The sequence below is a fragment of the Chitinimonas sp. BJB300 genome, from assembly GCF_002735695.1.
In the GTDB taxonomy this organism is placed as follows: Bacteria; Pseudomonadota; Gammaproteobacteria; order Burkholderiales; family Chitinimonadaceae; genus Chitinimonas.
This window is the reverse complement of record NZ_PDZH01000027.1, coordinates 1-43,917: the sequence shown is the minus strand read 5'-3', so window position 1 is coordinate 43,917 and position 43,917 is coordinate 1. Positions and strand designations below refer to the sequence as shown.

35 protein-coding genes are annotated in these 43,917 nt (G+C 55.1%); 18 read left to right on the top strand and 17 right to left on the bottom strand.

Features of this window, described 5'->3' with window-relative positions; genetic code table 11:
• Positions 1-178: 178 nt before the first annotated feature.
• The 6 genes from CSQ89_RS06720 to CSQ89_RS06695 all read right to left on the bottom strand — a co-directional run bounded on the left by CSQ89_RS06720 (position 179) and on the right by CSQ89_RS06695 (position 7,011).
• Positions 179-1,291 carry an ABC transporter ATP-binding protein gene (locus CSQ89_RS06720; protein WP_099405409.1) on the bottom strand — a complete coding sequence of 371 codons (1,113 nt, stop codon included), beginning with the start codon at positions 1,289-1,291 and terminating at the stop codon, positions 179-181.
• A gap of 80 nt (positions 1,292-1,371) precedes the next feature.
• Positions 1,372-2,250, bottom strand: a complete 879-nt coding sequence (locus tag CSQ89_RS06715) for a carbohydrate ABC transporter permease (RefSeq protein ID WP_308418124.1) — start codon at positions 2,248-2,250, stop codon at positions 1,372-1,374.
• Complete coding sequence (locus tag CSQ89_RS06710; RefSeq protein WP_099405408.1) at positions 2,243-3,154, bottom strand: carbohydrate ABC transporter permease; 912 nt, start codon at positions 3,152-3,154, stop codon at positions 2,243-2,245. Before CSQ89_RS06710 ends, CSQ89_RS06715 begins: the two co-directional genes overlap by 8 nt.
• A 116-nt stretch (positions 3,155-3,270) precedes the next feature.
• Complete coding sequence (locus tag CSQ89_RS06705; protein WP_099405407.1) at positions 3,271-4,512, bottom strand: ABC transporter substrate-binding protein; 1,242 nt, start codon at positions 4,510-4,512, stop codon at positions 3,271-3,273.
• Positions 4,513-4,935: 423 nt separating this feature from the next.
• Positions 4,936-6,339 (bottom strand): sensor histidine kinase, encoded by a 1,404-nt coding sequence (locus CSQ89_RS06700; protein ID WP_099405406.1) that lies wholly within the window; start codon positions 6,337-6,339, stop codon positions 4,936-4,938.
• On the bottom strand, positions 6,340-7,011 hold the full coding sequence (locus CSQ89_RS06695) for a response regulator transcription factor (RefSeq protein ID WP_099405405.1): 672 nt from the start codon (positions 7,009-7,011) through the stop codon (positions 6,340-6,342).
• Positions 7,012-7,387: 376 nt separating this feature from the next.
• Here CSQ89_RS06695 and CSQ89_RS06690 point away from each other — a divergent pair, with 376 nt between their 5' ends.
• Positions 7,388-10,069, top strand: a complete 2,682-nt coding sequence (locus CSQ89_RS06690) for a DUF2339 domain-containing protein (protein WP_099405404.1) — start codon at positions 7,388-7,390, stop codon at positions 10,067-10,069.
• Between the two features lie 89 nt (positions 10,070-10,158).
• Entirely contained in the window at positions 10,159-11,865 is a 1,707-nt protein-coding gene (locus CSQ89_RS06685; RefSeq protein WP_099405403.1) for a vWA domain-containing protein, read from the top strand.
• A gap of 62 nt (positions 11,866-11,927) precedes the next feature.
• On the opposite strand, the gene CSQ89_RS06680 is transcribed toward CSQ89_RS06685, so the two are convergent.
• Positions 11,928-13,010 (bottom strand): hypothetical protein, encoded by a 1,083-nt coding sequence (locus CSQ89_RS06680; protein WP_099405402.1) that lies wholly within the window; start codon positions 13,008-13,010, stop codon positions 11,928-11,930.
• 456 nt (positions 13,011-13,466) lie between these two features.
• On the opposite strand from CSQ89_RS06680, the gene CSQ89_RS06675 reads away from it, so the two are divergent.
• On the top strand, positions 13,467-13,625 hold the full coding sequence (locus tag CSQ89_RS06675; RefSeq protein WP_099405401.1) for a DUF1328 domain-containing protein: 159 nt from the start codon (positions 13,467-13,469) through the stop codon (positions 13,623-13,625).
• A gap of 302 nt (positions 13,626-13,927) precedes the next feature.
• On the opposite strand, the gene CSQ89_RS06670 is transcribed toward CSQ89_RS06675, so the two are convergent.
• The 5 genes from CSQ89_RS06670 to CSQ89_RS06650 form a co-directional block, all read right to left on the bottom strand.
• Positions 13,928-15,040, bottom strand: a complete 1,113-nt coding sequence (locus tag CSQ89_RS06670) for an SPFH domain-containing protein (RefSeq protein ID WP_099405400.1) — start codon at positions 15,038-15,040, stop codon at positions 13,928-13,930.
• Positions 15,041-15,240: 200 nt separating this feature from the next.
• Entirely contained in the window at positions 15,241-16,311 is a 1,071-nt protein-coding gene (gene mnmA / locus CSQ89_RS06665; RefSeq protein WP_099405399.1) for a tRNA 2-thiouridine(34) synthase MnmA, read from the bottom strand.
• On the bottom strand, positions 16,304-16,825 hold the full coding sequence (locus CSQ89_RS06660; protein WP_099405411.1) for an NUDIX hydrolase: 522 nt from the start codon (positions 16,823-16,825) through the stop codon (positions 16,304-16,306). The genes mnmA and CSQ89_RS06660 overlap by 8 nt, the downstream gene beginning before the upstream one ends.
• Positions 16,826-16,996: 171 nt before the next feature.
• A complete protein-coding gene (gene cphA / locus CSQ89_RS06655; RefSeq protein WP_099405398.1) occupies positions 16,997-19,567 on the bottom strand; it encodes a cyanophycin synthetase in 2,571 nt (856 codons plus the stop codon).
• A gap of 65 nt (positions 19,568-19,632) precedes the next feature.
• Positions 19,633-21,795, bottom strand: a complete 2,163-nt coding sequence (locus CSQ89_RS06650; RefSeq protein WP_186293411.1) for a cyanophycin synthetase — start codon at positions 21,793-21,795, stop codon at positions 19,633-19,635.
• A 278-nt stretch (positions 21,796-22,073) separates the two neighbouring features.
• Between CSQ89_RS06650 and CSQ89_RS06645 the strand changes: the two genes are divergently transcribed.
• The 12 genes from CSQ89_RS06645 to CSQ89_RS06590 all read left to right on the top strand — a co-directional run bounded on the left by CSQ89_RS06645 (position 22,074) and on the right by CSQ89_RS06590 (position 35,897).
• A complete protein-coding gene (locus tag CSQ89_RS06645; RefSeq protein WP_099405397.1) occupies positions 22,074-24,338 on the top strand; it encodes a cyanophycin metabolism-associated ABC transporter in 2,265 nt (754 codons plus the stop codon).
• A 14-nt stretch (positions 24,339-24,352) separates the two neighbouring features.
• A complete protein-coding gene (locus CSQ89_RS06640) occupies positions 24,353-24,823 on the top strand; it encodes a cyanophycin metabolism-associated DUF1854 family protein (RefSeq protein WP_099405396.1) in 471 nt (156 codons plus the stop codon).
• A gap of 129 nt (positions 24,824-24,952) precedes the next feature.
• A complete protein-coding gene (locus CSQ89_RS06635; protein ID WP_099405395.1) occupies positions 24,953-25,774 on the top strand; it encodes a substrate-binding periplasmic protein in 822 nt (273 codons plus the stop codon).
• Between the two features lie 222 nt (positions 25,775-25,996).
• Positions 25,997-26,866, top strand: coding sequence for a BadF/BadG/BcrA/BcrD ATPase family protein (locus CSQ89_RS06630; RefSeq protein WP_099405394.1), 870 nt, complete (start codon positions 25,997-25,999; stop codon positions 26,864-26,866).
• On the top strand, positions 26,859-27,605 hold the full coding sequence (locus tag CSQ89_RS06625; RefSeq protein ID WP_099405393.1) for a GntR family transcriptional regulator: 747 nt from the start codon (positions 26,859-26,861) through the stop codon (positions 27,603-27,605). Before CSQ89_RS06630 ends, CSQ89_RS06625 begins: the two co-directional genes overlap by 8 nt.
• 27 nt (positions 27,606-27,632) lie before the next feature.
• Entirely contained in the window at positions 27,633-28,733 is a 1,101-nt protein-coding gene (nagA, locus tag CSQ89_RS06620; protein ID WP_099405392.1) for an N-acetylglucosamine-6-phosphate deacetylase, read from the top strand.
• 87 nt (positions 28,734-28,820) lie between these two features.
• The gene (locus CSQ89_RS06615; protein ID WP_233202978.1) at positions 28,821-29,843 is read left to right on the top strand and encodes an SIS domain-containing protein; all 1,023 of its coding nucleotides are present in this window, start codon (positions 28,821-28,823) and stop codon (positions 29,841-29,843) included.
• Positions 29,844-30,056: 213 nt separating this feature from the next.
• Entirely contained in the window at positions 30,057-31,325 is a 1,269-nt protein-coding gene (locus CSQ89_RS06610) for an extracellular solute-binding protein (RefSeq protein ID WP_099405390.1), read from the top strand.
• 81 nt (positions 31,326-31,406) lie between these two features.
• A complete protein-coding gene (locus tag CSQ89_RS06605) occupies positions 31,407-32,276 on the top strand; it encodes a carbohydrate ABC transporter permease (RefSeq protein ID WP_099405389.1) in 870 nt (289 codons plus the stop codon).
• 6 nt (positions 32,277-32,282) lie between these two features.
• Positions 32,283-33,164: a carbohydrate ABC transporter permease gene (locus CSQ89_RS06600; protein ID WP_099405388.1), complete on the top strand. Its 882-nt coding sequence runs from the start codon at positions 32,283-32,285 to the stop codon at positions 33,162-33,164.
• A 47-nt stretch (positions 33,165-33,211) separates the two neighbouring features.
• Positions 33,212-34,738 carry a beta-N-acetylhexosaminidase gene (nagZ, locus tag CSQ89_RS06595; RefSeq protein ID WP_099405387.1) on the top strand — a complete coding sequence of 509 codons (1,527 nt, stop codon included), beginning with the start codon at positions 33,212-33,214 and terminating at the stop codon, positions 34,736-34,738.
• Between the two features lie 70 nt (positions 34,739-34,808).
• Positions 34,809-35,897: an ABC transporter ATP-binding protein gene (locus tag CSQ89_RS06590; RefSeq protein WP_099405386.1), complete on the top strand. Its 1,089-nt coding sequence runs from the start codon at positions 34,809-34,811 to the stop codon at positions 35,895-35,897.
• 236 nt (positions 35,898-36,133) lie between these two features.
• On the opposite strand, the gene CSQ89_RS06585 is transcribed toward CSQ89_RS06590, so the two are convergent.
• From CSQ89_RS06585 to CSQ89_RS06570, 5 genes are all read right to left on the bottom strand, one after another.
• A complete protein-coding gene (locus CSQ89_RS06585) occupies positions 36,134-36,448 on the bottom strand; it encodes a hypothetical protein (RefSeq protein ID WP_099405385.1) in 315 nt (104 codons plus the stop codon).
• A 61-nt stretch (positions 36,449-36,509) separates the two neighbouring features.
• Entirely contained in the window at positions 36,510-37,628 is a 1,119-nt protein-coding gene (locus tag CSQ89_RS06580) for a chloride channel protein (protein ID WP_199065284.1), read from the bottom strand.
• A gap of 18 nt (positions 37,629-37,646) precedes the next feature.
• Positions 37,647-37,868, bottom strand: coding sequence for a hypothetical protein (locus CSQ89_RS22855; protein ID WP_199065281.1), 222 nt, complete (start codon positions 37,866-37,868; stop codon positions 37,647-37,649).
• A gap of 199 nt (positions 37,869-38,067) precedes the next feature.
• Positions 38,068-39,096 carry a porin gene (locus CSQ89_RS06575; RefSeq protein ID WP_099405384.1) on the bottom strand — a complete coding sequence of 343 codons (1,029 nt, stop codon included), beginning with the start codon at positions 39,094-39,096 and terminating at the stop codon, positions 38,068-38,070.
• A gap of 431 nt (positions 39,097-39,527) precedes the next feature.
• Positions 39,528-39,905, bottom strand: a complete 378-nt coding sequence (locus CSQ89_RS06570) for a hypothetical protein (protein ID WP_139022833.1) — start codon at positions 39,903-39,905, stop codon at positions 39,528-39,530.
• Positions 39,906-40,183: 278 nt separating this feature from the next.
• On the opposite strand from CSQ89_RS06570, the gene CSQ89_RS06565 reads away from it, so the two are divergent.
• The 3 genes from CSQ89_RS06565 to CSQ89_RS06555 all read left to right on the top strand — a co-directional run bounded on the left by CSQ89_RS06565 (position 40,184) and on the right by CSQ89_RS06555 (position 43,769).
• Entirely contained in the window at positions 40,184-40,555 is a 372-nt protein-coding gene (locus CSQ89_RS06565) for a nuclear transport factor 2 family protein (RefSeq protein ID WP_099405382.1), read from the top strand.
• Positions 40,556-41,177: 622 nt separating this feature from the next.
• A complete protein-coding gene (locus tag CSQ89_RS06560; RefSeq protein ID WP_099405381.1) occupies positions 41,178-41,531 on the top strand; it encodes a BON domain-containing protein in 354 nt (117 codons plus the stop codon).
• A gap of 759 nt (positions 41,532-42,290) precedes the next feature.
• Entirely contained in the window at positions 42,291-43,769 is a 1,479-nt protein-coding gene (locus CSQ89_RS06555) for a PhoPQ-activated protein PqaA family protein (RefSeq protein WP_158228921.1), read from the top strand.
• The last annotated feature ends 148 nt before the right edge of the window (positions 43,770-43,917 follow it).

Here is a 43,917-nt window from a genome sequence, read left to right as displayed (position 1 = left end):
TACGATCCACGCTTCCTTCCCACGCTCGGTCGCCCTCACGCAGTTGCGCTTCACTTCGTTCGCTGTGATCAACTTACGGCGGGACTTCCACCCGCAGGAGTGCGCCCATGCTGGGCGCACATGAAAAAGGGCACGAACTCTGTCGCGCCCCAATCTCACCAAACGGTTGATAGCCTAATCAGGCCAAGCGCTTTTCTGTAGCGGGGTCGAACAGCAATGCCTTGGTCGGGTCAAGCACCAGCTGCACCAAATCACCAGGATTACCTGCAGCACGAGGGTGGCATCGGGCTACGGTCTTAACACCGTTAAAGGTTACCGTTACCAGCGTATCGGGGCCTGTAGGTTCAGTAATCGCCACCATCGCTTTCAAAGTCTGAAAATTGCCGCGGTCACTATGTGCGCTATCAGGGTCAGTCAGCTGCTCCGGGCGAATGCCAAGAATAACTCGCTTGCCAACAAATGCCCGCTGCGCATCGTTGATCACACCAAGTTTGACGTGCAATTCAGCATGGCCGTTATCCAACGTGACTACTGCGTGCCCTTGTTGCTCGGTCAGATCAACCGGGATGAAGTTCATTGAAGGTGAGCCGATGAAGCCCGCCACATACAGATCGGCAGGTTCATCGTAGATCTGCTGCGGTGAGCCGAACTGACGTACTTCACCGTCTTTCATGACGGCGATTCTGTCACCCAACGTCATGGCTTCAATCTGATCATGCGTAACATACACGATGGTCGTGCCGAGACGCTGATGCAACAGCTTGATCTCGGTACGCATCTCGACACGCAGCTTGGCGTCCAAGTTTGACAAGGGTTCGTCAAACAAGAACAAAGTCGGGTTACGTGCCAGTGCACGCCCCATCGCCACGCGCTGGCGCTGACCACCTGACAATTGGCTGGGCTTGCGGCCCAATAGGTGCTCAATCTGCAAGGTTTTGGCAACCCGGGCAATAATCTGGTCTTGTTCACCCTTGGGCACCTTGCGGATCTCCAAGCCAAAGGCAATATTCTTGCGCACGCTCATGTTGGGGTAGAGCGCATAGCTCTGAAACACCATGGCAATATCGCGGTCCTTGGGGGACAGGTTGTTCACCACTTGATCAGCAATGGCGATCTCACCCGAAGTGATGTCATCCAACCCAGCGATCATGTTCAGCAAAGTGGACTTACCACAACCAGAAGGACCAACCAGAATCAGGAACTGGCCCTTTTCGATTTCCAGGTCGATCCCTTTGAGGATATGGGTATTCCCATAACTTTTCTTGACGTTGCGAATACTGAGTGCACCCACTTTGTTTCTCCGAAAGAAGTATGGCGTGAGTGGGAAAGCAGAAAATTACCGCCCTCGCCTTTTCCCTCACACCGCTCCGTTTAGCCTTTAACTGCGCCGGCGGTCAGGCCACGCACGAAATATTTGCCGCCAATGGCATAGACAATCAGCGTCGGCAGCGCCGCGATGATGGCTGCCGCCATATCCACGTTGTATTGCTTCACCCCGGTAGAGGTATTGACCAGGTTATTCAGTGCCACGGTAATCGGCTGCCCGTCACCCGAGCTGAAAATCACCCCAAACAGGAAATCATTCCAAATCTGCGTGGTTTGCCAGATAAGACAAACCATGATCGTGGGAATCGATATCGGCAGCAGAATCTTGAAAAAAATACGGAAGAAACCAGCCCCATCGATCCGCGCTGCCTTAACGAGTTCTGAAGGCACGGTAACGTAGTAATTGCGGAAAAACAGGGTGGTGAACTGCAGGCCGTAGATAACATGCACCAGTACCAACCGTGCTGTGCTGTTCTCGATTTCCAGCATGCTCAGCACTTGGGCCATGGGCAGGATGATGACCTGGAATGGCAGGAAAGTACCGATCAGAAGCAGCAGGAAAAAGGTGTCTGCACCCTTGAAACGCCACATGGATAAGATGTACCCATTGAAAGCGCCAACCAATGTCGAAATGAGTACTGCTGGAACCATCATCTTCAAGCTATTGCTGAAATACGGTGCCATGCCCGTGCACTCCATACCGGTACAGGCACTGCTCCACGCTGCTTGCCAGGCTTCAAATCTGAGTACGCCGGGTAGCGACAGAAGATTACCCGTACGGATTTCATCCAGCGATTTGAAGCTGGTGCTCAACATAACAAACAACGGAGCCAGATAAAAGAGAACCATCAGCCCCAGCACGGCATAGATGGCGTAACGCGCGACTTTGGCGTGCGTTGTCTGATGGTAGGCGAGATTAGCCACGACGCTCCCTCCGCAATTCGGAATACAGAAATGGCATCACCACGGCAGCAACGGTGAACAACATCATCATGGCGCTGGCTGCACCCAGGCCAAGCTGACCACGACTGAAACCATGCTGGTACATGAAGATGGAAGGCAGATCGGTAGCGAACCCGGGGCCACCAGCCGTCAAAGCCATGACCAAGTCAAAGCTCTTCACAGCGATATGGGCCAAGATCATAAAGGCGCTAAGGAAAACCGGCCGCAAGCTGGGGATGATGATGCGGCGGTAAATCGTCGGTAGCGACGCACCGTCCATTTGGGCTGCTTTGATAATGCTGTCATCCACGCCCCGCAAGCCAGCCAGAAATAGCGCCATCACAAAGCCCGACGACTGCCAGATACCGGCGATAACGACGGTATAGATGGCGAAATCCGGGTTGATGATCCAGTCAAAAACAACGTTGTTGAAACCCCAGTCGTGCAATAGCTTCTCGATACCCAGCCCTGGGTTGAGTATCCATTTCCACGCCGTGCCGGTTACGATAAAGCTCAACGCCATCGGGTAAAGATAGATAGTACGGATAGCACCTTCACCGCGAATCCGCTGATCCAGCAGCACCGCCATGATCAAGCCGATTGCCAAACCAAAGAAAATAAACAGCCCGCCGAAAACCGCAAGGTTTTGCATCGCCATCCACCAGCGGTCGTTACCAAACAACTCGACATACTGGACAAACCCTGCCCATTCATACTTGGGCAAGAGACGTGATTCGGTGAACGAGAGCCAGGCAGTCCAGCCGATAAAGCCGTAGAACCCGATCAAGCAGGCCAATACCGTGGGGGCAATAACCAACTTGGGCAGGATCGTGTCGGCGAAGCGACTGAGCGAAAAGCCCGGTGCGCCTTGACGGGAAGCTGTCATGGCGTTTCCTTTGTTTGGGTTAGGGAAGAGGGGAATAAGCAAGATTGCCGACAGACCAGAGTCCGTCGGCGTGGCTGTTTCACATTAGCGAACAAAAGAATTTTGTCTGCTCGGGCTTACTTCTTCTTGGCGGCTTCCAATAGCTTGGCAACCGCTTCCTTGCTGGTCATGTTCGAGTTCATGAAGCTTGATACCACGTCCTGAATCGCACCCTGTGCCGCCGAAGGCTGGGCCATCTGATGGGCAAACGACGGTACCAAACTGGCCGACTTGTTCGACGCCACAAAATCGGCGGCAGATTTCTTGGCGCAGTCATCGAATTTACTCATATCGTGGCCAAGACGGACAGGAATAGATCCCTTGTTCTGATTGAACACTTCCTGAAATGGCGTCGACAAAATCGTCGAGGCGAAGTCGCTTGCTGGCTTCATGTCTTTGTTCTTTTGCGCAAACACAATGAAGGAGTCAACGTTAAAGGTAAAAGCATTCGCAGTGCCCGGCGCAGCCAAGCAAAGATAATCCTTACCCGGCACTTTACCTGCCGCAGCGAACTCACCCTTGGCCCAGTCGCCCATGAACTGCATGGCGGCCTTACCGTTGATTACCATCGCAGTCGCGAGGTTCCAATCACGGCCCGGCATGTCCTTATCCATATGCTTACGCACCATACGCAGGGTATCGAACGCTTTGATGGTGGTCGGGCTGTTAATAGCGGCAGGTTCCAGCTTCACAAAAGCCTTGTTGTAATAGGCAGCGCCACCGATACCCAATGCTACTGACTCAAATACCGTATTGTCCTGCCAAGGCTGGCCGCCATGCGCTACCGCAATGAAGCCAGCCTTTTCGATCTTGGTGGCGACGGCATCAAACTCATCCCAGCTCTTGGGCGGTTCTACACCAACCTTTTTGAATACTTCGGGGTTGGCCCACATCCAGTTGACGCGGTGCACATTCACCGGCACAGCCACATAATGGCCTTTGTACTTCATTACATTGGCAACCACCGGTGGTAACAAGGTATCCCACTTTTCGGCAGCCGAAACGGCATCGAGATTAGCCAGTACACCTTCGGCAGCCCACTCCTGAATCGCTGGGCCCTTAACCTGGGCAGCGACTGGCGGGTTGCCCGATACAACGCGGGTCTTCAGTACAGTCATCGCGTTATCGCCGCCACCACCCGCTACGGCAAAATCCTTCCAGGTATGGCCGCGTGCTTCAATCATCTTCTTCAGTTCAGCGGCAGATTTGGCTTCACCGCCAGAAGTCCACCAGTGTAGGACCTCGACGGTGCCGGCAGCTGCGGGAAGAGAAAACGCACAGGCGACGGTAAGCGCCAAAGTCAGGCGACGGGGTTGCATCGGTCTCGCTCCTTGTTGGAATAGGTGGCCGCCCGAGCAGTGGAGCGGCGACTCGAAATATAAGCGATCCGTGCAAGTTTTGTGAAGCATTTTAGTAAGAATTACGTAAGCTTCCAGCTGGAAAAATAAAATATTCCTTGAAAATACAGTTAGAAACAGATACCTACAAAACAAGCAATCGCTTGATTAATAATAATAAAATATAGAGCTTTAGCTCTTATTTAAAGTGAAACTTACTCCACCCAGCGTGACTGTCATGCCCTAACTCACCACAGCCAGAAGGACACTAAATTACCTTTCCAGCCACCAGGTAGCACCAACAATCGGGCGTGACAAAGAGGTAAAGGACGAATCACAATGAGCGGAGCATTAGGATTACAAAACTGAACAGGAATGCGCCAAGCACAGCGCATCTGAAATCAGCTAGGGCAAACGAAAATAGACTGAAACGCGCAAGCCCTGCGGCTTGTTATCCGCCAGTTGGACTTCGGCATGATGGCGTCGCGCAATTTCCTGCACGATAGCCAATCCCAGGCCACAGCCTTTGCCCTGCCCTTCCATACGGCCCCGATAAAAGCGTTCAAACGCACGGTCGCGCTCTTGCACCGGTATACCCGGCCCATTGTCGGCAACTTCCACCGTGACCACAGCGCCTTCATCCAGCACGTTGATATCCACCTTACTTCCCGGGGGACAGTATTGAATCGCGTTGTCGATCAGGTTACTTAGAAGTTCACGCAGTAGGGATTCGTGTCCACTGATCAGCAACTGGCTTGGAACTGTATCGATGCCTAGATCAATTTGATCGGCCAAGGCTCGTGGTACCGCCTCCATCGTCACCTCGCGGGCTAAACGGGCCAAGTCGACAGGCATATGTGACAGTGGAGCTTCCGGCTCGGCCCGCGCCAACGCCAGGAGCTGATTCACAAGGCGGATAGCGCGCGCCACGCTGGTCTCGACCAAACCCAGACGCTGGGCCAGAGTTGCATGATCGGGTTCAGGCTCATCCAGTTCCACTCGCGCCAGTTCGGTTTGCGACTTCAGCCCAGCCAATGGCGTACGTAACTGATGTGCCGCATCGGCAATGAAACGCCGCTGATTGGCCACCTGGGCATTGACTTCACCCAACAGACCATTAATTGCCTGCGCCAAGGCACGTACTTCAGCCGGCGCATCTTCAACCTCAAGCAGCGCCAGATCACGCGAGGAGCGATTCTCGACCAATTTACGTAAATGCCGTAAGGGCAGCAAACCACGGCTGATACCCATCCAAACCAATAAGCTGGTCAGGACAATGAGTATTGACAGTGGCAAAACGGTATCAACAAATATGTCGCGCGCCAATTGCGTACGCAGCGCAGTGCTTTTGGCAACCTGCACCAATATCGATTGAGGGTGACTGGCACTTCCCACTGGCAGATAAAGTGCCGCTACCCGCACCGCCTTTCCCTGCAATACACCATCGTAAAAATACGGCTGATGATAGGTTTGTCCCTGTCCCGGGGGCGGCATGGGTACGGCCTTTTCGCCCAGAATAAATGCGCCGGGTGGCGTACTGACCATGTAATAAAGCCGGTCGCTTGGATCTTCCTCAAGAATTTCACGGGCAGCGCGGGGGAAATCAATATATAAGCCTTCCCCCAGGGGTTTGACCAACCGCGCCAACGCACGACTGGAACCCGCCAAACTACGGTCGATCACCTCATTGGCGTAACGCAGCGCCACAGAATAGGTAATGAAAGCTGCCGTCAGCCACAACACCAATTGGGGCAGCAATAGCCAAATCAACAACTGCCGGCGTAACGACAGTGCAGGCGCACGGGCCACTCAATCCCCTCTTGCGTCCAACAGATAACCCAACCCTCGCACTGCCCGTACCCCTACACCTGAGGGTTCGATCTTTTTTCGTAATCGGTGGACATACACTTCAATGGCATTCACGCCCAAGTCCTCACCACCCAATTCAGCCGCGATCTGTTCCTTGGTAACGACTTTTTCAGAATGCGTCAGCAATACATCCAGCACCGCCAACTCCCGGGCTGAAAGATCAATCGGGTTTTCTCCCACCCAGGCACGCTGCCCGGTGCGGTCAAGCCATAGATTACCGAAGCGCGCCTCATCACGACGCCCTTCCCTGGCTCGGCTTCGCCTTAGCAGTGCGCGCAAGCGGGCTTCCAACTCGACAAACTCAAATGGCTTGGCCAAGTAATCATCTGCACCGGCATCCAGACCAGCCACCCTGTCTTCCACCCCATCCAATGCCGTCAACAGCAAAATCGGTAACGTGGGTTTCTGGGCGCGTACTTGGCGCAAAACATCCAAGCCATCTTTGCTCGGCAGGCCGATATCCAGCACCACGGCATCAAATTCCGCTTCCAACAGACGTTGCGCAGCCAGATGCCCATCGGCTGCATGCTCAACCGCAAATCCCAGTCGAGACAAACTGGTAAGCAGTGCGTCGGCCAGGACAGCGTCGTCTTCTGCAAGAAATAATTTCATGGCAATCAAACCGTCGAAGATGTCGTTATAACCAGTTCAAAGTTTCGCGCGTTAGCGTGAGACACCTTATAGGCAGCGGAGTTTACATAAGGTAAAAGCATCCCAAGCGCGTTCTCAACGCTCTATCAATGAAGTGAAGAAAACATTGAACAGGTACTTAGAACCAAGAGCGGGAACAGGTTCAGCGTTTGTCGCACAAAAGCACTACTCGAACAGCCTATTGTACGGAACAAAAAAGATTGGAAGCCGCTGTCGATTCTATGTCGTCTAGAGGTCAGCCTGCACTGGAAACAGCATATATAAGCAATATCGCATCGTGTCTTGCCCTGCTGGCAACACTCATCCACCATGTGGCATATATTCAAGGAACCGTTTGATGGCGTTGTTGGGTCTATTTATAGGGCTGTTGTTAGGTGGCTTGTTCTGGCAAGGGCCCGGCATCGTCGTCGGAGCAATACTTGGTTGGTTGATCGGTCGCGAACGCGAGCAAAGCATTGCGCTGCGGCAATTGACTGAACGACTGACACGATTAGAGGCGCTCCCAATCAAAGTACCAGATACGCCAATCAGCACACCCGCCCTGACGAAACCGGCTTTCATACCCGATACCGTCATTACACCGGCAAGCAAAGACATTGCGCCTATTTCAGCGCCCTTGACCGAACCGGCTCCTCCGCAACGCGTAACCACACCTCGTCAATCCGTCCCGCCCACCACCACGGCAGCTACACCAAGCTCAACCAACAACCCTGCGCTGCAGTGGTTGCTACGGGGCAATCCTGCGGTCAAAGTGGGGGTGCTGCTGCTGTTGATGGGTGCAGCTTTCCTACTTAAATATGCGGCTCAATATGTACGTTTCCCTGTGGAGATCCGTTATCTGGGGGTATTAACAGGTGCAGGCATCGCCGCTGGGTTCGCTTGGCGGCAGCGTAATGACAAACCCGACTTTGCACATGCCTTACTGGGTGGTGCGCTGGGCGTGGGCTTTCTCACCATATTCAGTGCATTCCGCCTACACCATCTCATTCCTGGCGGCGCAGCCTTTGCCCTGTTGGCAGGCTTGGCAGCCTGTGCGGGTGCATTGGCCGTTAAACAATCGGCACAGTCGCTTGCACTGATCGGGCTGGCGGGAGGGTTCCTCGCACCTATCCTGACCAGCAGCAACCAAGGCAGCCACGTTGCCTTATTCACCTACTACGCCATCCTCAACCTTGGTATTGGCTGGGTCGCCCACGCACGCGCTTGGCGCAGCTTGAACTTACTGGGTTTCCTGTTCACGTTTGTGATTGGTACAGCGTGGGGCGTATTGCGGTACCAACCAAGCCATTTTTCTAGTACCGAGCCATTCCTGATTGGCTTCTGGTTATTCTATGTTGGCTTGTCCATTGTCTTCACCTATCGACGTCAAACCGACAGTAAAGCCAACCTGGGCACGCTGGTGCGCGACCCGGTCGATGCGAGCTTGGTATTCGGTGTGCCGCTGGTGGGGTTCGGCCTGCAAACCGCGCTTGTCCGAGGCGATGCACATGCGATGGCCTGGTCTGCCACCAGCATGGCGGTGGTCTATGCCTTAAGCTGGCAAGCACTGCGCCATCGCCCCAGCATGGCATTGTTGGCCCAAGCCTTCGGCATCCTGGCTGCTGGCTTTGCGACAATCACTATCCCTTTAGCGATGGGAGTCTACTGGACCTGCGCCAGCTGGGCGTTGGAAGGTGCGGGCCTTATCTGGTTGGGCTGCCGACAGGACCGCAAGCTCAGCCGTACCACAGGATATGCGCTCATCGCCGCTGCCGGTTTGATTGCATTGGCACAGCTACAGGAGCTTTCCAGCAGTGACAGCTGGTTAAGTAGCGCGCTGATCGCATCCTGCGTGGTATGGGCAGCAAGTTGGCTGGCTGGTGCAGCCGTATGGCGCAACAGACCACAGTCTCCCCACCTGCCCTTGTTAGGCTGGGGGCTCATCATCTGGCTATGCGGTAGCATGGCCACCGTGCTGCACTTTGTGGACAAGCCTTACGACATCGCCAGCACCATTGCACTCCTGGCCGGAACAGCAGCCTTAAGTACCGGATTGGCGCGCATATTGGGTTGGCCGGCGCTACGTTTGCCTTTATTGGGGCTGGCGCCTTTACTTGGGCTGGTACTACTGCAATCAGCGCAGCAGCAAGCAGGTCCTTTGCAACATGCGGGTTGGTTGGTATGGCCGCTCGCCCTGCTCGTGTTGGCAGGAGGGTTACGTTACAACGAGTCCGAGTTGCCACGTGCAGGTCGACAATTTGCACATGTAACCAGTACTTGGCTGTTTGGCGTGTTACTGGTTTGGACGCTGGCCGATTCAGCCAGCCGCGTAGGCAACGGCTCGGCTTGGCCATGGGCAGGAGCGATGGTAGCCTTTGGCTTATTGTTGGCAGGCTTGGCAAGCCGAGCTTTACAGCTACGCTGGCCCGCCCGGCGCTATCGTCTGACATACCGCTGGCACGCACCATTACCTATTGCTGGCCTGGGATTCATCCTGCTTCTCATCGCGCCTTGGGCCAGTTCGGGCGATGCCGCACCTTTTACCTACCTCCCGCTTCTCAATCCGCTCGACCTCGGTTGTGTACTGGCTGCCTATGGTCTGCTTCGCTGGTTACGTCTCCCTTATTGCCGCAGACGCTTAGCGCCAGATAGCGCCGCCATACAGGCAATACTGGGGCTAGGCCTCTTCAACTGGTTAAACAGCCAATTGGCACGAGCGTTTCATCATCTGGCCGACCAACCTTTCCAAGCATCGGTGCTTTGGCTAGACGATAGCTACCAAGCCGCACTTGCATTGCTTTGGACACTCTGCGCAGTAGTGGTCATGCTCATTGCAAAATGGCGTCGGTGGCGTGCGCTCTGGTTGGCTGGCGCCGTGCTGATTGGCGCAACCGTCCTCAAACTCTTCCTGGTCGACCTTGCCGGTGCAGGCAGCATGGCGCGTATTGTGTCTTTCCTCGGCGTTGGTCTACTACTGGTCATCATTGGCTACCTGGCTCCCGCACCCAGTGCCGAACAGGACAAGGCGAATGACCAATAGCAATGACAACCTTACGTGGTTGAAAATAATTCACCCCGAATGCGTCCTTGCTTCGTTCAATTGCGTGTCCGCCAACTGGAGCTACCAATATGCATCGCCCTACCCATCGATATTCCTTATTTTGTGTGGCTATCTTGGTGGCCGCCTGCTCTCAAACCAAACCCCCAGCAGGGGAAGGGGCCAACGCGATACCGGCGGAGGTCGTACCAGCATCAGCACCAGTGCAGACAGCTAACTCACCACAAGCCGCTCCCGCCCCCCAGTCTGCCGTCAAAATGAGTGCACAGGTGGCCATGAGCAATCAACGGTCCATATTGAGGTCACCACCTAGCGCCGATGCAATCGCCGCCATTCGGCAAGAAGACCGTGAGCGCTATCAGAAAACCGAACGCCATGGCGTGATCAGTGTGGCCGAACAGCCTGTTTCCACTTTCAGCATTGATGTCGACACCGGCAGTTACAGCAATTTGCGCCGTTTTTTGAATGAGGGTCGGCTTCCTCCGCGCGATGCCGTACGGATAGAAGAGTTGGTCAATTACTTTCCCTATGACTATCCACGCCCCAAAGGGGACCGCCCATTCGAAGTGAGCACGGAACTGGCCACCACCCCCTGGAACCCCAATACACTATTGCTGCGCATTGGCATCCAGGCAACCGATCCAGCCAAGGACAGCCTGCCGCCAGCCAACCTCGTCCTGCTGGTCGATATCTCAGGCTCGATGAATTCCCCCGAAAAACTGCCGTTATTGAAGAACGCACTGAAGCTCTTTGTCCAGCAGCTGCGGCCACAGGACAAACTATCGATTGTTACTTACGCAAGTGGCGAAGCCATTGCACTGCCACCGACCTCGGGTAACGATAAAACCACCATTCTGGCCGCTATCAATAACTTGAATGCCAGCGGCTCTACCGCCGGGGCAGCAGGGATTCAGATGGCTTACCAGATGGCTGAACAAGCCTTTATGCTCAAGGGCATCAACCGCATTCTGTTGGCGACCGATGGTGATTTCAATGTCGGCATCACCAACTTCGATGCCTTGAAAAACCTCGTGGAGGAAAAACGAAAGTCCGGCGTGTCGCTTTCCTCACTCGGTTTTGGCACCGGCAATTACAACGAGCAATTGATGGAGCAAATTGCCGACGCCGGTAATGGCGCCTACAGCTATATCGATACACTGCAGGAAGCGCAGAAGGTGCTAGTTGATGAATTCACTTCCACCCTGGCAACCGTGGCGAGCGATGTGAAGATCCAACTTGAATTCAACCCGGCAACCGTGAAGGAATACCGTCAGATCGGCTTTGAAAACCGTGCGCTCAAACGAGAAGATTTCAGCAACGATAAAGTCGATGCAGGAGAAATTGGTGCGGGCCACCGGGTAACAGCCTTGTATGAGATCAGCCTTACCGGTCAAAAGGGTAGCTTGGAACCCCTGCGTTATCGCATCAACAAACCACAGCTGACAGGTAAAGACCTTGAGCTCGGTTTCCTACGCCTACGTTACAAGTCAGCACAAGGGCAACCAAGCCAGCTGATGGAATTCCCGGTCAGCCGGGCCGCCATCAAACCTGAAATGTCAAGCGACTTCCGCTTCGCCGCCGCTGTCGCCGCCTTTGGGCAAAGGCTAGGTGATGGCGGGAAATACCTGGGTAACTACGACTTCGCTCAAATCCGTATGCTAGCAGCCGGCGCACGCGGCGATGACCGCTTTGGATATCGTGGTGAATTCGTACGTATGCTGGGTTTGGCGGAAAGCTTAGCTGGTAATTCCGTTAAAGTAGGATCTACACGGGAATAGTACTACGCCCTAAATTATCGTTACCGCGCCGGATCTCAGTTCGGCCGCGGTAGATGGGTTTATTATTGCCGTAGGTAATTGAATAAGATCAACACCAGCAATACACCCAATACGGCAAAAGCAATCTTCCATGCCGACCAGGGGCGTTCGCCCTGCACTTCGCCTGTTTGCCCATTCACCAAAAAGCGCCAAGCCTTGCCACTGTATTGGTAGCTAGACAACCATACTGGTAACAAAATGTGCTTGAAACGAATGTCACGGTACTCTGGCGTCATGCTATTGATGCGTTGTTCATTGCCTCCAATTTCGCTGCAGATCGCATTTCGGATCACCGACTCCATTCGGCCGCATGCGTTGTCAAAACCCGCTTTCAAGCCGATTTGATAAGCCTCAACCGTAAAACCTGCCAGATAGTCTTCGCGATAAGGCTGCAGGCTTTTCAAATGCCAAGGTTCCAGATTTTCCAAATAGTCTCGCGGTAATGACTGGCTGGCCGGCACTATCACGTCATCAAAGCTGACATCGACTTCACCAGAAACGCTGGACCAACGTGTGTGACGGACTTGGCGAGTTTTACTTACACCGTTTTCCACATATGACTCGCCTACATAATAATGATCGCCACGTTCTCCATGGTAGGGCGTGTGCGTTTCACTGTCATAGGTCCAGTAGGGCAAATACATGCCCTTTAATCCGCCCGCAGCCCGAAATGCATCCTTAAGTGCATTCGGCGCAAACCATAGTCCGTGGATCCAATCACGAAACTTCTGGCGCGCTACTTGCTCGGAGATATCAAAAGGCGCCACAGCCTTTGGCCGCAAAGTACGCCCGTCATAGGCATTACTGGCGATTAACGGGATGGCGCAAAACGGGCACCGATCAGCGGCAATATTTTCCGCCAGCTGCGAAGCTGCCCCGCACCCTGGGCACTGTACCGTCTGTCTCTCTATAGCGGGCTCATCACCCGCGGCCTGATCTAGAAAAGCGGCGTAGTCCAATTCTGCCAATGCATCGGTAGTTTGCTCAGGTAAGGCTTCAGGAATCGGATTGTTCGCGCCGCAATAAGGGCAACTCAGCATGTGCTGCCCAGGAGCGTAAGTCAATTTTGCACCACAAGCAGTACAGGGATAAAAACGTGTGCTCATTTTGTTCCGATTTCGCAGAGACATCCCGATAGAAAGAACGAAGGCCATAAAAAAATTTACTTACACATCAATTACTTATTACAAAATCATTGCACAGCAAGTCTGCCAATCGAAATATAAGTTATCCACAACTGGAAAAATGACAAGCAATTGATTATTAATAAGAAATAGAACAACGTAAAAAATAAATATGACAAAGCATTAAAAAGTCGTGAACATTACGACCCATGCTTAGTCTGACTACTGATGGCTTGTCTCTTGCCCACAGTAAAGATAAGCACAACCAAGAGATGAATTGCCCACACCATTTGCAAATTTGGGCATTCAGCGGCATGGCAAGTTGGGCGCACCCAAGGCTGACTAACATCGTCACCCAGGTGTTGCTCCGGTGGTATCACAAGCCGACCACTAGGTGAACTTGTCAGTCGCAGTATTTGATTAGTCAGGAGGATTGCCATGCTCTACTGGACCGTTGCGTTCTTCACTATTTCGATTTTGTCTGGCTTACTGGGGTTTGCAGGCAGTACGGGTCTTGTCGCCGACCTGCTCCTGCTTATCGGGATGTCGTTGTGTATCGGCTTCATGTTTACCGAACATAATCCTCCCCCTCATTAGGCTCTGACAAACACAGCCTTTTTACGATGACCATCAAAGTAAAGGCTAGCTGTTACCGAAAGAAGCAGTGAAGAAGTAGTACTTAAAAACCACTTCAAAACCCGTCGCGAACACTACTCAGCAAGGCCTAGCACAGGCACTGGGGTGTACATAGGTATATGAAGATTTCGAGCAGCACTGAACCCCGATAAGGGATGTGCATGTGCCGTGAGACAGTGATCGGGTTTTGAAGTATTGGTGAACACGATTGAGATAGCACGTAGGGTTGGTCGTAAACCCCACGCGTATCAGATATATCCCACTTACTGTGGGGGCAATGGCGGTGGTGTCTGCGCAAATAAATTTGCCAGTTCCGCTTGTTCGCCTGCCGCAGCCCAGCTGACCATACCCTGCTTCCAGATCAAGGTATCCCGCCCGAGTTGGCCAGCTTGAGCCTGAGACTGCAGCGTGGCCATATCAAATGGCCCAGTTTGCTGCCCATTCATCGCTACAAAAAAGGCCGCTTGGGTCGGCAATGGCGGCGGTGTCGTCGCACCAGACGCTGCCGGCTGTTGGAACAAACCACCCATCGCTTGATTCAACCCCATTCCGACGCCCAATCCCATGACACCACCGACAGTGCCAGGGTTTTGCGCAGCTTCGCGCATCGCCTGTGCAGCTTGGTATTGCCCGAACTGCTGCATATTGCCAATGGCGCGCATCGCACCTTGTTGGTCGATGGCTTTTTCCACCTCTTCTGGCAAGCCAATGTCCTGAACCTGGACCTCGGTCAGTTCCAAACCGAATTTTTCAAAGTCGGCGGAAATTTTCTCGCGAATGCGCTCACCCAGCAAGGTTACCTTACTCTCCAGGTCGATCACCGGCACACCGGCTTCCGGCATTACTTCTTTGATTCGGGTGCCTACCTTGCCGCGCAAATTCTCTTCAATATCGCCGACAGTGAATTCCGCCTTTGTACCTACCAAATCCACCAACATCGTCTTCGGATCTTTGACACGAATGGCGTAAAGACCAAAGGACGTCACCCGAACAACACCAAATTCCGGGTCGCGCATGGTAGCCGGGCCGGGTGTACCCCACTTCAAATCAGTAAAGATTTTGGTATTGAAGAAATACACTTCCGCTTTGAAGGGAGAATTGAAGCCGTATTTCCACCCCTTCAGCGTGGACAAGAGTGGCATGTTCTCTGTCGACAGCGTGTACATACCTGGGGCGAATACATCCGCTACCTGCCCCTTGCCTAATTGCCCCTCGTTCACCATTACAGCCAATTGGCCTTCACGCACAGTGAGTTTAGCGCCCATCTTGATTTCGTTCTGGTACCGGTCGAAGCGATGCACCAGCACATCGGGTCGGTCTTCCGTCCATTCAACAATATCAATGAATTCGGCGGTCAGTTTGCTCCATAAACTCATGCTGCTTCCTCCTTGTCGAGGATTGAACGATCTGTCTGAGACTATGAGTCGAGGGTAATGTTCCTATACTGCAACCCATACTCACAGCCAGGGCATGCAATCAGCATACAAGAAATCTCATAGGAAGTGACAGCAAAGCGCCTGATGGCAATACCTCTAGGGCCAAGCATGATTCCCCATCAATCGGCCTCGCTGAGCATCTAAATAATAATGCCGCCGCCCAGGCAAACTGGGCCTTCGTACAAGACAACCGACTGCCCTGGCGTGACAGCCCATTGCGGCTCAGTAAAGTGCACGTGGGCAATACCATCCATAATACTAATCAGCTCACAGCTGGCATCTGCCTGACGGTAGCGGGTCTTGGCGGTGTAACGCCCAAGCGGTGGCGCTGTATCAGCAACCCAGCTCAGTTGATCGGCCGTCAAACTGTTTTTCAACAACTGTGGGTGATCATGCCCTTGCACCACAATCAGTTCGTTCTTCTCCATATTCTTACCGGCCACGTACCAGGGCTCGCCCGGGCCACCGATATTCAATCCTTGGCGCTGACCCAAGGTGTAGTACATCAAGCCCATATGCTCCCCTACCCGCTTACCTTCTGGCGTAAGCATCTGCCCAGGCTCCTTCGGTAAATACCGGTTGAGAAAATCCCGGAACGGCCGCTCGCCAATAAAGCAGATACCCGTCGAATCCTTCTTGGCGTGGTTAGGCAAACCCGCTTCTTCGGCCAGCCTACGTACTTCAGTCTTCTTTAGCTCACCCAAGGGAAACAGGGCATGCGACACCTGATATTGCGAAAGCCGATAGAGGAAGTAGCTTTGGTCCTTACTTTCATCAAGCCCACGCAATAGGCGGGTCTTACCATCGGGACCAATGTCGGTACGGGCATAGTGCCCAGTGGCTATCTTGCTGGCTCCCATACTCAGGGCGTAGTCAAGAAATGCCTTGAATTTGATTTCAGCATTACAGAGGACATCAGGGTTGGGGGTTCGACCTACTTGGTATTCCGCCAAGAAATAGGCGAAGACTCGATCTTTATACTCGGTAGCAAAGTTCACCAATTCAATATCAATGCCGACAATATCCGCCACTGCTATCGCATCACGTGAGTCTTCTTTGATCGAGCAAAAAGCGTCGTCATTGTCGTCCTCCCAGTTCTGCATAAACACGCCAAGCAAGTCGTAACCTTGCTGTTTGAGCAATGAGGCTGTCACAGAGGAGTCAACACCGCCGGAAAGACCGACAACGATACGGGTGGTGGAATTAGTCATAGTGGCGTATCAAATCGAGCGGAAAACGCCGCCCTGCGCGGTAATCTTCGATGCATTGCAATACCAAGGGGCTACGGTGACGATAGCGGCAGGCCAAGACTTCCTCATAACTGAGCCAAACTGCACGGACAATACCTTTGTCGAGCCTAGCCATGGTCATGCCATCACTTTGAATAGCAGCAAGGGCAACGTTATTGACTGTTACTCCCAGCATCGGATTGCCCTCGACCTTCACTTCCGCCGCATAGGCAAAGCGTAAGTAGGTCAGCCCCGGCTTTGTCGGTGGCGACCATTGGTAAATACCGACAAGGGCTGTTGGCTTAACCAGATAGGCTGTCTCCTCACGCGTTTCACGTACGCACGCCAGCAGCAAGGACTCATCAGCATCAAGGTGGCCAGCAGGCTGGTTAAAACGCAAGCCGGCTTCGGTCTCTTCTTCCACCAATAGAAAAAGGCCTTGGTGTTCAACAACGGCAGCAACAGTAGTATTAGGTTTCCAGATTGGGGCAGACACAGCAAAGTCCAAGCAAAAAAGTTAGCAACTTTAAGCGTCTGATGCGCTTTTCCAATAGCAACTAATAACAGAGACACAAAGGCCCACCAACCAGAAGATTGACGGGCCTAGAACCATTCACAGTCCTGCGGGGCAACTGGGTCGTGCCAGTGCTATCTTATATCGACGCGATCAACCTGCGGTAACCTGCTGGGTGATATAGGCCAATGCTTCCTCGACCTGATCGACCAGAATCAGGCAAAGATCGCCCGGCTGCAAGCGCGCCAAGGCTGTGTCGATCGCGAGGAACTCACCGCGAATCTCTACAACGTATTTTGTGCATGGTGCATTCTTGAGGCCTTCTTTCAACAAGCCGATCACCTCACCATCCAAACGTCCACGCTGGCAGGCATCTTGATAAAGCAGTACTTCTTCAAAGGCTGCACCCAAAATCTGGGTTTGCTGGCGGATATCATCATCGCGCCGATCACCCGCACCGCTGATCACCACCGAACGCCGCTTGGCTGGGATCGCCTTCACTGCCTGAACCAAAGCCAGCATAGCATCAGGGTTGTGGCCATAGTCTGCTATTACCGTCGCACCACGGTAGTTGAACAAATTGAAACGGCCGGGGGCGTTATTGGCATCGTTGGCGAAATTCGCCAAACCAATCGCAACAATCTTCCAATCCAGATTCAGCGCCCAAGCAGCCGCCACAGAAGCCATCACATTCTCAACCTGGAAGCCAATACTGCCGCCATGAGTGATGGGTACGCCTATCAATGGAATGGCATAACGGAAATTGCCTTCCGCCGCGATAATCTGGCCACCTTCAACGAATACCACCTTCTTACCCTGGGTACGCTGCATGACCATGACAGGGTTGTGCCCGTCAGCGGCAAAGAAGATAACTTCACCCGGTGAGTGTGCCGCCATCTTGACGACCAAGGGGTCAGCCGCATTCAATACGGCCGTGCCGTTCAACGCTACGTTCTGCACAATAACGCGCTTGAGTACAGCCAGGTCCTCGACCGTCGTGATGTAGTTCAACCCAAGGTGATCACCCATGCCGATATTGGTGACCACCGCCACTTGGCAACGGTCGAACGCCAAGCCTTCACGCAAAGCACCACCCCGTGCGGTTTCAAACACGGCAGCGTCCACATCGGGATGCAACAGCACATTACGGGCGCTGCGTGGGCCGCTACAGTCGCCGCTATCGATGCGCTTACCATTAACGTAAACCCCATCGGTGTTGGTCATGCCAACGCGCAAGCCACTTTGCATGATCAAGTGGGTTATCAGGCGCACGGTAGTGGTCTTGCCATTGGTACCCGTCACCGCCACGACGGGAATACGGCCATCATCACCATGACCAAACAATTCGGTAACGATGGCTTCACCCACCGCCCGGCCTTTACCGTATGAAGGACTCAAATGCATGCGCAGACCGGGTGCTGCATTCACTTCGACAATACCGCCACCCTGCTCTTCCAAGGGCTGGAGCACACTATCGCACACCATATCCACGCCACAGATGTCCAAACCCACCATTTTGGCTGCCGCAACCGCGCGGGCCGCCACTTCAGGGTGGACATTGTCGGTCACATCGGTAGCGGAACCGCCGGTGCTGAGATTAGCGTTATTGCGCAACACCACCCGCTGGCCCTTAACCGGCACGGCATCGGCAGTCAGGCCCTGCACCGCAAGGCGAGCCATGGCGATGTCGTCAAAGCGGATCTTGGTTAATGATGTGGCATGGCCTTCGCCACGACGTGGGTCGGTATTCACTTGGTCAACCAGTTGCCGAACCGTATGTACGCCGTCGCCAATGACTTGCGGTGGGTCACGCCGTGCGGCAGCAATCAGCTTGTCACCGACAACCAGCAAGCGGAAGTCGTGTCCAGGCAGATAGCGCTCGACCATGATGTCGTCGCGAAACTCCCGTGCCGATCTATATGCAATCTCCAGGTGGTCTCGCGTAACAATGTTCACTGTCACACCTTTGCCCTGGTTGCCATCTTGCGGCTTCACCACAACAGGAAGGCCAATTTCCATCGCAGCGGCCCAGGCATCCTCGGCATCCCGCACCGGCCGTCCCAGCGGCACCGGCACACCAGCGGCATGCAGCAGGGTCTTGGTCAACTCCTTGTCCTGCGCGATCGCTTCTGCAATGGCACCGGTGCGATCTATTTCCGCCGCTTGAATCCGGCGCTGTTTACTACCCCAGCCAAACTGCACCAGGCTACCCTGGGTCAGGCGGCGGAATGGAATACCCCGTGCCAATGCAGCATCCACAATGGCGCCCGTACTCGGGCCCAATCGCTCATCCTCATCCAATTCATGCAAACGCGCCAAAGCATCGGCCAAATCGAACGGGGTATCGTCGAGGGCTGCAAGGCAAAGCGCCTGAGCCAAGTCAAAAGCCAACCGGCCAACCACTTCTTCGCTGTACTCAACCACAACCTGAAACACCCCGGTCTCAAGCGTCTGGACAGTACGGCTGAAAGTAACCGGGCACCCTGCATGCTCCTGCAAGCCCAAAGCAGCAAGCTCAAGTGCATGGGCCATCGAAACCGGGTCTTCATGCCCCATGGGCTGCAATGTCGCAATATAGGGAAAGCAGGCGCGCAGGCGAGCTTCAAAACCGGGAATGTTGGCAATGGCGCATTCATCTTCGCTGCAGGAAACAACTGCCTCGATAACCGTATGCCGACTCCACAGATTGGGGCCGCGCAAGGCGCGGATACGTGAAACTTCCATTCGTGCTTATCCTAAAACGTAAAACGGCGGCACCATCAGCACTGCCAATGACTCATCGTTTGGGCTCAGCCCAGATTCGACTCGCTGACAAAGGTTTCGATACCCACACCAATCAGTTCAACTGGCAAACCCATGGCCCACGACGCAGCCGTCGCAGCCAACAAGGTTGCAGGAGTAAGAGTGCGCCCTACGGGCAAGACACCCAGGCGGGTTTCCACATCACCCTGCACCAAAAGCCATTCGCCGGCTCGCACCAGCACCGCACGCCCACCTTGGGCCAAATGCTCGACCATGGCGGGCGATGCTGCATCCAGGCCATACAGAATGACCTCGCCGTCGCACAGGTCCGCCAGCTCAAGCACCCGTTCATCATCCGCATTCAATATCGCCGAACCGCTTGGTAACACGACATCAACCTGCGTACGCAGTACGTTGTAATGCTGATCTTCATCATTGATATAAAACGGGCTGAGTGCCTCGACACCGTTGGCGTCCGTCACGATGCCCACATTACAGCGATCATAGCTCAGGCCTTGCTGCAGAATCGTCTCGGCGCTGTTCTCAAACACGGCAGCCTGCACTGACCGGTTGATCAGCAGACGTTGGCCGGCTTGAAGCGCTGTACCATCGCCGGCGTCGAAACAGCGGCGGTCCAGAAAGAGCCCATCCTTGCATGCCAAGCCCGTATGCAAGCCCGACAACTGCAACAGGCGCGCAACCAATCGTGCCACTTGCTGAGTCTGTTCTGTTCCACACACCCCCACCACCGGAATACGACCAGCACTGGCGCTACTTGCAGGGAAAAGGTGATCCACGATCGCACGCCCAACAGGTTGGGCTTCGCCGCCCGCCGGCTTCAAATGCATCAGCAAGCCAGGGCCCGCATTGACCTCCACGACAGCGCCACCCTGCTCTTCGAGCGGACGGCCGATATCCTCGGCAACGACATCCACCCCGGCAATATCAAGGCCAACAATACGTGCAGCCAGTGAAACTGTCGCGGCAACATCCGGGTGCACCAAATCGCTGACTTCATTGGCTACATTGCCATTGCGCTGAATCAATACTGCTTGATCGGCCGCCGGCACGGAATCGGCAGTCAAACCCTGACGAGCAAGGTCATTCAAGATGGCTCCGTCTTCGTCGATATCAATTCGGCTCAATGGGAAAGCCTCGGCATCGCCCCGACGTGGGTCGCTGTTGAGTTGGCGCTCCACCAATTCAACCACGGTCGATGTGCCATCTCCCTTCACCCAGGCGGTTTCACCACGCGCTGCGGCAACAACTTTGCCACCTATTACCAACAGGCGATGTTCATTACCGGGAATAAAGCGCTCGACCATCACTTCGCTACCGTGCCGCTCGGCAAAATGGTAGGCCGCCTCGATATCAGTCTGCTCACGTGCATCCAGAGTGATACCACGGCCATGATTACCATCGGTGGGCTTGATTACGACGGGCAGGCCGATGTCTTGCGCCGCTTGCCACGCCGCAGCAGGGCTATCCACCACCTCGCCATCGGGCACCGGCACGCCGCAAGCCCGCAACAACCGCTTGGTCATATCCTTGTCGCTGGAAATACCCTCAGCAATCGCACTGGTCTGGTCTGTTTCAGCCGTCCAGATACGGCGCTGACTGGCGCCATACCCAAGCTGAACCAAATTGCCGCCGTTAAGACGGATATAAGGAATGCGCCGCTCGGCTGCCGCATCGACAATGGCCGCCGTACTGGGGCCAAGATGATGTTCGTCGATCAGATCGCGTAATTTGACTACCGTGGCCGCCACATCGTAAGGATGATCCTCAACCGCCGCCATGACCAAATCACGTGCGGCGTGGATTGCGGCGATACCTACCTGTTCGTTACGGGCACGGACAGCAACCTTGTAGATGCCCGGATGAGACTTACCCACACCACGCGCCTTGCCGAAACCCACTTTCAGGCCAGCAAGATTCTGTAGCTCAATTGCCACATGTTCCATGATGTGGCCCGCCCAAGTACCCTCGCGCAAGCGCTGCAGAAAGCCGCCACGCTCGCCTACGCCGCAACGATGCTCTATCAAACCGGGCAGCCAATCAGTCAAACGTTCGTAAAAACCGGGGATGGTATTGGAGGGCGCATCTTCCAGCGCGCCAATATCAACCCAGGCTTCGACCACTGGCCGATAGGTCCAGATATTTGGGCCGCCTAGATAAGCGACGCGGAGAAACTCGATATTTTTCTTCATGATCCAATAATCAAGGGAAAGGCAAACACGCATCCATCCAATTGCGAGCGAGCCAGTGACAGACTAATTCGGCGAGCTCAGGGGCGCGGGTATAATCGTGAATACTGAGCTATGCAAGCTTAAGTTCGGCTTAACACAAATCAGCCTATGCTGATCTTGCCAACCAATCGTCGCCTGCACTACCTTGCGCAACCACAACATTTACATTGCAAAAATGTATTGCGCAATCCTGCCACCAACCCGAGTCATGCTGCCTTGACTCAAGCAAGTAGCCCCTAATGATATTCGAACACGCTGCCAATGCTGTAATCCCGCATCCGCTACCCGATACATGGCAAGTGGATGCCGCAGCTCAACTGGGGGCCGATGAAGAGCTGGTCAGCTGGGCCGAGCAAGATCTCGACAACCGCCTGCACTTCGGCACAGGCCTCCTTCTGCTGACCAATCAACGCCTCCTGAGCAAACCTGCCGGCCAAACCGGCTGGCTGAATTTTCCGTTTCGCGCAGGGTTGGTACTGAGCCAACACGACCACGCCGGCGTCGCCGCCCTTGAGCTTCACGATAGCACCGGCAGGTTGGCTTTGTGGCGCTACACGCTGGCCAACAGCCCGGCGGCACTACGACTGATCGACCAATTCCAGCAACAGCTGCAAAGCGTCCTGACGGGCGATCCGGTACAACCGCCGAAAAAGAATCTATGCCCCAAGTGCAAGGGTGAGCTGAATGCCGACACTGAAGAGTGCCCGGTGTGCAGTCGGGAAATCCACCAACCGCCCTCCACATGGACGCTCTTGCGGCTGTGGCGCTTCGCCAAACCTTACCAAGGCCAATTGCTCGCCGGCTTTCTGCTGATGCTCGGTTCAACGGCCGCCACCCTGGTCGCCCCTTACCTGACCATGCCGCTGATGGACAAAGTGCTGATCCCTTTTCAGAACGGCGAACATATCCAACCTGAAATCGTGGCGTTCTACCTTGCCGGCATGTTGGGGGCAGCCATGGTGTCCTGGAGCCTGGGTTGGGCAAAGACCTATATCCTGGCCCTGGTCAGCGAACGCATCAGTGCCGACCTGCGCACCACCACCTACGAACACCTGCTGCAACTCTCGCTGGAATATTTTGGCGGTAAGCGCACAGGCGACCTGATGTCGCGAATCGGCTCTGAATCAGATCGGATCAGTGTCTTCCTTTCCCTGCATGCATTGGATTTCATCACCGATGTGTTGATGCTCCTGATGACCACGGTCATCCTGTTCAGCATCAACCCCTGGCTGGCGCTCGCCACCCTGCTGCCCTTGCCGGTGATTGCCTGGATGATCCATTTGGTGCGAGACCGCCTGCGTACCGGCTTTGAGAAGATCGACCGCACTTGGAGCGAAGTCACCAGCGTGCTGGCAGACACCATCCCCGGCATTCGCGTCGTGAAAGCCTTTGCGCAAGAAACGCGGGAAGCTGCGCGTTTTCGGGATGCCAACAAGCACAATCTCCTGATCAACGACAAGCTGAACAAGGTCTGGTCGCTGTTCTCGCCGACCGTGTCGTTGCTGACCGACATGGGCCTCTTGGTGGTGTGGGCCTTCGGTATTTGGCTGATTGCACACCACAATGTCACTGTTGGCACGCTGACGGCCTTTTTGGCTTACATCGGCCGCTTCTATGGCCGGCTGGATTCGATGAGCCGCATTGTGTCGGTCACGCAGAAAGCCGCCGCCGCCGCCAAGCGTATATTTGACATCCTCGACCATGTCTCAAATGTGCCGGAGCCCACCAAGCCCATCGCCCTGGGGCCCGTCAAAGGTGAAATAGAGCTGCGCAATATCCGCTTCCGCTACGGCAACCGCGCCGTCATCAAAAACCTTGCCCTCACCATCAAACCCGGCGAGATGGTGGGATTGGTCGGCCACAGCGGGTCGGGCAAAAGTACACTGGTGAATCTGATTTGCCGTTTTTATGATGTCAGCGAAGGGGCCATTCTGCTGGATGGCACCGATATCCGTTCGCTGACTGTCAGCAGCTTTCGCCGCAATATCGGCCTGGTGTTGCAGGAGCCCTTTCTCTTCTTCGGCACCATTGCCGAGAACATCGCCTACGGTAAACCCGATGCCTCACGCGAGGAAATCATCGCCGCCGCCCGTGCCGCCCATGCCCATGAGTTCATTCTGCGTTTACCGCTCGGTTACGACTCGCTGGTGGGCGAACGGGGCCAGGGTTTGTCGGGTGGCGAACGCCAGCGCATATCCATCGCCCGCGCGCTGCTGATCGACCCCCGTATTTTGATCCTCGACGAAGCCACGTCGTCCGTAGATACCGAAACGGAAAAGGAGATCCAAAAAGCGCTCGACAACCTCGTGCGCGGCCGTACCACCATCGCCATCGCCCACCGCCTCTCCACCCTGCGCCAAGCCGACCGGCTGGTGGTCATGGACCGCGGCGAAATCGTCGAGGTCGGCCCACATAACGAATTGATGGCTCGCGAAGGCGCTTACTACAGGCTCTATGAGGCGCAGGCCCGCAACGTCGATACCGACCCGGACGACAGCGAATAAGCGAGAACAAAACTATGACGCAACCCAAATTTCAATTGCAGCGCAATGCCTTCGGCCGCTTGGTGCTCGAATCTGCCGATGCTGGCAGATACGAGGGCGTTGTGCCCGTTCGCGCTTTTCCCGTTGCCGACCCTGGTGCCGGCATCTCGCTGATCAACACCGACGGCCACGAAGTAGGCTGGGTAGATCGCCTGAGCGATCTCCCGGAAAGCCAACGCCTATTAATTGAAGAAGAATTGGCCAGTCGCGAATTCATGCCGCAGCTGCAACAGCTGATTGCGGTATCCAGCTTCGCCACGCCCAGCACCTGGACTGTCCGCACCGACCGGGGCCCCACCACGCTTGTTCTCAAAGGCGAAGAGGATATCCGCCGCCTGGGACGGGACGGCTTGCTGGTGCTCGACAGCCACGGTATACAGTTCCTGATTCGTGATCTGTCCAAACTGGATAAGACCAGCCGCCGCTTATTGGACCGCTTCCTTTGACATAGCCCCGCGTCATGCCTCAAGCCCGCCGCACCAAAGCATTACGCTTACTGCGTACTTGGGCATCAACCCACTATGCTAAAGAAACATCCAGGGACTATGCCGTGCTAGCGGCATTGGGAGGTGGCAATGTGGGTACATCTGATAGGTCTGTGGTGTTTCATACTCGGTTTGCTATTCTCGCCAACCAGCACTTGGGCGAGCCCTTGTGATCGGGAATTACACATCGCTGCCGACGAATTTGGCCGCTATTACTTCTTTACACCCGATAAGCAACCCGCAGGGATTGATCATGAGCTGTTTGACGAAATTGCACGTCGGATGGGCTGCCGTAAAATAGTAGATATCGAGTCGAACATACGCATCCTGCGCCGTATTGAGGCGGGGACGGCCGACATGGCCGGGCACAAATTCCAAACGCCGGAACGCGAAAAAATCGCCTGGATGGTGCCTTATATCTATCACCGAAACTTTGCCATTGTCAGGAAGACTGCCGCCCCAGTGCGTAGCAAGGAGGCTTTCATGTCCAACCCACAGTTGCAGATCGCCATCGGGCGCACGTTTTCACACGGGCCCGGTTACGCCAAGATTGTCACCACACTGCAAGAACAAGGCCGCGTACTGGAAGTGGCTGACATCAAGGCACTCTACAACATACTGAGCCTTGGCCGTGTGCAAGCCATCATCTCTTCCGCACCAGCGTATCGCGCGATGCTCTCCGCACAACAACTGGAGAATGACTTCAGCGTAGAAGACTGGGTGCCTGAAGACGCGCGCGCCCCCGTGTGCCTGATGCTATCGAAAGCACGCTTTTCGGCTGAGCAAGCACAACGGGTAAGCGATTTGATCGAATCCATGCGGCGCGACGGTACGCTCAAGCGCATTCTCGAAAAATACCTGGGTGCAGAAGACGCCTCTCAAATGCTCTTCCCCACCGGAAAAGCCAAGTAACCCGGCACATCTTTTTCGGGCCGTTACATTCCATACATCCCTTGCCATACTCGCCTCGCGAGTCCGGGCATGTTTTACCTTTCCCCACACCATCACTGCCTCTGTCGGTCCCGAAAAAGCGTTGACACCACCCATCAGGTGGTATTGAATCGGTATTGTATTCAACTGGTATCCAACCAGTCACAATAAGACCGGTATCAACGGCCCCCTGGAGCAGACGTAATGTCCTTCGATTTTTTCATTGGTGTCGATGGCGGCGGCACCGGAACCCGGTTGCTGTTGGCAGATCGCGACGGCCAGATACTGAGTCACGCCACAGGCGGTCCCTCTGGCCTCGGGCTCGGCGTCAGCGCGGCTTGGCGCGCCATCAGCCATTGCGCAGAACAAGCCTTTGCCCACCTGGGGCAAACCTTCAACCCCACCCATTGCGCCATTGGCCTTGGGTTGGCAGGGGTACATAACGCCAGTTGGGCCCAGGCCTTCCTGGCCGAAGCGCCAAGTTTCCCGGCAATCAGACTTGATAACGATGGCTTCACCACGCTGCTGGGCGCACATGCCGGCCAGCCGGGTGTGATTGTGGCTGTCGGCACCGGCAGCGTAGGGGAAGCCTGGTTTGGCGGCGACAATAAACGCACTGTGTCAGGTTGGGGATTCCCCGTTGGTGACGAGGGCAGTGGTGCCTGGATTGGCCTACGCGCCGCTCAGTTGGCGCAAAAAGCCCTGGATGGCCGCGCCATGCGAGGGCCATTGGCAGACGCTGTCATCACCCATTTTGGCGGCTCGGTCGACCCGGCCTTTATCTGGCTGAGCCAAGCGAACCAGACCACTTACGCACAACTTGCAACGCTGGTGTTGGCCTACGGGCAGCAGGATGCCGCCGCTGCTACTATCCTGGCCCTCGCAGGGGAAGAAATCGCGGCGATTGCGCATGCGCTCGACCCAGACGAAACCTTGCCGTTCGCGCTGTGTGGTGGCCTGGCCGAGGCGCTTCGCCCCTGGCTGCCTACAGCATTGGTCAACCGCGCCCGCCAGCCTCTGGGCGACTCCGCCACTGGCGCGCTGTACTTGATTCGGAAACATATCAATGGATAAGGCACGTGAAGCTGCACTATTGGCTATCAAGCCAGATGCCGAAAGCAGCACCCCCCTGTATTTGCAGGTGGCCAGCAAACTCTCCAGCGCCATTTCGGCCGGATTATGGCAGGCCGATGAAGCGCTGCCATCCGAGCGTGTACTGTGTGAAATACTCGAAATTTCGCGGGTAACCGCCCGCAAAGCCATGGATATCCTGTTCGAGCAAGGCTTGATCGTGCGGCGACAAGGTTCGGGCACGTACATCGCCCCGCGCTTGGTCCAACCGCTTTCGCGCCTGACCAGCTTTTCAGAAGAGATCCGCAATCGCGGTTTTGCGCCAGCCTCACGCTGGCTCAGCCGTATCATCAGCATCGCCAGCCAGGAAGAAGTGCTCCGCCTGGGGCTATCACCTGCCGCCACGGTAGCCCGAATAAAGCGTCTGCGCATGGCCGACAACACCGTGATGGCCGTCGAGACATCCACACTACCCAGTCGCTACCTGCCCGACCCCACCGCGATGGGTGATTCACTTTACAGCTGGCTCGACAGCCGCAGCACACCGGTAACCCGTGCCCTGCAACACATCAAGGCCATCAATGCCAGCGATGAAATTGCCCAATTGGCCGGCATTCCATCCGGTTCGGCCATGCTGATGATTACGCGCATCGGCTATCTGGAGAGCGGCCTACCGGTAGAGCTGACCTATTCCTACTGCCGCAACGACTACTACGACTTTGTCGCCGAGCTGCGCCGTTAATGCGCCAATAAAAGACCAAAAAATAATATGCATACCCTGCGCGGCAATATCCTCACCCCCACAGGCTGGCAACACGGTGCGCTGCACTTCAGCGATAAGATCGGCCGTATTGAAGCGCTTGCTGCCGACCCGGCCGACAACAACGACGACTACCTCCTACCCGGCTTTATCGACCTGCATGTCCACGGCGGTGGCGGTCGTGATGTCATGGAAGGCGGCGACGCGCTCGATACCATCAGCCGCACCCACGCGCGCCATGGCACCACCAGCATCCTGGCCACGACGATGACTGCGCCCAAGCAGGAGATAGAGCTGGCGTTGCAAGGAGTCAAACGCGCGATGGCGCAGCGTACCCCAGGCGGCGCGCGCGTACTGGGCGTGCATTTGGAAGGGCCGTATATCAACCCGGGCAAGCTAGGGGCCCAGCCCAACTTTACCCGTGATGGCATGCTTGAGGAGATCGCTGGTTTCAGCGAGTTCGCGCCACTCAAGGTGCTCACGCTAGCTCCAGAGGTAAATGGCCACATGGCCTTGATTGGGGACCTCGTCACGCGCGGCATCCGCGTTCAGCTCGGCCATACGCTGGGAAGCTATGAAGACGGTGTTGAGGCCATGCAGCACGGGGCCATCAGCTTTACGCATCTTTTCAACGCCATGAGTGGCCTGCACCACCGCGAGCCTGGCATGGTAGGTGCAGCCCTAGCCCATGCCGAATACGCCGAGCTGATCCCCGACCTGTTGCATGTACACCCAGGTGCCATCAAGGCCGCCCTGCGCGCCATTCCGAAACTGTATTGCGTTACCGACTCTACCGCCGCAGCCGGCATGCCCGACGGCAACTACAAGCTCGGCCGGCATACCGTCACCAAGTGCATGGGCGGCGTACGCCTGTCCGATGGCACCTTGGCCGGCTCGACGCTTACGCTGGACGAAGCACTGCGGAATCTGGTCGGACTTGGGTTGCCGGTCGATGATGCAGCGCGGCGGCTATCAACCTACCAAGCCGAAATGCTGGACCTGGATGACCGCGGCGTACTCAAGCCCGATGCGCAGGCGGATATTGTGGTTATCGATCGCAATCTGAGATTGAAAGCCGTCTATGTCGAAGGTGAGCTGGTGCCGGCTTAACGCAACCCGGAGTATTTGCAATATCGTTTTGTTGGTGCGCAGCAGGCTTTTCAGACTCTTGGCGATGTAACTGTGGAGAAGCAACGAGTGACTACCTGTATGTGGAAAGAGATGCGCGAAGGCCCTGCCGTCGTTGCGCGCCAAGCGGATAAACAGAATGCCCACTTCAAGGCACTGGGCCAACGCCTGCGCGAGACGGACCCCCACGCCATGATAACGGTTGCGCGTGGGAGTTCGGACCATGCCTGCGCTTATCTTTCCTACCTCACCATGCTGCGCCTGGGTCGTATGGCGGTATCGCTGCCTATGTCGCTGGTTACCTTATACGACGCACCACTCGATGTGGCCGGCACCATCGCCGTCGCTATTTCCCAGTCGGGCCGCAGCCCCGATGTGGTCGAGCCCATCAAGCGCTTTCGCACAGGCCACGCCGAAACCGTTGCCCTCGTCAACGACGCAACCTCGCCGCTGGGCGAGGCCGCCGAGTGGACATTACCGCTTGAAGCCGGCCCTGAATACGCCGTAGCCGCCACCAAAAGCTATATCGCCAGTCTGGCTGCCAGCGCACGCATTATCGCCCATTGGACCAACGATACCGCGCTGCTCGACGGCCTTGCCGCCTTACCTGATACGTTGGCACAAGCTCAGGAAACCGATTGGTCTGCTGCCGTCGAGATATTGCGGGACGCCGAACGCATCATGGTAATCGGCCGTGGGCTGACGCTGCCCATTGCCATGGAAGCGGCACTCAAATGCAAAGAGACCGCAGCAATCCAGGCAGAAGCGTTTTCCGGTGCAGAAATAAAACACGGCCCGATGGCACTGGTCGATAAAGGCTATCCGCTGCTGATTTTCGCCCCACGCGGCCCCGCCCAAGGCGGGCAGATCAAGCTCGCAGAAGAAATGCGCAACCGGGGTGCACGGGTGTTACTCGCCGCCCCGGCCGACATCACCAGCCGCGACTTGCTGTTGCCACCTGCCCCGGTGGCAGAGTTGGACCCGATTACCGCCATCGCAGCCTTCTACCCTATGGTGGAAGCCCTTTCCCGAGCGAGAGAACTTGACCCGGACCAACCGCGCCATCTGAACAAAGTCACCCTGACACACTAAACACAGACCCAATCAATGACTGGCCTACCCACCCTGCCAGCCGTTGCAAGCCGTACCGCAGTACATAAAAACAACAGCATCACGACACAAAGAAGAAGGAAGCACCGTTGTCCTCCTCGAACCCCGACGGCGCAAAAAGTTGGTTGGTGGCATCCGCCACAAGCCCTTACACGACTCAGAACCTGCTCGCAGACACTTTTTGGATGGACACCCATGAAATTCAAGCAATTGATGACCGCCGCAGTCGTTGCCGCCAGCTTCGCCGCTTCCGCCCCGGCTTTTTCAGCCGAAAAGCAAAAACTCGAAGTCTGGACCATGAGCCTCGCACCCAAGTTCAACGACTTCTTCAAAGGCATGCTGGATAAGTACAACGCCCAGCACCCCAATGTGGAAGTCGTGTGGACGGACTACCCATGGGATGTGATTCAGACCAAGTTCACGGCTGCCGTGGCGGCAGGCAAGCCCCCTGCGCTGGTGAACCTGAACGTGCCCTGGACTTACGATTACAAACAGGATGGTCTCATCCAACCGCTGGATGGTTTGATCGACAAAGCGCAGTACGTTGCAGGCGCCTTGCAGGACGTCCAGTTTGAGGGCAAAACCTGGGCCTTCCCCTTCTACAACGGGGCCAATGTCATTGCCTACAACACCGACATATTCAAGAAAGCAGGGCTTGACCCGAAAACACCACCTAACAGCCTGGATATGCAGATCGCCTACGCCAAGCAGATCAAGGCCAAAACCGGCATAGCTGGCTTCGCGCCCGCACTGGGCCCGACCAAAGTGGAAGGCTTCTTCCTACAGGAAGGACTCGATGTCATCAAGGACGGTAAGGCGGTGTTCAACTCACCCGCACACATCGCCTTGGTGAAAAAGCTGGCCGATGCCTACAAATCAGGTGCATTCTTGAAGGACAGCCTGTTTTCGCAAGACAATTTCCAGGTATCAATGGCCGCCTATAACAGTGGGCGTATGGCCATGCTGGTTTCGGTACCGTCCTCGATGACCCGTGTACGGGACGATGCACCCGCCATCTACAAGGTAACGGAAGTTGCCGGCGCACCGGTGGGCAAAACCGGCATCGCATCAGGCGGGTGGATGTTCAACTACGGTGTGGCCAAAAACGTCGACAAGGCACTGTTGCCGGAAATTGGCAAACTGGGTAACTACCTCACGAACGCGGAAAACCAGCTGGCGTTCGCCAAACTCGCTGGTGCCTTACCCACCGCCAGGAAAGCCGCACAGCATCCCTATTTCCAAATCCTCCCCGCCAATGCCGGCGCAGTGGAAAAGGCTATCGCCCAAGCAGCCAAGAACCTCGACAACACCCGTACTGTTTTCCTGAGCGGGGTGAAGGATTCGGAAGTGTTGTCGAACAAATTGGGCGCTGCCGTCGAGCTGGCTGTAACCGGCCGCAAAACTGCCAAAGCGGCGCTTGATGAAGCAGCCAATTTTTGGAACGTGAAGCTGGCAACCAAGTAAGCGCCTGTTTTCAGTCTAATCGCATCTGGCGCTGAGATACCGGTGCCAGATGCCCGCCAGGGTTGCTTCGGAGTGAAGCCCATGAAGTATTCAAGCAAAGCCAACCTCACGGCCTATGCCTTTTTGACGCCAGCCATCGCGTTGCTATTGGTATTTTCGTTCTGGCCGGTAGGTTTTGGTTCGTATATCGCTTTTACCAAGTACAACCTGATCGACGCCCCTCAGTGGGTAGGGCTCGATAACTTTCGTGAATTGCTCGATGACGAATTGTTCCTGCTATCGCTGAAGAACTCGGCCATCTACCTACTAGTGGTGCCGATCATCCAAGTCTTCGCCATCCTCCTCGCGGTACTGGTAAACAACAACCTGCCCGGCATCAAGTACTTCAGGGCGGCCTACTACCTGCCGGTAGTGACAACCGTATCGGTTATCGGTGTGATCTGGAACTTCATGTACACCGAGGATGGTGCTCTGAATGGCATCCTGCGTTGGTTGCATATCGTCAACGAGCCCATCGGTTTCTTGAATGACGACCGGATTGCATTGCTGGCGGTGATGTTCGTCACCATCTGGCGTGGTCTTGGCTGGTACATGGTGTTGTATCTGGCCGGCTTGCAAGCCATTTCGCAGGATGTCTACGAAGCTGCCACGCTGGATGGCGCGAACGCATGGCAAAAGTTCTGGCGCATCACCGTGCCATTGCTCATGCCTACCATCTTGCTGTGCTCGATCATGTCGGTGCTTGCCGCCGTCAAGGCATTCGAGGAAGTACAGATTATGACCCAGGGCGGCCCCTACCAATCCACGTTTACCGCCCTTTACTACGCCTACGAATTCGGCATGAAGTCACTTAACTTTGGTCGGGCACTGGCAGCCAGTTTCATTGTGTCGCTGTTCTGTATGGCGCTTGCATGGCTCAACTTTCGCTACCTCACGCCCAAGACCAAGTAGGCCACCATGACTGACATCACCACCCTGCCGGCATCCGCTGCTACGCCGGCCACACGCAGTAAAACTTTCAATTACCAACGTTGGCTCAACCGCAGCCTGCACTATCTTGTGTTGTCTGCGCTGGCCGTCATCACGGTCTATCCATTTTGGTGGACCTTGGTCACCGCCGTCTCCACCGCCGGCAAAGTCTATGCCTTCCCGCCTGCACTACTGCCTACCGAGCCAGGCTTGCAAAACTTCCTTGAAGTGTTCCAAACCATCAATGTCTGGGCTTTCTACAAGAATTCGATTCTGATCTCGGGTGCTACCGTAGTCGGTACGCTCATCATCTGTAGCCTCGCCGCCTACCCTATTGCCCGCATGCGCTTCGCCGGACGGAATTTCGTATTCGGGGCCATCGTCGCCACCATGATTCTGCCCAGCGAAGTCAACTTCCTGATTAACTTCATCACGGTTTCCAAACTGGGCCTGACCGACACCATCAGCGGTGTAGTGCTACCCAATCTTGCCGGTGCGGTTGGCATCTTTCTGATGAAGCAAGCCTTCGAAGCGGTGCCGCAAGATTTGATCGACGCCGCCAAGGTCGATGGGGCCAACGAATGGGAAGTGTTCTGGAAGATCATGCTCCCCCTTGCCAAACCCGCCCTGGGTGCACTGGCCATTCTTACCCTCGTCAGTGCCTGGAACCAGTACATCTGGCCCTCCATCGTCATGACCAGTGTCGAGAACTTTCCGCTCAGTGTGGGCGTCTCCTACCTCAAGGGCGCTTTCAGCTTCAAGACAAGGCTGGTGGCGGCCGGGGCGGTACTCACGGTACTGCCTATCCTGATCATGTTCCTATTTACCCAACGCTACTTCCTACGTGGCTTTGAAGGCGCGGTGAAATAGCGTAGTACCTAGCGAACCGTTATGGCTTCTCAACGGACACCGAAATAATGACCCAAGACCTGAACAAACTAGCCGGCCGCGCCCTGATGGTGGATGTCGCGGGTGATACCCTGACCGCCGACGAAGCCAGCTTCCTGCGCCAGCACCATATACGTGCCATCTGCCTGTTTCGCCGCAACGTGAGCAACCTGGAAACCACGCGCAAGCTGATTACCGACCTGAAAGCCACTATTGGCAATGATGTGTTGATCGGCATGGACCAGGAAGGTGGCGCCGTGATGCGTACACTCTTTCTACCCCAAGCCCCCTCCGCCATGGCACTGGGCGCAGTGGGTGACGAAACACTGGCATATCAGGTAGGGGCGGCTGTTGCGCGTGGCTTGGCGGCACTGGGGGTGAACTGGAATTACGCCCCGGTGCTGGACCTGAACAATAATCCCAAAAACCCGGTAATTGCCGAGCGTTCCTTTGGCGCAGACCCAGTAAAGGCAGCAAGGCTAGCCGGGGCGTGGATGGCAGGGCATCTAGGCGAAGGCGTCGCCACCTGCGTCAAGCATTTCCCCGGCCATGGCGACACCCATACCGACTCGCACCTCGACTTGCCCTTGGTCAATAAAACGCGTACCGCGCTAGAGCAATACGAACTGTCGCCCTTTCATGCGCTGCTCAAGCAAACACCCGGCTTGATGAGCGCACATATTATCTTCCCAGCTTTTGACAGCACCCTGCCCGCCACCCTATCACCCACCATCCTGCAAACCCTATTGCGCGACGATTGGGGTTATGAGGGGGTGACAATTACCGACGGCATGAACATGAAGGCCATACGCGAGCGCTGGGGCCAGGCCAAAGGAACCGTCATGGCGCTGGCGGCCGGTGCCGACCTGTCGCTCGTGCTGCAATTCACCGAAGAGATGGCAGCCGCCAAGCAAGCATTGATCGACGCGGTCACCACTGGTGAAATCCACATCGAACGGCTCGCCCAGGCCGATGCCCGCGTCAGCGCTATGGCCGCGCGGTTTTCATCCCAACAGCGTGAATACAGCGCTGAACAAGACGCCGCCGACCGCGCACTGTTCGCCCGCGCCTGGGCCAACGCCCTGACATTGGTAGGCTATGTCTGCCGACCCGATCTTGGCAGTAAGGTACGGCTGGTACTGCAGGCCGATGCCCCATCCGATGGGGTATCGGAAGCCGGCCTTTCCGCCCGCGTGCTGATTGAAAAACTGGCCCCGCTATACGACCTGGAAGTCGTGACCTACCAAAAGCGCAGCGACTTGGACTGGGCCACCCTGCCGCAGGATGGCGCGTTCACCATCGTGGCCTCCACCACCCGCGAGCGCTACGACAATGAGCAGCACACCCGCTGGCAACCTAACTTGCATCTGGCCCTGTGGAACCCCTACGCCGCCGGCGACTTGGCTTGCCCCGCGTTGGTCACCTATGGGTTTGCCGATGCAGCGCTAAATGCGGTAGTCGGCTGGCTGAAAGGCGAGTTAGAGGCCACGGGTACCCTGCCTGCGGCATTGGGGCAGGTGCATGATCTTGCTGCACCGGTGATGCCCATTCCGTAAAACCAATCTACTTGCGTCTGAGAACCTGGTTGTTGTCGTACCGAAATGCTAGCCAAAAGGAAACACCACCATGGCCGAACTGAAGCTGAAGCAACTGCAAAAAACCTATGAGGACGGCCCTACCGTCATCCACGGTATCAACCTGGATATCCGCGACGGCGAATTCATGGTGTTCGTCGGCCCTTCCGGCTGCGGTAAGACCACCACGCTGCGCATGATTGCAGGCTTGGAAGACATAAGCGGCGGCGAATTGATCATTGGCAAGCAGGTAGTCAACGACGTTCCCGCGGCCAAACGCGGTGTTGCCATGGTTTTCCAAAGCTATGCGCTTTACCCACACATGACCGTGCGCGAAAACATGGGCTTTGGCCTGAGGCTGGCCAAGCAACCCAAAGCAGACGTTGAGGCTGCAGTACATCGAGCTGCTGATATCTTACAAATCACCCATTTACTTGACCGCAAACCCAAAGCGCTTTCGGGCGGCCAGCGCCAGCGTGTTGCCATCGGCCGCGCCATTGTGCGCAAACCCGATGTATTCCTGTTCGACGAGCCTTTGTCCAACCTTGATGCCTCGCTGCGTATACAAATGCGCATCGAACTGGCCAAATTACATAAGGAATTGGCAACGACCATGGTCTACGTCACGCACGACCAAGTTGAAGCCATGACACTAGGTGACCGTATTGCGGTGTTCAATGGCGGGCGTATCGAACAGGTTGGCACCCCGTTGGCATTGTACGAAAAACCAGCGAACTTGTTCGTCGCCGGTTTTCTTGGCTCACCACGAATGAACTTCCTACCCTCCAAGGTTGCAGGCCACGGCTTGCAACTAGCCGATAAAGCAGAGCTGGATATTCAATTGCCCCTGCCCGATGGCACGCCCGTCACCATCGGCGTCCGCCCCGAGCACATTGGCCTCGGCTACGAAGGCCTGGCTGCCGTAGTCGATATCGTTGAACACCTGGGCGACACGCAAATAGCCTACGTGAGGGTAAAGGACATCAAAGACCCCCTGGCCGTCAAACTCGCCAGCAACCACACCCCACCCGCCAATGGCAGCACGGTACGCATCGCCATCACCCCAGAGACCTGCCATGTATTTGGAGAGGATGGAAAAGTGATGATGCCGGTGCGGCGGGAGGAGACTGTATTGGCTTGAAGAGACATTCAGCTTAAAACCTGTCTAAAGTCTGCTGTGCGTCGGCAATCTGGCGTTGAAACACCCTCGGAATGCTCATTTACCACTTGTAAACTCCGCTTCCTCGGCTGTTTTCGCCTTATCTTGCCTTAGCTCGCGAGACTTTAGACAGGTTCTTAGAACCTGCCTGCGATCTTACTTTTTCAATGCCGTATTGCCGACGCTTAGCAGACTTTAGACAAGTACTTAGAATCCCATTAAGTCCGAACCCGTAACTCCCGCTCTGGCGAACCCGGCCCACCACTGCGCAGAATAACGCGCGCACCTTTACACAGTGGGTAGCGGGCGATAATGGATTCGATGCCTGCATAAAGTTTCTCGGCCGACGGCCCATACAGCGTGAGCATTACCTCGGTGGTGCCGAACTCATTCCCGTCGAACTCACCCAGCCCTTGCGTTTTGATTGCCTTGACAAGCTGTTCTTCCAGCGTGGCGACGTCGAATTTTTCGTAAATTTCTTCCGGCAAATTGATACCGTCGAGATAAATAAACACTGCTTGGTCATTCGCCATTTCGCTTCCCAGTGGTTCGTTAACGCCCTATTACCAGGGCTCGACAGAATGTGCGCTTATCTTATGGTGCCGGTTTCTTTTGTGCTTCCGCTTCCATTTTTTGCACGGTTGTATCGGTTGGGGTCAATCCAAGCTGGCGCTGCGCCAGCGTGTGGTAAAGCGGTGGACTGAACAATTTGCCGACGAGCGAGGCAATCAACGTCGCCGCCATCAGACTCAGCACCATCTCGTGGCCATCAATCATTTCCATGACAATGATGAAAGCAGTGATAGGTGCTTGCTTCACCGCGCCCAGAAAGGCCGCTATGCAGAGTACATAGATGCTGGCGCTGGGAATTTCCTGGCCCAGCAAGGGCGCCAAATTGTGACCTATCCCTGCGCCAACGGCGAGGCTGGGGGCGAAAATACCGCCCGGTACACCGCTGAAGTAGGAAATCAACGTTGCAAACAACTTGGCTGGGGCGAAGGTCCAGGATGCCACCTGAGGGCTAAGCAGCATTTCACGGGTGGCGTCGTAGCCCGATCCATAGCTGGCCCCATGTGTCAGCAAACCCAACAACGCTACCAACAAGCCGCAACCACCGGCGAACCAGACGGGATGCAGGCTGCGAAACCGCCCGATTGAACCGGGCCAGGGCTGCGTCGCCCACAGCAAGGTGCGGCTGAACAAGCCACCGATGACGCCACATACAAGGCTGCAAACCAAAACGGGCAGGATAATGGCGGAATCGATGCGCGAGACAGCGAAATGGCCGAAGTAGAGATAGTTAACTTGCTGAGAAATCGACACAACCCCAGCCAATACGATAGCCGTCAGCAACACCCCATTGGTCTTCTGCTCGAATTTGCGCGATAGCTCTTCTATCGCGAAGATGATACCGGCCAAAGGCGTATTGAACGCTGCAGCAATCCCGGCCGCGCCGCCCGCCAGAATCAAATGATGGGGCGCCGTAATATGGTCGAGCGGCAAGAAGCGGCGTATTGCATACATGATGCTGGCCCCCACCTGCACCGATGGCCCTTCCCGCCCCATCGAGAAACCCAGGCCAACCGCCGTTGAGCCAAGCATTACTTTGGCAAACGCAATCTTCATCGAAAGAAAACGCTCAACCTTGGCGTCCGGCCCAATAACCTGTAATGCAGCAATAGTCTGTGGAATGCCACTGCCTTCAGCTCCCATAAACCAGCGGCGCGCAGTTTAGACAATCAGCATGCCCCCAAGTGGGGTCAGTAGAAGCGGGGCCCAGCTGTAATCGGCCTGAAGCAGATGGAAATGCTGGCCCAGGTAATCGCTAAGGCGGGCAAACAGCACGATGACCAGTCCGACACCGGCAGCAGCGCCCCAAATCACGATGCGCTCCAGCCAGGAGTCCAATTCGTGCAAGCGTTGCTGACGTATTGCCTGAACTACATCTCGCATCGTTGAAGGAAATTAGATTTGTAGAAATCCGATTCTACACCGCGAGTAATTCACTGGACCTAATCGCAAACGCCAGCTTAGTGGATTAAGCACACATCCAATGCCTGGCAGGCAGCGCACCGCATTCTGCCAACATGACAAGAGGGCAACCGCAGCGCCCTCTTTCCAGGCATGCATTGAACCGTCCGGTGAGCACCTGCTAAAAACCAGCCCATACTCCAGTCAGGAACTGGGTATAGCTTTCGCCCTTGCCCATTGATTCCTTGCCCCATTTCTTCTGGCTTACCCGCATATAACCCACGACATTCGACGCCAAGCTGTAGCCGTATTCCGCCTTGACCAGATTGAAGTCTTTGCGAGTGGTCAGCATCGAAGCCTTGTCCACACGGTGCAACAAACCAAGCTTCACATAGTGTTTGGCCCAGCTGTAGGTCAGCCCCGTAATCAAGTCGCTGCCCTTGGCTTTATCACCCGCTGTACTCTTGTGCTCGTAGCCCGTGTACAAACCCCGAACCAATAGCCCCCCGCCCACGTTGTAGGTAGCGCCAAAGTAGTACTGCTGGTCTTTGTCGCTTTGGTCTGTCTTGCCATCAAAGTTGTTCACGCCCTTGGCGGTGAGAAACCCACCGTTCAGGCTCAGGTCGCCCGCCGCATAGTTCAAGGAAATATCGGTTGTGGCTCCCTCGCGCAACTTTGCATCGTTGGACTTTTCGGCCCAGGCGTATTGCACGCTGTAGCTGAAACCGCCCATTTTGGGTGACAGGTAATTCAGCGATTGCGACATATAGATAGGCGCAGTCACCTTACCACTGCCGCCCCAATTGCCCAGGTCGCGCTCGGCCAGTTCCCAAAAACCGCCTTGGCCGTACGGCCAGTCCAGGGTGAGATAACTATTTAAAAATTGGCGACCTCCACGGAAAGTGCCCCAGTCGCCTGTCAGGCCAACCCATGCTTCACGCGACCCGACTGCCGGCGTCCGGTCGCCCTCTGCGACTTTTTGCGACACACGGAAGTTCAGGCTGCCTAAAGTATCAAGCTTGGTCTCGCCATCGATATTGATCACGATGGCGCGGTCCAGTCCCGACCGCCAAGCATTGTCGGTGTATTCGGTTTTGCCTTTGTCGTAGACGAAATTTAGCTCAGCAGTACCACCAAGATTGAGGCCGGCAAACGCTGGTGCGGAAAATGCCGCTGCAACTACAGCCGCGATCATCACGCGCTTGAGCATATTAGTATCTCCACTTTATTAGATTTGATCGGTCCTCGAACCCGATTGGCTCTCGCCAACACACAGGCGCAACTGGCACCCCTGCCAGCCTTGCCCGGCGCAAAGCTTAACCAATTCCAATAAGTGGTCATATATTTGTATTTCACTGAACGCATAGTTGTCGTAGCAACACAACAGAGCCAGTACATTTGTTCCTTACACACCAAAGGAATTACGGAAATAAAACTTTAAAATCAAATGCTTGATTAACTCTCATTTAAACAGAAATGGTCTTGTAGACGGTCACGCCAAGCAGCGATGGACAACCGTCAATCGCTGTATAGGCTTATTCAAAATGAGGAGTTGCCGCCTGTTGCAAACAAGCGAGTAATACCAGGATGAACTTGATCATGGTTAGGAAAATCGGGGCATTCGCAGCACCGGAAAACTAACTACTTTTCTATTGGACAGCCGCCATGCTTTAGTACGACTTCCTTTAGAGTTTCCTCGCTCATGGCAAGCATTTTTCCGCCCATGTTCAAGGTGCCCTGGTTATCAACGACAAGTGTTGCCTTCCCCTCGCTGATTTTTGCCCTTACCGCATTCCCATTGAAAGGCTTTTGGGTAGGCTTGGCCGCCTCGACAATATCCCGTATCGCGCCTTCCGACGTTAAGACGCAGGGCGCGTCCATCATGGTGGCAATGTCGTCGACCGTGACGGGTAGATAGGTTTGAATCTGAAACGGCACCCAGTATACGGTCCCGACTTCTTTCGCCTGTGCAGTAAAGGCCACACAAGCCAGAAGAAATACCGCTAGCCATTTACTCACGACATTCTGCCTCACCATCGTCACCTCCTATTATATTCAGTCGAGGTTAGTTGTTCGCAGTAGTCCACCTAACCCATTGCATAGCATACCTATTTTCAGCGCCGTCTCCAGAAAGCATCTGCTCGTCTAGCTTGGCTGCGGGCTTACCTATTTAGATCAAGCGGCTGCCCATAGGTTTAAGCACTGGCTAGAACACGGCATTTCAATGCATAGGGCCAGAACAGAAGTACTAAACTGCTTCGGCCTTTACGTACCTTTATCCACCAGGAGGAAATCATATGAGCACGATGTCAATCGCAAAACAATTGGTCGCCCTTTGCAAGGAAAGAAAGACCGACGAAGCACTTGATACGTTATATGCAGCTGATGCACTGAGCGTGGAAGCATTGGAGATGCCGAACGGGCAGAAAGAGGTGAAAGGCCACACCGCTATCAAAGGCAAAGGCAAATGGTGGATAGAGAATCATGAAGTCCATTCCGCCAACATTACCGGACCATGGCCGCACGGCGACCGTTTTGCCATTCGGTTTCAGTACGACGTCACGAACAAACCCTCCGGCAAACGTATGCAGCTCGATGAGATAGGCCTGTATACGGTGAAGAACGGCAAGATTGTGCGCGAGGAATTCTTCTACGACAGCGATATGTAAGAACCTGTTTCCGATCTGTCACGAGCAGCTGTCAGCTGGGTGAAGGGCGGCACATGAGCCCTGACCGCAGCTGCGCAGTAAGATCGTAAATAGGTTCTAAAGTCCGCTTTGCGCAGCAAGGGTGCAAATAGGCGCTGATAGACTGGCTTGCACCCTGATTTGCTAGCTTGATTTGCTTTTCGCTGAGTAACGGTCACACGCGTCAGCAACGCAGCGTCGCGAAACCACGACAAGAAGAATATATAATCTCAGAACCCTGCTTCACACAGTGCATGGCCTGCAAAATCCCCGTGGTTTACCTTACAGATCAAACTACTAGCCATCACGAAAATCCCGTTCGTATTTCAATGGGTGGCAGCCAAAAATCGGCTAGGCTTACTTCTTGAGCCCGCAAAACCCATCCAAATAAGCACACAGCACACAGTATGTCGCCCTAAGCCGACAATTTTGCATAGCACTACGCGCCTTCCCATTGCAACAGCACACAGAAAAGAAATCTATCCATTTGAAATATAAAGGATTTTATTATCTGGCACGCGGTTTGCTAAATAGGACAAGCGTGGCGCTGATCCTAATGCGCCTTGTTGATCCGCTTACAAGCTTACGAAAAAGGACTTTCCCAATGCAGAATCGTCAAACTATCAGCAGCATCGCCGCAGCCCTTGCTTTCGCAGCAGCACTCGCCAGCCCAGCATTTGCCCTTGATGTAAAGCCAGCTGAAATCGCCGGCGCAGGCCCTATCGTCAAGACTGAGAACCAACTCGACGATGCAGCCATCACTGCCAAGGTAAAAGCAGCATTGGTCGCAGACAAGAGCCTTTCTGCCCTTGATATCAAGGTCACCACACGTGGTGGGCAAGTCACATTGAGCGGTTCGGTCAATAACGCACAAGCCAGCGAACGTGCCCTGCAAGTCGTAGCGCAAGTTGAAGGCGTCAAGGGCGTTCAGGACGATCTACAAGTAAAAACCAACTAAACACCGAAACCCGTTCAATCGTCTTTAGCGCGAAACTCTTAGCGGGGTGATGCGTAGCCCGGATACCGGAATCTACATAGTCCATCAGGCTACGAATTTCTAAGAAGGGCTCACGAGCAACACATAAGCTCCAACTTAGATAACGCGTAATTTAAGATGTTGAACAGGTTTCAACGGTTAGCGAGGCATCTGCAGAGCCCACTCCCTGGCTGTCCCCCCTGCAGGTGCCTCTTTTGCGATCAAGCTGCTCCTCGGTACCCTCACCAGTGCTTGGTCCGGTCTTTTCTGGTTCATCCAGTCTGATCGCCAAATCGTTATCAGCGAAAAAGCACCCATCTCATTTCTATCCTCTGTACCCATCTAATCGGGATTTATGCGATTGGCTTGTTGCAACCCATTTACCCAATATCTACAGGCTATAGGTCGTCAGCAGACTCTAAATGTAGCGGCGCTTTGAAGTACTAGTTCATTTCGCTCTCATTAAGCCCCATACAGCCACAACATCCTCTGTGATACTTTCGAGTCGAAGAATCAGTACCCGAGCCTGTCCAACCCTTCACCGTCATTTAGTGCCTTACCGGCCAATGGCTGGGCACAAATGTGACGGAAATTATATTGCCGCCTCTTCAGCCACAACGGTGAACCAGTGCCGGGCAAGTACGACGAAGGGAGCCGGAATAGACCGCCCCCTCAAGACCACCTAGGCAACGAGGCTTGGCAATCCGGGTAATACCGACCTGTTTTACATTAAGGATGCTTGTGAAATTAGCTATTAGGAAACCGCTGGCCCGTTCCTTGTTCGGGATAGGTGCATTGACACTGTTAAGTGCCTGCATCAGCAACAACCCGCCGGTACACAGTGAACAAGGCATTGTCCGAGACTATTTTGCCGCCGCAGCGCCCACTGCCAAGCCCGCAGAACTCATTGACGAATCACTCGATGGGCAGGTGCAAACACGCCGTTATCGCTTTGTCTCACAAACCTGGCCGCGCAACTTTTCCACGTTGACCAGCGACACGCCGCAATGGCAGCACGAACTACGCATCTACAGGCCGAAAAACCTGCGCGCCAATGCGCCTACCCTGCTTTACATCAACAGTGGCATCAATCTACCAACACCAGACGATATCAAGGGCAAGCCGGTGGACTTCCCTGGCAAGGTACTGGCGAACAAGTTGGGCATTGTCGTTGCCGACCTGTACTTCGTGCCCAACCAGCAATTGTCGCTGGATGGACGCCCGCCGGGCCGTGAAGATGACTTGGTGGCGTTTACGTGGCGGCGGTTTATCGATGCGCCAGAGACAGAACGCTTCAGCTCTTTGCACCTGCCAATGGCGCAAGCCGTGCGTGAAGCGATGAATGTGGTGCAGCAACAGCAAACCCAGGGTACCGCCAGTTTCGTGCTGGCCGGCGCATCCAAGCGTGGCTGGACTGCATGGCTTACCGGCCTGAACGACGAGCGCGTCAAGGCTGTCGTGCCTATCGTGGCGGACTTTTGGAATGTAAAAGAGAACTTCACGCATGTTTACCGCAGCTATGGCAACGAATGGCCGGTGGCGTTACGTAACTATGTGGATAACAAAGTGGTCGATGACATTTTGGCAAGCACACCAGCACTTGACCGCCTGACGGCGTTTGAAGATGTGGTGAACTACCCAACCCAGATGGCAAGGCTGGATAAATACATGATATCGGCCGCGGGCGACGACTTTGCCGTACCGGATTCAGCCTGGGCCTACCTGCCAAAATTTACCGGCACTACCCTGGTCCGTTACCTGCCGAACCAGTCGCATGCTATCAACGGCGCGTTGGTATTGGAGAATATGGGTAAATATCTGACGCATACATTGGAAGGTCAGCGTACACCACGCGTCACAGTTTCGTCCGACCCGGCATCAGGCATGGTCACCTTGGAAACCGATACGCAAGCCACCAATGCACGTGCCTGGGTAGCGATCAATCCAACGAAACGTGACTTCCGCCTGCGCTCCAACATCAACTATCAACAACATGAAGTCAGCGGCGGATGCAATGCCAATGGCTGCCGGTTCAGCTACCAACCCGACCCTTCCCAAACCGGCTGGCAGTCGTACTTTATCGAGCTGGAAAGCGAAGGGCTGCCATTGACTTCACCGCCCTTGATCTGGCCACGTACCTACCCTGGCGGTCAACCCGTGCCTTTAAACTATGGCACGCTAACGCTGAGTCAAGGCAGTGCTGCCACCCATACGAAATAAGGTATCGCCAGACATAATTTGAGTAACTGATGTTACGCAGTAGCTGCGAGAAGCAGCTGTAACTGATCATAAGCCGCGCGGGAGGCGTTGATCAGTAACTTGCGGCAAAGTGCGAATGGGTTCTTCTGCGTCTTGATGCTCAGGCATT

Coding starts and splice junctions, on each gene's coding strand:
- CSQ89_RS06710 (WP_099405408.1), bottom strand. CDS start 3,154: ATGACAGCTTCCCGTCAAGGCGCACCGGGCTTTTCGCTCAGTCGCTTC.
- CSQ89_RS06705 (WP_099405407.1), bottom strand. CDS start 4,512: ATGCAACCCCGTCGCCTGACTTTGGCGCTTACCGTCGCCTGTGCGTTT.
- CSQ89_RS06695 (WP_099405405.1), bottom strand. CDS start 7,011: ATGAAATTATTTCTTGCAGAAGACGACGCTGTCCTGGCCGACGCACTG.
- CSQ89_RS06690 (WP_099405404.1), top strand. CDS start 7,388: ATGGCGTTGTTGGGTCTATTTATAGGGCTGTTGTTAGGTGGCTTGTTC.
- CSQ89_RS06685 (WP_099405403.1), top strand. CDS start 10,159: ATGCATCGCCCTACCCATCGATATTCCTTATTTTGTGTGGCTATCTTG.
- CSQ89_RS06680 (WP_099405402.1), bottom strand. CDS start 13,010: ATGAGCACACGTTTTTATCCCTGTACTGCTTGTGGTGCAAAATTGACT.
- CSQ89_RS06675 (WP_099405401.1), top strand. CDS start 13,467: ATGCTCTACTGGACCGTTGCGTTCTTCACTATTTCGATTTTGTCTGGC.
- CSQ89_RS06670 (WP_099405400.1), bottom strand. CDS start 15,040: ATGAGTTTATGGAGCAAACTGACCGCCGAATTCATTGATATTGTTGAA.
- mnmA (WP_099405399.1), bottom strand. CDS start 16,311: ATGACTAATTCCACCACCCGTATCGTTGTCGGTCTTTCCGGCGGTGTT.
- cphA (WP_099405398.1), bottom strand. CDS start 19,567: ATGGAAGTTTCACGTATCCGCGCCTTGCGCGGCCCCAATCTGTGGAGT.
- CSQ89_RS06650 (WP_186293411.1), bottom strand. CDS start 21,795: ATGAAGAAAAATATCGAGTTTCTCCGCGTCGCTTATCTAGGCGGCCCA.
- CSQ89_RS06645 (WP_099405397.1), top strand. CDS start 22,074: ATGATATTCGAACACGCTGCCAATGCTGTAATCCCGCATCCGCTACCC.
- CSQ89_RS06640 (WP_099405396.1), top strand. CDS start 24,353: ATGACGCAACCCAAATTTCAATTGCAGCGCAATGCCTTCGGCCGCTTG.
- CSQ89_RS06635 (WP_099405395.1), top strand. CDS start 24,953: ATGTGGGTACATCTGATAGGTCTGTGGTGTTTCATACTCGGTTTGCTA.
- CSQ89_RS06630 (WP_099405394.1), top strand. CDS start 25,997: ATGTCCTTCGATTTTTTCATTGGTGTCGATGGCGGCGGCACCGGAACC.
- CSQ89_RS06625 (WP_099405393.1), top strand. CDS start 26,859: ATGGATAAGGCACGTGAAGCTGCACTATTGGCTATCAAGCCAGATGCC.
- nagA (WP_099405392.1), top strand. CDS start 27,633: ATGCATACCCTGCGCGGCAATATCCTCACCCCCACAGGCTGGCAACAC.
- CSQ89_RS06610 (WP_099405390.1), top strand. CDS start 30,057: ATGAAATTCAAGCAATTGATGACCGCCGCAGTCGTTGCCGCCAGCTTC.
- CSQ89_RS06605 (WP_099405389.1), top strand. CDS start 31,407: ATGAAGTATTCAAGCAAAGCCAACCTCACGGCCTATGCCTTTTTGACG.
- CSQ89_RS06600 (WP_099405388.1), top strand. CDS start 32,283: ATGACTGACATCACCACCCTGCCGGCATCCGCTGCTACGCCGGCCACA.
- nagZ (WP_099405387.1), top strand. CDS start 33,212: ATGACCCAAGACCTGAACAAACTAGCCGGCCGCGCCCTGATGGTGGAT.
- CSQ89_RS06590 (WP_099405386.1), top strand. CDS start 34,809: ATGGCCGAACTGAAGCTGAAGCAACTGCAAAAAACCTATGAGGACGGC.
- CSQ89_RS06585 (WP_099405385.1), bottom strand. CDS start 36,448: ATGGCGAATGACCAAGCAGTGTTTATTTATCTCGACGGTATCAATTTG.
- CSQ89_RS06580 (WP_199065284.1), bottom strand. CDS start 37,628: ATGGGAGCTGAAGGCAGTGGCATTCCACAGACTATTGCTGCATTACAG.
- CSQ89_RS22855 (WP_199065281.1), bottom strand. CDS start 37,868: ATGCGAGATGTAGTTCAGGCAATACGTCAGCAACGCTTGCACGAATTG.
- CSQ89_RS06575 (WP_099405384.1), bottom strand. CDS start 39,096: ATGCTCAAGCGCGTGATGATCGCGGCTGTAGTTGCAGCGGCATTTTCC.
- CSQ89_RS06565 (WP_099405382.1), top strand. CDS start 40,184: ATGAGCACGATGTCAATCGCAAAACAATTGGTCGCCCTTTGCAAGGAA.
- CSQ89_RS06560 (WP_099405381.1), top strand. CDS start 41,178: ATGCAGAATCGTCAAACTATCAGCAGCATCGCCGCAGCCCTTGCTTTC.